At 44.9% G+C, this 45,434-nt stretch carries 45 protein-coding genes and 1 pseudogene; 23 read left to right on the top strand and 23 right to left on the bottom strand.

Annotated elements, in window-relative coordinates:
- Nucleotides 1-602, bottom strand: a 602-nt coding sequence (locus K1X84_08800; GenBank protein MBX7151726.1) for a CoA-binding protein, incomplete at its 3' end; no start/stop codon positions are given.
- 117 nt (nt 603-719) lie between these two features.
- On the opposite strand from K1X84_08800, the gene K1X84_08795 reads away from it, so the two are divergent.
- A complete protein-coding gene (locus K1X84_08795; protein ID MBX7151725.1) occupies nt 720-1,610 on the top strand; it encodes an MBL fold metallo-hydrolase in 891 nt (296 codons plus the stop codon).
- Between the two features lie 2 nt (nt 1,611-1,612).
- Here K1X84_08795 and K1X84_08790 read toward each other — a convergent pair whose 3' ends face one another.
- The 13 genes and pseudogenes from K1X84_08790 to K1X84_08730 all read right to left on the bottom strand — a co-directional run bounded on the left by K1X84_08790 (nt 1,613) and on the right by K1X84_08730 (nt 13,685).
- Nucleotides 1,613-2,989: a tryptophanase gene (locus K1X84_08790; protein MBX7151724.1), complete on the bottom strand. Its 1,377-nt coding sequence runs from the start codon at nt 2,987-2,989 to the stop codon at nt 1,613-1,615.
- A 15-nt stretch (nt 2,990-3,004) separates the two neighbouring features.
- Complete coding sequence (thiH, locus tag K1X84_08785; GenBank protein MBX7151723.1) at nt 3,005-4,129, bottom strand: 2-iminoacetate synthase ThiH; 1,125 nt, start codon at nt 4,127-4,129, stop codon at nt 3,005-3,007.
- A gap of 12 nt (nt 4,130-4,141) precedes the next feature.
- Nucleotides 4,142-4,849, bottom strand: a complete 708-nt coding sequence (locus K1X84_08780) for a Crp/Fnr family transcriptional regulator (GenBank protein ID MBX7151722.1) — start codon at nt 4,847-4,849, stop codon at nt 4,142-4,144.
- Between the two features lie 15 nt (nt 4,850-4,864).
- Entirely contained in the window at nt 4,865-5,569 is a 705-nt protein-coding gene (locus tag K1X84_08775; GenBank protein ID MBX7151721.1) for a sulfite exporter TauE/SafE family protein, read from the bottom strand.
- 8 nt (nt 5,570-5,577) lie between these two features.
- Nucleotides 5,578-6,021, bottom strand: a complete 444-nt coding sequence (locus K1X84_08770) for a FixH family protein (protein MBX7151720.1) — start codon at nt 6,019-6,021, stop codon at nt 5,578-5,580.
- A 9-nt stretch (nt 6,022-6,030) separates the two neighbouring features.
- Entirely contained in the window at nt 6,031-7,467 is a 1,437-nt protein-coding gene (ccoG, locus tag K1X84_08765; protein ID MBX7151719.1) for a cytochrome c oxidase accessory protein CcoG, read from the bottom strand.
- On the bottom strand, nt 7,464-7,901 hold the full coding sequence (locus K1X84_08760) for a globin (GenBank protein ID MBX7151718.1): 438 nt from the start codon (nt 7,899-7,901) through the stop codon (nt 7,464-7,466). The genes ccoG and K1X84_08760 overlap by 4 nt, the downstream gene beginning before the upstream one ends.
- Nucleotides 7,902-7,960: 59 nt before the next feature.
- On the bottom strand, nt 7,961-8,329 hold the full coding sequence (locus K1X84_08755; protein ID MBX7151717.1) for a c-type cytochrome: 369 nt from the start codon (nt 8,327-8,329) through the stop codon (nt 7,961-7,963).
- Between the two features lie 150 nt (nt 8,330-8,479).
- Nucleotides 8,480-8,692: pseudogene (locus tag K1X84_08750) on the bottom strand (hypothetical protein).
- Complete coding sequence (locus K1X84_08745; GenBank protein MBX7151716.1) at nt 8,616-8,813, bottom strand: cytochrome C oxidase Cbb3; 198 nt, start codon at nt 8,811-8,813, stop codon at nt 8,616-8,618. Before K1X84_08745 ends, K1X84_08750 begins: the two are co-directional and overlap by 77 nt.
- A gap of 10 nt (nt 8,814-8,823) precedes the next feature.
- On the bottom strand, nt 8,824-10,992 hold the full coding sequence (gene ccoN, locus K1X84_08740; protein MBX7151715.1) for a cytochrome-c oxidase, cbb3-type subunit I: 2,169 nt from the start codon (nt 10,990-10,992) through the stop codon (nt 8,824-8,826).
- A 3-nt stretch (nt 10,993-10,995) separates the two neighbouring features.
- Complete coding sequence (gene ccoS / locus K1X84_08735) at nt 10,996-11,181, bottom strand: cbb3-type cytochrome oxidase assembly protein CcoS (GenBank protein ID MBX7151714.1); 186 nt, start codon at nt 11,179-11,181, stop codon at nt 10,996-10,998.
- A 5-nt stretch (nt 11,182-11,186) separates the two neighbouring features.
- Nucleotides 11,187-13,685, bottom strand: coding sequence for a heavy metal translocating P-type ATPase metal-binding domain-containing protein (locus K1X84_08730; protein ID MBX7151713.1), 2,499 nt, complete (start codon nt 13,683-13,685; stop codon nt 11,187-11,189).
- Between the two features lie 396 nt (nt 13,686-14,081).
- On the opposite strand from K1X84_08730, the gene K1X84_08725 reads away from it, so the two are divergent.
- Nucleotides 14,082-15,341 carry a DUF3421 domain-containing protein gene (locus K1X84_08725; protein ID MBX7151712.1) on the top strand — a complete coding sequence of 420 codons (1,260 nt, stop codon included), beginning with the start codon at nt 14,082-14,084 and terminating at the stop codon, nt 15,339-15,341.
- A 169-nt stretch (nt 15,342-15,510) separates the two neighbouring features.
- On the top strand, nt 15,511-15,948 hold the full coding sequence (locus K1X84_08720; protein MBX7151711.1) for an acyl-CoA thioesterase: 438 nt from the start codon (nt 15,511-15,513) through the stop codon (nt 15,946-15,948).
- Here K1X84_08720 and K1X84_08715 read toward each other — a convergent pair.
- The gene (locus K1X84_08715; protein MBX7151710.1) at nt 15,938-16,621 is read right to left on the bottom strand and encodes a response regulator transcription factor; all 684 of its coding nucleotides are present in this window, start codon (nt 16,619-16,621) and stop codon (nt 15,938-15,940) included. The genes K1X84_08720 and K1X84_08715 overlap by 11 nt on opposite strands.
- A complete protein-coding gene (locus K1X84_08710) occupies nt 16,618-18,408 on the bottom strand; it encodes a HAMP domain-containing histidine kinase (protein MBX7151709.1) in 1,791 nt (596 codons plus the stop codon). The genes K1X84_08715 and K1X84_08710 overlap by 4 nt, the downstream gene beginning before the upstream one ends.
- Before the next feature lie 173 nt (nt 18,409-18,581).
- Here K1X84_08710 and K1X84_08705 point away from each other — a divergent pair, with 173 nt between their 5' ends.
- From K1X84_08705 to K1X84_08685, 5 genes are read left to right on the top strand one after another with little or no spacing between them, the layout of a single operon-like run.
- Nucleotides 18,582-19,007 carry a PDZ domain-containing protein gene (locus tag K1X84_08705; protein MBX7151708.1) on the top strand — a complete coding sequence of 142 codons (426 nt, stop codon included), beginning with the start codon at nt 18,582-18,584 and terminating at the stop codon, nt 19,005-19,007.
- Nucleotides 19,008-19,009: 2 nt separating this feature from the next.
- The gene (locus K1X84_08700; protein MBX7151707.1) at nt 19,010-20,494 is read left to right on the top strand and encodes a hypothetical protein; all 1,485 of its coding nucleotides are present in this window, start codon (nt 19,010-19,012) and stop codon (nt 20,492-20,494) included.
- A 21-nt stretch (nt 20,495-20,515) separates the two neighbouring features.
- Nucleotides 20,516-21,241 (top strand): ABC transporter ATP-binding protein, encoded by a 726-nt coding sequence (locus tag K1X84_08695; GenBank protein MBX7151706.1) that lies wholly within the window; start codon nt 20,516-20,518, stop codon nt 21,239-21,241.
- 19 nt (nt 21,242-21,260) lie between these two features.
- On the top strand, nt 21,261-22,670 hold the full coding sequence (locus tag K1X84_08690) for an ABC transporter permease subunit (protein MBX7151705.1): 1,410 nt from the start codon (nt 21,261-21,263) through the stop codon (nt 22,668-22,670).
- A 38-nt stretch (nt 22,671-22,708) separates the two neighbouring features.
- Entirely contained in the window at nt 22,709-24,172 is a 1,464-nt protein-coding gene (locus K1X84_08685; GenBank protein MBX7151704.1) for an ABC transporter permease, read from the top strand.
- Here K1X84_08685 and moeB read toward each other — a convergent pair whose 3' ends face one another.
- From moeB to K1X84_08670, 3 genes are all read right to left on the bottom strand, one after another.
- On the bottom strand, nt 24,173-25,324 hold the full coding sequence (moeB, locus tag K1X84_08680; GenBank protein MBX7151703.1) for a molybdopterin-synthase adenylyltransferase MoeB: 1,152 nt from the start codon (nt 25,322-25,324) through the stop codon (nt 24,173-24,175).
- A gap of 81 nt (nt 25,325-25,405) precedes the next feature.
- Nucleotides 25,406-26,692, bottom strand: coding sequence for a thiolase family protein (locus K1X84_08675; GenBank protein ID MBX7151702.1), 1,287 nt, complete (start codon nt 26,690-26,692; stop codon nt 25,406-25,408).
- 27 nt (nt 26,693-26,719) lie between these two features.
- Entirely contained in the window at nt 26,720-28,225 is a 1,506-nt protein-coding gene (locus tag K1X84_08670) for an AAA family ATPase (protein ID MBX7151701.1), read from the bottom strand.
- Between the two features lie 203 nt (nt 28,226-28,428).
- Between K1X84_08670 and K1X84_08665 the strand changes: the two genes are divergently transcribed.
- A complete protein-coding gene (locus tag K1X84_08665) occupies nt 28,429-30,213 on the top strand; it encodes an ABC transporter ATP-binding protein/permease (GenBank protein ID MBX7151700.1) in 1,785 nt (594 codons plus the stop codon).
- Between the two features lie 3 nt (nt 30,214-30,216).
- On the opposite strand, the gene K1X84_08660 is transcribed toward K1X84_08665, so the two are convergent.
- Nucleotides 30,217-31,599, bottom strand: a complete 1,383-nt coding sequence (locus tag K1X84_08660) for a DNA photolyase family protein (GenBank protein MBX7151699.1) — start codon at nt 31,597-31,599, stop codon at nt 30,217-30,219.
- 187 nt (nt 31,600-31,786) lie between these two features.
- On the opposite strand from K1X84_08660, the gene K1X84_08655 reads away from it, so the two are divergent.
- The 9 genes from K1X84_08655 to K1X84_08615 all read left to right on the top strand — a co-directional run bounded on the left by K1X84_08655 (nt 31,787) and on the right by K1X84_08615 (nt 41,012).
- Entirely contained in the window at nt 31,787-32,428 is a 642-nt protein-coding gene (locus K1X84_08655) for a hypothetical protein (protein ID MBX7151698.1), read from the top strand.
- Nucleotides 32,429-32,603: 175 nt separating this feature from the next.
- Complete coding sequence (locus tag K1X84_08650) at nt 32,604-34,436, top strand: UbiD family decarboxylase (GenBank protein MBX7151697.1); 1,833 nt, start codon at nt 32,604-32,606, stop codon at nt 34,434-34,436.
- A 51-nt stretch (nt 34,437-34,487) separates the two neighbouring features.
- Entirely contained in the window at nt 34,488-35,282 is a 795-nt protein-coding gene (locus K1X84_08645) for a TIGR00282 family metallophosphoesterase (GenBank protein ID MBX7151696.1), read from the top strand.
- A gap of 79 nt (nt 35,283-35,361) precedes the next feature.
- Nucleotides 35,362-36,237 (top strand): bifunctional 5,10-methylene-tetrahydrofolate dehydrogenase/5,10-methylene-tetrahydrofolate cyclohydrolase, encoded by an 876-nt coding sequence (locus K1X84_08640; protein MBX7151695.1) that lies wholly within the window; start codon nt 35,362-35,364, stop codon nt 36,235-36,237.
- 46 nt (nt 36,238-36,283) lie between these two features.
- Complete coding sequence (locus K1X84_08635) at nt 36,284-37,990, top strand: short-chain dehydrogenase (GenBank protein ID MBX7151694.1); 1,707 nt, start codon at nt 36,284-36,286, stop codon at nt 37,988-37,990.
- A gap of 22 nt (nt 37,991-38,012) precedes the next feature.
- Complete coding sequence (gene mce / locus K1X84_08630) at nt 38,013-38,420, top strand: methylmalonyl-CoA epimerase (GenBank protein MBX7151693.1); 408 nt, start codon at nt 38,013-38,015, stop codon at nt 38,418-38,420.
- Between the two features lie 75 nt (nt 38,421-38,495).
- Nucleotides 38,496-39,332, top strand: coding sequence for a nucleoside phosphorylase (locus K1X84_08625; GenBank protein MBX7151692.1), 837 nt, complete (start codon nt 38,496-38,498; stop codon nt 39,330-39,332).
- Complete coding sequence (locus K1X84_08620) at nt 39,304-40,305, top strand: hypothetical protein (GenBank protein ID MBX7151691.1); 1,002 nt, start codon at nt 39,304-39,306, stop codon at nt 40,303-40,305. Before K1X84_08625 ends, K1X84_08620 begins: the two co-directional genes overlap by 29 nt.
- Entirely contained in the window at nt 40,302-41,012 is a 711-nt protein-coding gene (locus tag K1X84_08615; GenBank protein MBX7151690.1) for an SDR family oxidoreductase, read from the top strand. The genes K1X84_08620 and K1X84_08615 overlap by 4 nt, the downstream gene beginning before the upstream one ends.
- A 4-nt stretch (nt 41,013-41,016) precedes the next feature.
- Here the strand turns inward: K1X84_08615 and K1X84_08610 are convergent, their stop codons facing one another.
- From K1X84_08610 to K1X84_08600, 3 genes are all read right to left on the bottom strand, one after another.
- The gene (locus tag K1X84_08610; GenBank protein ID MBX7151689.1) at nt 41,017-41,595 is read right to left on the bottom strand and encodes a YdeI/OmpD-associated family protein; all 579 of its coding nucleotides are present in this window, start codon (nt 41,593-41,595) and stop codon (nt 41,017-41,019) included.
- Nucleotides 41,596-41,610: 15 nt separating this feature from the next.
- Nucleotides 41,611-42,036: an SRPBCC domain-containing protein gene (locus tag K1X84_08605; protein ID MBX7151688.1), complete on the bottom strand. Its 426-nt coding sequence runs from the start codon at nt 42,034-42,036 to the stop codon at nt 41,611-41,613.
- Between the two features lie 70 nt (nt 42,037-42,106).
- Nucleotides 42,107-42,562: a VOC family protein gene (locus K1X84_08600; protein ID MBX7151687.1), complete on the bottom strand. Its 456-nt coding sequence runs from the start codon at nt 42,560-42,562 to the stop codon at nt 42,107-42,109.
- 317 nt (nt 42,563-42,879) lie between these two features.
- On the opposite strand from K1X84_08600, the gene K1X84_08595 reads away from it, so the two are divergent.
- From K1X84_08595 to K1X84_08575, 5 genes are all read left to right on the top strand, one after another.
- A complete protein-coding gene (locus tag K1X84_08595; protein MBX7151686.1) occupies nt 42,880-43,335 on the top strand; it encodes a MarR family transcriptional regulator in 456 nt (151 codons plus the stop codon).
- Nucleotides 43,336-43,399: 64 nt separating this feature from the next.
- Entirely contained in the window at nt 43,400-43,843 is a 444-nt protein-coding gene (locus K1X84_08590; GenBank protein MBX7151685.1) for a DoxX family protein, read from the top strand.
- Nucleotides 43,844-43,871: 28 nt separating this feature from the next.
- A complete protein-coding gene (locus K1X84_08585) occupies nt 43,872-44,222 on the top strand; it encodes an ester cyclase (protein MBX7151684.1) in 351 nt (116 codons plus the stop codon).
- Nucleotides 44,223-44,370: 148 nt separating this feature from the next.
- Complete coding sequence (locus K1X84_08580; protein MBX7151683.1) at nt 44,371-44,820, top strand: DoxX family protein; 450 nt, start codon at nt 44,371-44,373, stop codon at nt 44,818-44,820.
- 75 nt (nt 44,821-44,895) lie between these two features.
- On the top strand, nt 44,896-45,434 hold a 539-nt coding region (locus K1X84_08575), incomplete at its 3' end, for a hypothetical protein (protein MBX7151682.1).

The raw sequence follows: 45,434 nt of genomic DNA, 5'->3' as shown, positions 1-45,434 counted from the left end.
TCTAAAAGATCATTGCCGGAAATGTCCGTTTTATTGCCCATACTGGCAAACATTGAAATGCCGAGATTGAGATCACGCGCAATTTCCAAAATGGCTACGCCTAAGGCGCCGCTCTGGGACATAAATCCGATGTTGCCGGGAATCGGCTGCGTCGGTGCGAATGTAGCATCCAGTTTAATGGCAGGGTTTGTATTGATCACGCCCATGCAATTGGGACCAATCATGCGCATCCCGTATTTTAGTAATACCGAAAACAATTGTTTTTCGCGCTCCAATCCTGTTTCTCCGATTTCTTTGAAACCGGCTGTTATGACCACGAGTCCTTTGATGCCTTTTTGGCCACATTCTTCAGCAACCTGCAAAACGAATTTGCTCGGCACAACGATAATGGCCAGATCGACCGGGTCGGGAATTTCCATTACCGATTTGTAGCATTTGATGCTGTGAACGACTTTGGCCTGCGGATTGACCGGAAAAATCGGACCTTGAAATTCGTACGCGATAAGATTACGAACAATTTCTTTTCCAATGGTACGATCTTTACTGGATGCGCCGATGACGGCGACCGATTGGGGACGAAAAATGGCGTCGAGTGCGTGCATAGTGAAACTCATTAAGGTTTAGGTAATTTATGGGTACGTGTTATTATAACGTTTATTTTGGTTCGTAGTAATAGTATTTTCATACGACTTTATTTCAAACATAAGCAGGATAATTTTATGAAGTTCCTCATCCTTAGCTTTTTACTTTTGCCATTTACGAATTTGTTTCTTACTGCGCAAACACAAATTGTTCTTCTCGGCACAGGCACGCCCAATGACGATCCGGAACGATTCGGTCCATCGATGGCTATTGTGGTCAATAACACGCCGTATGTAATCGATTGCGGACCCGGCGTGGTTCGCCGGGCAACGGCCGCTTATAAAAAAGGCATAACGGGTTTGGAAGTTTCCAAATTGAACCGCCTGTTTATCACACATCTTCATTCGGACCATACGTCAGGCTATCCTGATTTTATTTTTACGCCGGCTGTACTTGAGCGAAGCGAACCCTTGCAAGTCTTTGGTCCGGACGGGATCAAGGCCATGACGGGCCATATTATGAAAGCTTATGAACAAGACATCGATATACGGATTAACGGATTGGAACACGGTAAACAAGCGGCGTATGAAGTCAACGTTACTGAAGTTAAGCCGGGTGTGATTTACAAAGATTCTAATGTCACGGTCAAAGCGTTTTTGGTAAAACACGGTTCGTGGAAGGAAGCGTATGGTTACCGTTTTGAAACGCCGGATAAAGTGATTGTCATTTCCGGCGATTGTACGTTCAGTGAAAGTGTGATTGAAAACGCCAAAGGTTGCGATGTGTTGATTCATGAAGTTTATTCCGCAGATGGATTGACGCGGCGTCCGGCGAAATGGCAAAAATATCATTCGCAGTTTCATACGTCAACTACCGATGTAGCCAGGATTGCTTCCGTTGTGAAACCGAAACTGCTGATCCTCACGCATCAATTGATGTGGGACGTCCCTGAAGAATCACTGATCGACGAAGTCCGCAAGGGGTACGACGGAAAAATCATTTCCGGTCACGATCTGGATATCTATTGATTTCAAATCCTCTCAAATTTCGCCGTAAAGTGCCGCAAAAATTTCGGTTCATACGTAATCCGTAAACCGCGCGTGTGATCACGGTCTTTCAAGACGTTTTCAAATACTTCAATCGCATAGTCAATGTGGCTTTGGGTGTAGACTCGTCGCGGGATTGCGAGCCGGACAAGTTCCATCGCTGCCGGAATTAATTTCCCATTCGTATTATATTTTCCAAACATTACTGAACCGATTTCTACTGCTCGAACACCACCTTTAAGATAAAGCTCACACACCAACGCTTGACCCGGGTACTGTTCAACCGGAATGTTCGGATAAAATGCTTTGGCGTCGATGTATACGGCGTGGCCGCCTATAGGCCGTACAAGCGGTACGCCAAGTTGAGTCAGCTTGTCACCGAAATATTGTGTACTCCTGATTCTGTATTTCAAATAATGAGCGTCAAACACTTCTTCAAGCCCGACGGCAATGGCCTCCATGTCGCGGCCGGATAATCCTCCGTAAGTCGTATATCCTTCCGTAATGATCAATAAATTGGTACACGCATCCGCGAGTTCTTTATTTTTCAACGCAAGAAAACCTCCCATATTGACTAAACCGTCTTTTTTTGCGCTCATGATACAACCGTCGGCCAAGGCGAACATTTCCTGGGCGATCGTTCTGAATTTTTTGTGCGAATAGCCTTCTTCGCGATGATGAATGAAGTACGCATTTTCTGCAATACGGCAAGCGTCGATAATAAAAAGAATATGATGTTTTTTACAAATCCGGCTGACGGTCTGAGCATTTTCCATACTGACCGGCTGACCGCCACCGCTGTTATTCGTCACAGTGAGAATAACTGCAGCAATATTGGATGCGCCGTGCTTGGCGATCAAGGCTTCGAGAATCTGTGTGTCAATATTACCTTTGAAAGGATGTTCCAGCGCAGGATGTTTAGATTCTTCAACAGGACAATCGATGGCTGTTGCGCCGGAGAACTCAATATTGGCGCGTGTAGTATCAAAGTGCGTATTGCTGATAAAATATTTTCCTTTGCCACCGAGATAGCCGTACAAAATCCGCTCGGCGGCGCGGCCCTGGTGGGTCGGTAAAATATACGGATAACCAGTAAGGTCATGAATTGTGCGCTCCATCAATTCCCAGCTTTTGGCGCCAGCATAGGATTCATCGCCCTTCATCATGGCGCTCCATTGCCGTGCGCTCATGGCCGAAGTACCGCTGTCGGTCAGAAGATCGATCAAAACATGTTCTGATTTGAGTAAAAAAGGATTGTAATGTGCGGCTTCCAGATATTCGTGGCGTTCTTTTTCATTGGTCATGTAAACCGGTTCGACCATTTTTATCCGAAACGGTTCGATAATCGTCTTATATCGCATAAAGCCTCGATTCGATTAAGTGGAGTGATGAATATCGTATTCAAATTCCGGTGTATCCCAAATCGCCTCGTAACCTCGATTCTTGAGCATGGTGGCAATTTGTTTGGGAGATCGGTTGTCAGAAATTTCAAATTGTTCTAGCGATGACGAAAATAATGCATACCCGCCCGGATTGGTTTTCGAACCGGCGCTGAGCGATGTGACACCGAATGCAAAAGCTTCATCACGGAAATGCGCCTGTTCCCGCGTAGACAGCGACATTTCCAGGTTCGGATGGCACAAACGGTAGGCACACATCAATTGCAGTAACTGCTGATCGGTGATCGTCACATTCGGTATTATACTGCTTTCGGCCGGGCGCAAACGCGGAAATGAAATTGAACGGCGCGTGTGAGGGTATGTCTCTTCGATATAATGGAGATGCAATGCTGTAAAATATGCGTCGGTACGCCAATCCTCCAATCCTATCAACGTTCCAAGCCCGATTTTTTCAATACCGGCCAAAGCAATCCGGTCAGGCGTTTCCAGGCGATAATAAAAATGCGATTTCATCCCTTTAGGATGATAGAAGCGGTAATTCTCACGCCGATAGGTTTCCTGGTAAATATAGACGCCGTTAACGCCCTCGCCTTTGAGCGCCGCGTATTCGTCAAGAGTCAAAGGCTGCACTTCAATGGAAATTTTATTGAAATACAGACGTACGAGCTTAACGGCCTCGGCTAGATAGTTTGAGTCCGCATGACGCTTGGATTCGCCGGTCAGTAAAAGGATGTTGCGAATTCCGTGGTCGATCAGCACTCGAAGTTCACGAACGATCTGGTCAGCATTCAAAGTAATTCTTTGAATACGGTTATCAATTCGATATCCGCAGTACACGCAGCCGTTGTCGCAGAAATTTGATAAATAAAGAGGGGCATACAATTGAATCCGTTTTCCAAAATGTTGTTGAGTCATCGATCGGCTTTGCTCGAGCATGACAGGAAGGTAGGGCGCAGCTGCCGGTGAAACGAGGGCCATAAAATCCAGCAGGTCCCGTTCCGTATGTTGCAATGCACGTTCGACGTCGTCAGAACTTTGGGAATAGATCCGGTTATGGATATCATTCCAATCGTGCCAGTCGAATGTTTGCCGAAAACTCATGGTTGCAATTTTTTAAGGCCGGATCAGTTCTTCCATTTTTTCAACGGATAAAAATTGAATACGGTTATTCCGAATAGCGAGAATTTTGTCGTCAGACATTTTCTTTAATTGAACGATCAGAGCGCCCGGATCGGCGTTGACAAAATTTGCGAGATCATCCGTAGCAATCGAGACATTTAATTCATCCTGATCATTAAGCCCGTATGCCTGCTTCAGCATTAATAACATATCGGCCAAGCGGCCCGGGAGCGATGTTTCAGCGGCAAATTTGATTTTCTTTTCCATAAAGTCGATTCGGTCGGAAAGAAATTTCATTACACGCAACGAAAACTCCGGATTGCTTTTCATGAAATTGATGAAATCTTCTTTGGCAATGTAACAAACGGAAGATGCTTCGAGAACGTGCGCTGAATTGTGATAGGGTTGCCGCGTAACGGTAGCCGGTATTCCCAAGAGATCGCCCGGTTTAGCAAACTGTAAAATTCTCTCGACTCCTTTTACGTCTTTACGTGTAATTTTTATCACACCTGAGTAAACGCAAAATACACCCCGGGGTTCATCGCCTTCATGAAACATCACGGCGTTTTTTTCAAATTTTTCTACGGTTTTATTTTTTAAACCGGAATCCAACGCCTTCAGATCACAAACAGTGAACATCGTGTCCGGCATAACGGGACACGTCGAACAGATCAATTCACTTGGTTCTGATTTTGTTTTCATTGCACCCATCCTTTTTTATTCACAGCAACTTGAAACATGTGACGCTTTTTCAAGCGGCGTTTTCGGGCTTACGTAAGGAATACCCAGATTCAAACCTCGTAATATCAGCAAAATCGCGACGGTGGCCATGCCCACAGGGATCAGTCGCACCAACGTCCGTCTGAGCGTTAAACCAATAGACTGCCTGACCGCGTAAATGATTACCAACATCGGCATAGTGCCCAAACCAAAAAGGCCCATATATGCAAAACCATTCCATGCCCCGCTCGTAACGATGGCTCCGGCGAGAGCCATATACACCAGACCGCAAGGCAGGAAACCATTTAAAATGCCGATTGTAAAAAATGAACCGTACGAGCGGCTGCTCCATAATTTTTTAAAAATATTTCTAAATCTTTGGAAACGGCCGCCACTGGGCGAAAAAAGGAAGGGTTCGTAAAACTTTTTCGGAAGGAAAATAACGATCAGCAATAGGCTTCCAACGATAACGGATAAAATCTGTTGATACCCTGCCAGCCGGATGGTCGCACCCAATCCTCCGGCCACCAAACCCATCATAGCATACGTCAGCATTTTGCCGGCATTGTACGTCAGGCTTTCAGTCAGCATCGACCACCGGCTCGGCGATCCGTGCGGTAATGCTAAAACTAACGGGCCACACATACCTGCGCAATGAAAGCTGCCCAACACGCCTAATATAAAACCGGCTAAAATTTCCATGCACGTTCCTATTGTAGAGTTAAAATTTCTTCGTTGTAATAAGTGGCGGAATCCGCGGCCCAGCGAATTTGCATTTTCCAAAGTCCTTTAAAGAGGCGGTCAATCGATATGGATTGAGCCGCCGCTGCATCGACTTTGATCGGAACCACATAGTCGCCGTTGGAATTTGAAGGACGATAAAAAGTGACGCTTCCGCTGATAACCTGATGCTTCATCGATGAGGGAAATTGAAGCAGCACGCTTTTATTTTTTAATTCCCAGCGTAGCGGTTCCGATAAAGCTTGGGTACGTTTGACCATATCGATATGCTGCTGATAACGCACTTCATTGTCATAATAATTTGGCGCAACAAGTTCGACGGTTTGAAAACGCGAAAAAATCAGGAAGCCGATCATGCTTAGAGCGAATCCTGAATAAAGAATTGCAATACCGATACCCCAGTTTAATTTCATGGTTAATCCTTATTTCTTGATACCCGGCATCGGGCCAATAAAAGCTGTTTGGATTTCTTCTAATTTTATACTGCCACTGTATAAGCCTAACTTGATTGGTGTATTCGGTTTGGTTACTGAAGAAGCTTTCAATTCAATAATAAATGTAACTTCAATCAGAGCATCCGGAGGCAGTACAAGATCGTCGTAACCAATCAATTTGACGACACCCTCCGCATTCTCGAGTTTGATAGCCATCGGCAGACTGTTGAAAGTTTTGTTGACAATATTAGCCGTGTATAAATTCGAAATGTTGCCGTTTTCCGAAACTTGATAAAGCGAACCTTTTGCACGCAGTACGGTTGCTTCGATATCGTTACGCGTTAGCAATAACACAGTGACGATCGAAAGTAATACCGTTAAGATCGCCGAATATAAAATAATTCGAGGCGTGATGCCGAATTTTTGTCCTTGAGCAATTAAATTGATCGATGCATAACGGATCAGTTTTTTTGGACGTTTAATTTTTTCCATGACGGCGTCGCAGGCATCGATGCAGGCGGTACAATTCACGCATTCAAGTTGGGTACCGTTGCGAATATCAATGCCGGTTGGGCAAACTTGCACACACAGTTTACAATCGATGCAATCTCCCAAGTGCTCGGAACTATTTTTAGTGACGGCTCCTCGCGGCTCACCGCGTTTAAAATCGTAGGCTACGACAATAGAATTTTTGTCCAATAACACCGACTGCAACCGGCCATACGGACAAACATAAATACATGCTTGCTCGCGGAAACGGGCGAAGATACCGTAAAAAATCAAACTGAATGCCGTCATGAAAAACAATCCTACCCAATGTTCCTGCGGAGGATCGATAATGATTTTTCCAAGCGCATCGACGCCGATAATGTAAGCCAGAAGTATATTGCCGACGACGAACGACAATACGAAGAAAATGATATGCTTGATCGTTTTCTTCAGAATTTTTTCCGGTGTATTGGGAGATGCATCCAAAGTGCGTTGTTGAGCGGCGTCGCCTTCGATCAGGTATTCGATCTTACGAAACACCATTTCCATGAACACGGTTTGCGGACATGCCCAGCCGCACCACACACGCCCAAAAACCGCTGTAAACAGCACGATAAAAATAATAAGGCTGAGAAAAGCGAGCGCGAAAATGTGAAAATCCTGCGGCCAGAACGCCAGTCCAAACAAGATAAATTTGCGTTCGACAACATTCAGCAGCACGAACGGATGGCCATTGTATTGGATAAACGGTACACCGATCATAATAGCAATGAGCAATACCGAAAACCATGCGCGTAAACGATGAAACGTACCTTTAGGTTTCTTGGGATAGATCCAAATGCGATGGCCGCTTTTATCGATATTGGCGACACGATCACGGAATGCTTCCGGCGATTTGGCCTGTGTCGCATCCGCTTGTTGGTCTAATTCTGTCATGCGTTTCCTTTAATAGGCATAGGCGAGGGTGATTTCGAATTGTGCAGCAGATATTCGATTCCAGCGCCCATAACTTCTTTCCACGCTCTCTCAAGCTTAAAATTATACTGCGGATCATGTTTTTTTAGCGTTTGAAGCAGGCTATCGAGCCAGTAATCATAATATTCTTCCGTCACATTCAACTGCCGGTGAATTTTCGAAATATGATCCAACGCGATTTTGCCGATGGCATTACCGCCGGCAAACATGATCATCATCGTTACGCCTTTGTCCAAAAGTTTTTTTTGTTTTTCCATATCCGACTTACGAAACATATACGCGATTTGAGGAGAACGGCTCATAAATATATCGTAAAAATCGTCGAAAAATTTTTTCCTTATCGCGCATCGTGAGTAACTGTCGTGTACGATGTCATAATAATGAAGTGCTTCCATTTTAGTCGTCCTGTTCAATTTCTTAAGCCTCTGAAAGATTCAAAGGTTATTCTATCAGCTTATTTTGCCAATGTTCCTTGAGGTGCTTTGGCGTTAGGCGGATTTGTTCCGTGCAACGTCATTACATAACTTCCAACATGGAGCATTTCTTCTTGTTTCAGTATTTTGCCCCACGCCAGCATGCCTTTTTCGGGAACGCCTTTAATAATCGTTTTCATGATATTATTAATACCGTTGCCATGAATCCAATAGTCGTCGGTCAAATTGGGTCCAATTCCGCCTTCGCCTTTTTGCCCGTGGCACACGACGCAATTTTTCACCCAGACTTCATGGCCTTTTTGCAACGCCGGTTGATCGGTCAGCGCCGTAAAATCGTAGACGATTTCTTTTTCTTCTTCTTTGGGTTTGAGAACAACGCCTGATAGCATCGACTTAGGCGTTATCTCCGGACGGTTGGAATAATAAGGATTCCGATAACCCGGTAGAATTTCGGCGTGAACGTAGCCGGGGTCTTTTTCTTTGATCCATGTTTGATCGTATTCTTTTTTGAACTCATCGAAGGAACGATCGCCGATTTCAAATACATGGTAATATAAAACGTATACCACGCTCCAGACGATCGTTATGAAAAACAAATTGACCCACCACGGCGGCAAAGGATTATCATATTCCCGGATGCCGTCGTAATCATGATCGAATAATTTATCTTCAACTTTAGCCATGGATTTTTCCTCCGTTGTTGGATGACATGATAGGATGATCGAGCGGCATTTCTTCCATATATCGCACATGCGTGCGATCCATACGTACCAACCACATAATAACCAGCATAAAAAACGTGAAAAAAATCAGTAATGCCAGTATCGGGAAGAATGCAACGCCATCGATCAGTTCAAAAACATGTTTATACATAAATTCCTCATTATTTCTGAGTTGCGCGAATATCGGTTCCCAAGCGTTGTAAATAGGCAATCAACGCAATAATTTCTTTATCGGACGTGATCGGAATACCGGCCTGCTGTAATTCAGTCGCAATTTGTTCCGCTTGCGTAGCCAGTTCTTGCTGTGCAATCTGATCGTACCCTTCTTCGTATGGTACACCGAGTTTTTGCATAGCGCGGATTTTGCCCGGCGTCAGCGAGACATCGAGCGTGTTGTCATTCAACCAAGGGTAAGGCGGCATGATCGATCCCGGCGACATGGTTCTTGGGTCCAACATATGATGGTAATGCCATGCATGCGGATATTTTCCGCCGATACGATGCAGATCGGGTCCGGTGCGTTTTGAACCCCATTGGAACGGATGGTCGTACACGAATTCGCCCGCTTTGGAATAAGCATCCGGATAACCTCCATAACGTTCAACTTCCGATCGGAAGGGGCGAACCATCTGTGAATGGCAGACATAACAGCCTTCGCGGATATAAATGTCACGGCCTTCGAGTTCGAGCGGCGTGTACGGTTTGACGCTGGCAATGGTTGGAATATTGGATTCTACGACGAATGTCGGTATCAATTCGAAAATTCCGCCGACTAAAATCACCACGAGCGAAGCCACGAGGAATGGAATGGGTTTTTTCTCGATCCAATGATGCCAGTGCCCATTGGACGAAGCGCCGTGTTCATTCGTTAATGCAGGAGCCTGTGCTTCTTCATTGGCAACGAATTTTCCTTGTTTAATGGTTTTGTAAACATTGTAGAATAATACGAAAATCCCTGCGAAATACAATGTTCCGCCAATAGAACGGATCACATACATCGGAATGATCTGGGTAACCGTTTCGAGGAAATTCGGATATTGCAGAAAACCTTCCGGTGTAAATTGTTTCCACATCAATCCCTGGGTAATGCCGGCCCAATACATCGGTACGGCGTAAAAAATAATTCCAAGGAAGCTGATCCAGAAATGAGCATTTGCCAGTTTATTGGAATAAAGATTTGTGTTATACAAACGCGGGATCAGCCAGTAAACGAGACCAAACGTCAGAAAACCGTTCCATCCCAATGCGCCGATATGTACGTGGGCAATGGTCCAGTCGGTGAAATGCGATAACGCATTGATACTCTTGACGGAAAGCATCGGGCCTTCAAACGTCGCCATGCCATACGCGGTTATGGCAACGACCATAAATTTGAGCACAGGTTCTTCGCGAACTTTATCCCATGCGCCGCGCAGTGTTAGTAACCCGTTTAACATGCCGCCCCACGAAGGAGCGATCAACATCACAGAAAAAACCGTACCGAGTGACTGAGCCCAGTCAGGTAATGAGGTGTAGAGCAAATGATGCGGTCCCGCCCAGATATATAAAAAGATCAATGCCCAGAAGTGAATGATTGAAAGGCGGTACGAATAGACCGGTCGATTCGCAGCCTTGGGCATAAAGTAATACATCAGTCCGAGATAAGGCGTGGTTAAGAAAAAGGCCACGGCATTATGACCGTACCACCATTGTGTCAATGCGTCCTGTACGCCGGCAAATATGGAATAGCTTTTTGTCCAGCTTACAGGTAATTCAAGCGAATTGACAACATGCAGTACCGTCACCGTTACCCATGTCGCAATGTAAAACCAAATGGCGACATACATGTGCCGTTCGCGGCGTTTGATGATCGTGCCGAACATGTTAATGCCGAAAACGATCCAAACAAGCGCGATGGCAATATCAATTGGCCATTCGAGCTCTGCGTATTCCTTACTTGTCGTAATACCGAGCGGAAGCGTAACGGCTGCCGCAACAATAATGAGTTGCCATCCCCAGAAATGCAAATGGCTCAACGTATCGTTGAACATTCGCGCTTTGCACAGCCGCTGAAGGGAATAATACAATCCCATAAAAATACCGTTGCCGACGAATGCAAAAATGACGGCATTGGTGTGCAGCGGACGGAGGCGGCTGAACGTAATGTAAGGAATGCCGAAATTAAACTCCGGCAAATACAATTGAATTGCAATGATCAGTCCGACCAACATACCGACGGCGCCCCATACTATCGTGGCAATCGTGAAGAGGCGGACGATGTTATTGTCGTAACTGAACGTTTGCAAGTTACCCGCAACTTGGACGTTACGGGCGACGGATTCTTTCTCCATATGTTATTTCTCCTTCTCCGAATTGGAATTTAATGGGGAAGAGGGTTTATTTTTTTCATCCATAAGTATGCGTACCGAGGGAGCGTAAGTATCTTCAAATTGACCGTTTCTAACCGCCCACAAAAACGCAATGAGAAATCCTGTGGCAACGGTTAGGCTAACGGCAATGAGTACAATAATAACGCTCATAAATTTTAATTCGTATGATTGACAACTGATGACTCAACAGCGTCCATCGAATTGAGTTTATTTTTTTTCGCTGACCATGTTACAGCCAGTACGGTGAAACTGACTACAGAAATGGCGCTGATCGGCATAATGACCGCCGCGATGACCGGCGCGAGAAGACCTTGTACTGCAAAACTCAACGCTATAAAATTATAAGTCAATGTGAGTGCAAACGCGGCGTATACAATTTTCTTGCTGCGTTTGGCCAGTGTGATAAAACGAAGTAACGTTTTTAACTGGCTCGTTTCCATAATGGCATCGCTGCTCGGCGTAAATGAAGCCGTATTTTCCGTAATGGCGATACCGACGTCGCTTTGTTTTAACGCGCCTGCATCGTTAAGGCCGTCGCCGATCATCATCACGTGATGTCCTTCGGCTTGAAGCTGGCGCACGTAATTTAATTTGTCGATCGGCAGTTGATTAAATTTCATCTCGGCGCGATGACCAAAAAGTTCCTTCAGTGATTCGCTTTCACGATCATTGTCGCCCGAGAGTATAACAACCCGTATGGATGCCGGCAGCGACACGGCTAATTCTTTTGCTCCTTGCCGATATTCCGATCCGATCGAAAACCAACCTTTCACTATGTAGTTTATGGCAACAAATACGCGCGTACCGGCGTCGGTCGCATGGGACTTCATTTCATTACTACCGCTGATCCAACGGTAAGAACCGATTTGTATTAATTTGTTTTGAATTTTGGCCTGCACGCCGCAACCCTGGATTTCTTCAAAATTTTCAATAGGCTGTAGTTCCACTTCCGACAAGGATTCGAAGATCCGGCGGCTCATCGGATGCGTAGACTGGCGGGCAAGCGATTTGACCAGCGATTGTTCTTCGTGTGTCAATGCGACGCCTTCATATTTCAGTGTGCCGGTTTGCGTCAGCGTCAACGTCCCGGTTTTGTCGAACACCATTGTGTCGACGGTCGCCAAACGTTCAACGACTTTTTCATTTTTCAAAAATAATTTATTGGAGGCGAATACGCGTAAAGTTGTACCAAAAGTGAACGGTACGGATAACGGTAATCCGCAGCCACACGAGACGATGAGTACGGATGTAAAAACATTCGCCGCCAATGAGGGTTCGTAAATAATCCAAAAGATTGCCGTTAATAAAGCAATAGCCAGAATACTGAACGTGAAATAATGAGCAACTTTTTCGGAAATTGTTGTAATGCGGCTTGTGTGGCGGATGAATATGTCCTGATTCCATAGCTGTGTCAGATAACTTTGCGACACGTCTTTGATGACCTCAATCTCGATCAGGCCGCCGGTTTGTTTGCCGCCTGCAAACAATCGTTCGTTTTTTGTAACGCGTACCGGCGCCGATTCTCCAGTGACAAAACTATAATCGATCAACGCTTCGTCGCTCAGCAAAATGCTGTCGGCAGGGATCAGTTCGTGATGACGTATCAAAAGCTTGTCGCCAATACGGATATCGTCGATAGGAACGCTTTTTTCAGAGGAAGGTTCTTTTCGGATGACAGCGATAGGGAAGTATGAACGATAATTCCGCTCAAAAGATAATGAATGAAACGTTTTTTTCTGAAAAATTTTGCCAAGTAGTAAAAAAAATGCCAAGCCGGCGAGAGAATCGAGATAGCCCGAACCGGTTGCCGTGATAATTTCATAGATGCTGCGCAGAATTAACGTCGAAATACCGATGGCAATAGGAACATCCATGGTAATAACTTTTTGACGAATACTTGTTATAGCGGATTTGAAATAATCACTTATGCTGTAGAGCACCGGCACACTCAATGCGATACTGAGATATCCGAAAAATGCTCGGAAATCAGCATCCAACGTACCGCCAGATAAATATTCAGGCAAAGCAATCAGCATGATGTTGCCGAAACAAAAAGCGGCAATACCCAGCTTGATGTAGAGAGAACGTTCGACGACTGCACGATTGGGACGATCGTTTTCGGTTTGCGAAAAATCCGGTGTATATCCGATGGCCGCGAGTAATTCGGCTACGGCACGCAGCGACGTTTTGGTTTCGTCGAAAGTAAGGGATACTTCCTTGCGTAAGAAATTAACCTGAGAATTTAAAATACCAAGGTCGAGTTTAGTCAAATTTTCCAAAAGCCAGATACAGGCGCTGCAATGAATTTGCGGGAGAAAAAGCGTCACTCGGGCAAAGTTGTCTTGGCGGAATTGGATGATTTTTTCCAGGATAGTTGGATTGTCGAGATACTCGAATCGAACGTCTTTGGAAGCTATCGGCGTAATACGTCCTTCTTCGGTAAACGCATAATAGTCGGTCATGTCGTTGTCGGCGAGTAATTGATACACCCAGCGGCATCCATTGCAACAGAAAATTTTATCTGCAACGGCAATCGTCGAGTCTTCACAGCGTTCACCGCAATGAAAGCATGCGACGGTTGAATCTTTTACTCCGACCTCCGTCACATCGGTCTGGGTAATAGAAATCACTTCGCTTTGTTTTCTGTCACTCATAGCGTTTTAAATCGGACGTGTGGTTACGTCCTGAAAAATCCAATGCAAATTACATTAAGTTCTTAAAAAAATAAGAGGATGGCTATGCTTTTCCAATGACCAACTTCAGAGGAAAACATGATTTTTGTCATGTTTTCCGATGATGGCATATGACTAATCATAAATTTCGTATCTACATACACATATCGTACAAAAATAAACCCTTGCTTTTACCTCAAAGATTAGCGTTATTGCTTGCGACCTTGTTCTTACCTTTTTTCCATCCCTTGCTCATCAATGAGCCGAAAGATAAGCTTCTATAACCTGGAAGTTGAATTTCTGTTTTCTTAAAGAGCACAAATCAAAAAAAATTACTGGTAAAGCCACTTTCCATTTTTATAAAACAGGAGGATTCTTATGAATCTTATTCGGCTATCTTGCATTTTTTTATCGCTGACATGGGTTTTAAGTTTAAGTGCACAGCAATGGGTTCCTTATACCGGAACAATTCCGGCCGATGCCGTTGTTGGAGGAACTGAAAACGGAAAGCCGTTGTACGTCGGACGCGTCCCATTCAAAGGAGGAATTCATCCGGGCAAAATTCTTCCGGGCGGTATTTGCAATATCGGTTGGGGTGGAAAGGAATATTCTTTTAACCAAGGATTTGAGGTTCTGGTCGCTCCGCCGAATTCTACTGCCTGGGTAGAATATAAAGGCAAAGTGCCAACCGATGTCGTACTCGGTGGGTACAATGATGCCAGCAAAACCCCGCTATATGTGGCCAAACATGCTTACATGGGCGGAGAGCATCCCGGAAAACTTTGGGCAAACGCTTGCAATATTGGTTACGGCGGCGCAGAAATCGTTCTCAAGGACAAAATTTTTATTTTAGTTTCGGTTAAACCTTCCGTGTCGATGACCGAAGGTTTTTCGTCAAAAGGACAACAAGGTCAATACACTTCATGGAGTGAAAAATGGCAATTACCCGTTCCGGGAAAATCGGCCATTCTTTTCAAAGCAGCCGCTAAAAACGATATTCACATTGCGATTTCAGACGCGATGGCGACCATCGATCCGATGTATGAAATTGTTATCGGCGGTTGGGGCAATACCAAAAGTGTCATTCGCCGGAACGCGCAGGGGCAATCGATCCAGGAAGCCGCCGGAGCCGTGCGCAAGCCGAGCGTTGCGGACGATTATTGGGTGATGGTCGATAAAGATAAAGGAACTATTTCGGCCGGTTACGGTACTACGGCCGGACAAAATGTGATCATCGAAACAAAAGATTATTATTTCCTCAGCAGTGTGAAGTATTTTGCCGTATCGAGTTGGGACACACCGATCGAATATTCCAATGTTCGTTCGATGCCGCTGGCCGGCGAAAAGTCAGCCGGAGTATACGTACGTACGATAAGTGAAGAATATTTCCCGGGTCAAACCGTTGTCGTGGAATACAATGACTTTCCGGACAACGGGAGCGCATGGATCAACATCGTTCCAAAAAACACGCCGGATACCGAATGGGGCAATTATCAACATACGAATGGAAAATCCGGCAAACTCGAATTTGAATTTGTATTTAATCCTGGCGACTACGAAGTGCGCGGATATTTCAGCGGTACCGATTATACAGTGAAAGCACGGCATTCGTTCAGAGTGGTCAGCGGAGGACAATAGCTGTAATTCTGCAATTTTAAAAATTACGAATAGATTTCACTAGAGCGGAACAATGTTCCGCTTTTTTTTCGGTTTCATTGAAAAAGAAATTTCCAATTGCGAAATCAAAAAGCATTGTTTACAATAACAGATAACGGTTGCACTGAATCAGTATCGAGGAGAACACGCATTGAACGATGCCATGAAAAAATTTCCAATTATCTATGAGACGCCGGTTGCCTGGGGTGAGATGGATGCGCTGGGACACGTTAATAATATTATTTATTTTCGTTATTTTGAATGTGCACGTGCAAAATATTTTGATGCGATGGGAGTATGGGACTATATCAAATCGCACGGCATTGGCATGATCCTTCATTCAACGGCGTGTCGTTTCCGAAAGCCTATATCGTATCCGGACAAGGTTTCTGTCGGAACACGTACGACCGAGGTTGCCGAAGATCGTTTTGTGATGGAGTATGCCGTCTACAGTCATACGATGCAGGCGATTGCGGCCGAAGGCTCAGGCATTATTGTGGTCTACGACTACAATAAAAATCAAAAATGCCCGATGCCTAAGGAATTAAAGGAAGCCATTGAACGGATCGAAAATATAACTATCCCGTGAACTTATACCCAAGTCTATGGATGGTCACGAAATATTGAGGATGTTTTGAATTAGGTTCGAGTTTTTGACGCAGCCATGCTATATGAACATCCACGGTTCGCGTCGTAATATTTTCATCGTAGCTCCACACATGTTCAAGCAGTTCATTGCGAGTAAGAGTTGCGCCGCGGTTTTCAATCATATATTTTAACAAACGATATTCTTGCGCCGACAACTCGATCAATTGCCCGTCTTTTTTAATTTCGGCCTTTCTGAAATTTACTTCGACATTTCCGAAAGTAAATCCCTCACCGGATGGCGTTTTGCTGTTTGGTGCACGTCGCAGCAACGCTTCGACGCGTGCCAGTAATTCGCTCATGTCAAAAGGTTTGGTCAAATAATCATCGGCTCCGAGTTTAAGGCCGACCACTTTGTCGGTAATCTGTCCGCGAGCCGTAAGCATGAGAATGGGCGTCGTGTTACCGGCGGTGCGCAAGTCACGGCATACGTCGAAACCGTTTTTTTGAGGGAGCATGACGTCGAGGATAATGGCATCGTACGATGAAGCGGTAGCCTTGGTCAATCCGGCGACGCCATCCGAGGCCGTATCGGTTTCAAAGCCTTCGCTTTTGAGACGGTCGGATAAGGTGAGGACCAATCCCGGTTCGTCTTCGATGAGCAAGATTCGCTTCATTGTTCTTTGGGTAAATAAATCGTAACGGTTGTACCGTGATCAACCATGCTGGTAATGGAAACATGTCCGCCGTGTTGTTCAATAATTTTTTTGACAATACTCAAACCGAGCCCGTTGCCGTGAATTTGGGAATCACGGACATTTTGCGTACGATAAAACGGTTCGAACACCATGGACAATTCTTTCGGGTCGATTCCCATGCCATGATCTTTCACGAGAATTGAAAGACTTTGATCGTTTTCAATAACGTTGATGACAACGCTGCCATTTTCCAGGCTGTATTTGATGGCATTGTTGAGAACATTATGGAGCGCCGATTTCAGCGCGTAATAATCGCCAACGATCTGAACGCCATCGCAAGGCGGCGCTGTTACGCTAATATTTTTTTTAGAACTTTGTAGCTCGATATCGTTCAATAAGTCATCCAGTAATTCGTGCAGCGCAATTGTTTCTTTCTTTAAAAGCTTTTTACCGGATTCAATACCGGCATAGTCGAGTACTTGTTCGACCATTTCGGAAAGGAATGTTCCCTGATCGCGAACTAATTTTCCATATTGAGTAATCTGCTCTTCCGATTTAACGACGCCGTCAGCTAAATTTTCACCGGCCGATTTCAATACAGTCAACGGCGTACGTAGTTCGTGCGTTACTCCTGCAACAAATTCCATCCTGCGCCTGGCGAGAAATTGTTCGCGCCGTAAACTTATGACAAGTACCACTACGCTGGCTCCCAAAACCAGCAGAATGCCGGAACTAATCGCAAGGTTTTTAAATCGGATTTGTGCCACTGCCGCTTCGAGAGAACCCGATCGGTGTTTGATCCGTAGCTCCCAATATGACAACGAATCGGCTTCGGTATCCTGCCAATCATTGATTTCATGCCGGATTGCCGTTGATTTAGCATCGTTAATTTCAATGGAAGTGGCGACTTTGGTCACGCCTTTCAGCTTTATGCTGGGAGCTCGTTCGCTGACCGTAACCATAAAAAAATCTTGCATGCGAATACGGGCAATGGGATTGACAATATCGGATGATTCAGTTTGCTCGAAAACCGTTTCAGAATCGTTGGAATAAAAGATATTTTTGGTGGAAGGATTAACAATCGTCAGGTGGTACGTTTCATTGTCACCGGGCGGAAAATGCTGAGCAAGTAAACTGGGGATTAATTGCGTCCGAAGATAACTTTCGTCCAATTCCAGGATCACAAATTCACTGATCTGTGCACGAAGCGGCAATCGTACAAATTTAGTAACAGGGTTGAGCGTAAGAATGAGAAATGGAAAATCGTCCAGAACCGGCCCATGAAAAATAAAAATCCGATTGACCTTCGATGAATCTTTTTCTCGAATCTTCATCCTGCTGTCAAACCGTTTCTTGACCGACTGGAACTTCGTATCCCATGGAATGGCCTTCAATGAATCGGAGTCGGACATCCACTGCAATAACTCAAGAGATTGTCGATTCGAGTAGGTAGTGTAGTAAACGTTTTTCAGCAGTTGAGGGTTTTTAGAATTGGCGATCCATTGTTTATAGCATGACGATAAAAATATTTTTGGCGGTACTGTCTCGTCAGGATAACGCGATTGAAATGCCGAATACAACTGTGTAATGTCTTTGTCAAAATCGTCCGCAAAACGACCGGCGCCGATCTTAAGATTTGCACGCATCTGCGCCAACTCGCCTTCACTTAATTGCCCTAACCACCGGTATTGAATAATAGCCAGCAGGATCAGCAAAACACCTAACACGCTGAGCGTAGTAACGGTTATGGAAACATGTTTAGTCATCGTAACAGCAAAGTAGCAAATAAAGCGAATTACGGCAAATAAATTTCAGCTTTCGAAGCTTCATTCGCGAGATTTTACATTCTTTACAACTCTTTATCATCGTCTTAACAACTTCAATGGACGATTGTTGTATACTGATAGCGTTGACGAATTAAAAACTAAAAGGAGAATGTATGAAAACTTTATTGCTGTTGTTAACACTCTTTACTGCCGGAGCGTTTGCTCAGGAAAAGTACATCGTGACCAATGGAAAAGTCTGTCCGGTGTTTGAAATTGGAGCAATGATTCTCGACGACGGTGTTTCGGTTCGTGTCGATCGAGTATCGGATCATATGCTGGCGAAAGGTTACAAACCGGCTGATCTGAAAATCGGTGACGTTGTATTGATGATCAATGGCAAGTCGGTTAAAACGCTCGACGACATTGAAAACTTATATAAAACTTCAGAGATCGGCGCTACCATTAAGTTAGGATTAAAGCGAGGTGAGGAAATGTTGATGGTCAGTTTTGTCAAAGCCGATCCGGCTACATTGCCGAAGATGCAAAAGAAAATGGTTCGCAAAAATGCCGACGGAACTGAAACTGAAACGACTGAATAAGAATGAACAAATTTATTTGGATTATACTATTAGCCACTGCAGTAGGGCAAGTATTTGCTCAAATCGTTCCATTCAATGAACGGGATGATAAATACCGGTTGCTTGGGCTCAAGCGGGCGAAAGAAGCGTACGAAGCGGCGAAGGCCGATTACGACCGCCAAAAACAATTGTTTGATAAAGCGATGGTTTCGGCACAGGAACTTGAAAGCGCCCGCCGCAATTTTGCCGACGCGGAAGTCAATTATCAGCAATCTTTATTGGCTGTACTTTTCGAACAGCAATTTGTCTCTGTGACAAAAGCCGTAAAGTACCAAGGCAGCAACAGTCAAAAGCGTGTTCGTGTGGAATTAACCAATGCGTCTGGCGGCGGCGGCGAATTTATGAAACTGGTCAACTTGGATGATAAGTTGTTTCAATCGCTGCAGCCGGATTTCATTAATAATGTTTACGTCTCGCTGCTCAACTCTGAAGGCGCCATTGTCAGCCAGCCGTACGAAACAAAGATTGCCGAATTGCAATACGGCAAACCGGTATCAGTCGATTTTATTCTGCTTCAGGATCTTGATGCAGTGACAGTGAATATTATTTACGGTAACGGTTCGTCCCGCAGTATGAAAATTTATTTGCAAAAAGACGCGTCGGAAAACAAAGTGCTCGTACAGTCGGAACAGTTTTCTCAGGAAGCCGATCTGGGCGGAACGGCACAATTCGATTTTTCACTCGAGCTTTTCAGCGGCAAAGATAACACGTTCAAGCTCGAAGTCGTGAATCTGCCGCCGGAAATTACGCGTTATTTTACCGATCCTGCTTCCGAGGCGAAGCTGAGCCAATTTAAATTCACCGAATCAGCGAACACGCGCAAAGCTTCGCTTCGTATTTTTTTACCGGATCGGCCGACGGAAGCCGTCGGTATTGATCGTTCAATTCCATTTTATGTGCTGGTGATACCGCAGGAAAAACTTGCTTCAGTGAACGATTGGAAACAAAGAAACTGGACGCGTGAAGAAATTGAAAAACTCAACGTCGGTTTTGTGAAGCTGGAATTGATTCCTCGCGGCAATGCTAAGTTACTCGTGCGTGCGCCGAAATTGTATTATTCCGCTTTAACCGGAGAAACGGTCGAGGCAACGGTGGACGTAAAAAACGAAGGCTCGCGTCGATTGGATAATATCAAAGCCGAGCTTGACATGCCGCTTAATTGGAAAAAGGAAATCACTCCGTTGGTTATTCCGTCGTTGGATATCGGTGAGGAAAAGAGCTTTCATTTTCAATTTATTCCTCCGGCCGATGTTGCGGTGGGTAAATATGAAATCAGGGTACGTACATCATCGGTATCAGAAAATCAGCCGGTGAATGGCGAAGATAAAACCATCACGATTGAAATGTTACCGCAAGCCAATGTTTTAGGCACGCTGTTGATTGTAGCGCTTATTCTCGGCGTCGTTGGCGGAATTGTATGGTTTGGGATCAAGTTGACACGAAAATAAAAGGAGAAACGTATGAGTCCGATGCTGGAAGCAAGAAATTTAACCAAACGTTATGAAGATCAGACGCTGGCGCTGGATGGCGTATCGTTCAGAGTATTGCCCGGGCAGATATACGCGATGCTTGGCGGTAACGGGGCCGGCAAAACTACCACCATCAATATTTTTTTAAATTTCATTAATCCTACGGAAGGTGAAGCGCTCGTTGACGGTATTGTGACGCATCAACAACCGCTGGCCGCGAAAACGAAAATAGCGTTTGTTTCAGAGAACGTCATGCTGTATCCCAATTTCACTGCGATTGAAAATCTCGAATATTTTACCAAACTCGCCGGAAAACAGCATTCAAATAAAGAGCTGGAGTCTGTTTTAATGCGCGTCGGTTTGCAAAAAGAAGCGTTTGACAGAAAACTGAAAGGATTTTCGAAAGGCATGCGACAAAAATGCGGCATTGCGATTGCGATTTTGAAAGATGCACCCGCAATTATTTTAGACGAACCGACTTCCGGACTGGATCCTAAAGCCGGGTTTGAATTTATGAAACTGCTCATGGAGTTACGTGAAGAACAAAAAGCTATTCTGATGTCGACGCACGATATCTTCCGCGCTAAAGAAAGTTCGGACGTGGTAGGCATTATGAACCAAGGGCAACTCGTTATGCAGCGCGCGCAAAAGGAACTTGAAGGCGAAGATCTTGAAAAATTGTATGTGCAATTCATGGCCGGTTATATGGAACCGCTGTCTGCATAACCCATACTAAAGGTGCATTATGTTTAAAACTATAGTATTAAAAGAAATTCGCGAGATGATCGGCTCGGTAAAATTTGTTTTTTCGTTCAGTGTGTGCGCTATCCTGATCCTTTTGGCATTTTATGTCGGAGCGCGCAATTATCAGGTCAACCGCGCTCAATATGAAGCGTCGATGCGCGAAAACATCAGGCAAATGGAAGGCCTTACGGAATGGGGCCAGGTTGAGACTCAGGTTTTTCTGCCACCGTCGCCGCTCGCCGCTTTGATTTCAGGTTTATCCAATGACGTGGGACGATCCATTAAAGTTGAAACAGTGGGCGAATTGATTTCTGAAAACAGCCGGTACGGTGAAGACCCGGTTTATGCCGTATTCCGGTTTCTTGATTTGGAATTTGTCTTCCAGGTGATTTTATCGTTGTTCGCCATTTTGCTGGCGTATAACGCCGTCAATGGTGAGAAGGAACAAGGTACTTTGAAATTAACTTTTGCCAATGCCGTTCCAAAAGATCGTTACATTCTTGCCAAACTGTGCGGCGTATTTATTTCCATTATTGGTCCGATGTTAGTGCCGATTCTGATCGGATGTATTTTGTTGATCATTATGGGAATCCCGATGAACGGATCGGAATGGCTGCGTTTGAGCCTGATTGTTTTTGCGGGTCTTTTATTTTTTGCAGTTTTTCTGAATTTATCAATTTTTGTTTCGGCTAAAACCGAACGTTCATCGTATTCGTTCTTGATCCTTTTGATCGTTTGGATTTTTTTCGTTTTGATCATTCCGCGTACATCCATTTTGTTGGCCGGCCGGGCGATCGACGTTCCTTCGATTGATGAAATTCATGCGCAGAAATTCCGTAATCAATCGCAGCTATGGACGGAGGATATGCAGAAGATCAATGCCTTCGTAGCTCCTAGTAACGATCCTGAACAAGCCATTGCGTCTTTCAATACATTTATGAACAAAACGCGGGATGAGCGCGAAGCCAAAATCGCCGAGTTCAATCAGCGTTTGAATGAAGACCGGAATAATCGGCAAACGGTTCAGCGCGAATGGGCATTCCGGATTGCGCGTTTTTCTCCCACCGCATCGCTATCGCTCGCGGTGATGAACCTTGCGGGTACGTCACAGGGCATTGAACAGCAATTTCTCGATCAGGCGCGATCGTACCAACAGAGTTTCGCTCAATTCATCAAATCTAAAAATAACGGTGAAACCGGCGGACACATGGTTCGGATCCAGGTTGGCGGCGCGCCTCAGGAAAAACCGAAACCTATCAATCCTTATGAAATTCCTGCATTCCAATTTCAAACATTGAGTAACGGCGAATACATTACGCCTGCGTTAACCGATCTCGGATTATTGATTGGGTTCAATTTAATATTTTTCGCCGGAGCAATTTGGGCGTTTTTAAAATTTGACGTGCGTTGACAATTGCTTTGATTGATAAAAAAACTAAAGGTGTCGTTATGGTGTGGACGATCGTTGAAAAAGAGTTCAAATTTATTCTGACCAGCCCGAAATTTTTTGGCACTTTTCTGGTGTGTTCCATTTTGATCCTGCTGAGCTTTTTTGTGGGCATTCAGGAATATCGTGTGACGGTAGCTCAATTCGAAACCGGGCAGGCGATGAACCAACAAAGCCTGCGTGAACGGACAACCTGGTCGGGCGCGGTCAATCGGGTCTACCGCTATCCCGATCCGCTGCAAATTATTGTTTTGGGCGTTAATTATGACATCGGGCGGTTTGCGCCGATCAGCGTCTGGACGCCTGTAAAACTGATGGAAAGTGCGTACTCTCAGGAATTGATATATGCCGTTTTTCGTTTTCTTGATTTTAATTTCATTGTCGTCATTGTCCTGTCATTATTTGCAATTCTTTTTACCTACGATGCCGTTAACGGCGAACGCGAAAGCGGTACATTAAAATTAACACTCGCGAATGCTGTTCCGAAATCGACGCTGATCGTAGCCAAATTAATTGGTTCATGGATAGGGCTTGTTGTGCCGTTATTGATTCCATTATTGCTGGGGTTACTGCTGTTACTGGTTTATCAAATTCCACTTTCGGCGGATCACTGGCTCCGCCTATTAAGTTTGTTTGGTTTGGCTATTGTATATTTTACGTTTTTTATGATACTCGGCCTGCTGGTTTCATCATTGACTCAGCGCTCGGCAACATCGTTTATGATATTGTTGGTCAGTTGGATTGTTTTGACGCTGATCGTGCCGCGGGCTGCGATCATGATCGCAGGGCAAATTATTCAAGTGCCTTCCGCGGCGGAAATTGACAGCCAGATCGACGGCTATTCAAAATCGCAGTGGGAAAAATACCGTGAAGGCGTACAAAAAACATGGGAACGCCGTAATAATGAACTGGATAAAATCCCTGAAAAAGATCGGGAAGCTTACCGTGAGCAAAAATTGTGGAGTTGGTTGGAAGAAGATGATGTAGCGCGTAAAGCTATGCAGGAAGATGTAGCAAGATATTCAAAGCAAATTAATGAGGATATGGAGAATCGTAAATTGCAACAAGTCAAGACCGGTTTTGCTTTGTCTCGATTTTCTCCGGCATCATCGTTTCAACTTGCAGCTATGAATTTGGCTGAAACGGATATTTTTATCAAGAAACGCTATGAACAAACGTTGAACGATTACCATGTCGTTTTTTCTGATTTTATTCAGAAAAAAAGCAAAGAAAGTGGAGGCGAAGGTTTGAGGGTGACAGTTGACAGTAGAAAAGGATTCAACGTTCAGGTACCGGACATGAAAAAAACTATCAGTGCGGATGAAATTCCTCACTTTCAGCATCCGAAAAGAAATACGGGCGACATCCTCAGCGATCTTATGATGGATTTGTCCTTATTGGTTGTTTTTAGCGGGATTGCTTTAGTCAGCGTATTCGTGGCGTTCTTGCGGTACGATGTGCGGTGATTAGTATTTCGGCATTGACGGATCAATCCGGTTGATAAATTCTATGATGCCGCCTTTAAGATTGTAAAGATTAGTGAGGCCGAATGTTATTTGTAATTCCCGGATCGCTTTGGCGCTTCTCATTCCGGATTTACAGTAGACAACAACCGGTTTATTACGCACAATCTTATCGATCTTTTCTGCAATCGATTTTAACGGTATCAATTCCGCGTCGAGATGAACGAGATCATATTCAAACGGTTCCCGTACGTCGATCAATTGGAAATCGGCGCGTGCATCGATCATGCGTTTAAGTTCGTCGACGGAAACGTCACGTATGGTATCGTCAGGCTTGTGCGTAATACCGCAGAATTCATCATAGTCGATCAGGTGACGAATCGATGGATTTGTTCCGTTGATGGGATTGCTCTCGTCACGTGAAAATTTTAAAATGCGTGTTTCAAATTTTAATGCATCGAAAAGTAATAATCGTCCGGACAAAGGTTCGCCGATGCCGGTAATGATTTTGATCACTTCATTCGCCTGCATGCTCCCGATAATTCCTGGTAAAACGCCCAAAACGCCTCCTTCAGCGCAACTTGGAACCAGTCCCGGCGGCGGCGGTGTTGGAAAAAGATCGCGATAGTTAGGCCCGACAGCGCCGTTTGAATCTGTGAAATTGAACACGGACACCTGGCCGTCAAACTGGAAAATCGAACCGTAAACCAATGGCTTATTCAATAAGGCGCATGCATCGTTAACCAAGTAACGAGTGGGAAAATTGTCCGTGCCATCCGCAATGACATCGTAGTCACGAAGAATGTCCATTGCATTTTGCGAACTGAGCATGCAGTGATGCGTGATTATATGAATGTGCGGATTGAGTCCCTCAAGGCGCGCTTTTGCGGCTACAACTTTCGGCTGGCCGACGTCTTTGACCTGAAATAAAACCTGTCTTTGTAAATTACTTTCGTCGACGATATCGAAATCGACAATTCCAATCGTACCCACTCCTGCGGCAGCAAGATACAGCAGCATCGGGCTGCCAAGCCCTCCGGTTCCAATCACAAGGACTTTGGCGTCTTTAAGTTTTTTTTGTCCTTCAAGACCGAATTCAGGTAAGATAATATGCCGGCTGTAACGGGCGAGTTCTTCGGCAGAAAAAATGTTCATTATAAAATCAAGTTTTAAAAAAATGATAGCGTAACGAAATTTTCGCTACGCTATCTATTCAGAGTGATATTTTTCATTAGTCTATTTTCTTTCCAACACCATCGCGCCGCCTTGACCGCCGCCGATACACAACGTCGCGAGACCGAATTGCAATTGCCGGCGTTTCATTTCTTTCAACAACGTAACGATCAATCGAGTTGCAGATGAACCGACGGGGTGACCTAACGCAATCGCGCCGCCGTTAACGTTCAAGCGTTCACGGCCGATTTCTCCGAGCGGTTCAGACAGATCCAATTTTTCATTGGCAAATTTTTTCGATGCAAAACACCGTTCGTTGGCAATGACTTGCGCGGCAAAAGCTTCATTCATTTCGACCAATTGAATATCTTTCATGGCTAATCCGGCGCGTTTCAGTGCGATCGGCGTACTGAAAACGGGACCGAGACCCATGCGTTCAGGATCAAGTCCGGCGAAACCGAAACCGCGGATGTATCCGAGAATATCGTAGCCCAGCGCTTTGGCTTTTTCTTCCGACATTACGAGGACAAACGCCGCACCGTCCGTGATCTGGCTGGAATTGCCTGCTGTAACAGTGCCGAATCGTCGGTCAAAAACAGGGCGCAATTTAGCCAGCGCTTCCATGTTTTGATTTTTGCGGATGCCGTTATCTTCATCGACAACGTTTTTATAAGATGGCGGAAGATAAACCGGTGCGATCTCTTGTTTTAAAATTCCGTCGTCGGTTGCTTTGGTAGCGCGTTGATGACTCATGACGGCAAATTCGTCTTGTTCCTGCCGGCTGACGCCGTATTCTTTAGCCAGCACTTCGGCCGTTTCGCCCATATTAAGTCCACAATAACCATCGGTGAGGCCGAGTTGCAACCCGATCACCGGTTTCAAGTCGCGTAATTTTAATTTGCTCAACGCGCCGAGCTTTTGTCCGAACGAGCGTGCTTTATAAAATTCAGCAAATTTATCCGTGAACGTTTGCGCGAAAAGCAGGGGAATGTTGCTCATCGATTCCACTCCTCCCGCGATAATCACGTCGGCCATTCCTGAAGAAATACGTAAATACGCATCAGCAACGGCCTGCATGCCGCTGGCACAATTGCGTTGTACGGTGAATGCCGGGATATTCTTGGGAATACCTGATTCCAAAGCGATGATACGTGCCACATTTGTTGCTTCCGGCGGTTGGGCAATATTGCCGACGATCACTTCATCGATCTGATCTGCGGACATGTTCGTGCGGGCGAGCAATTCGTGTATGGTCAGTTTTCCAAGATCGACCGCCGTGAGTTTGTTGAAAAGCGTACCGGCTTTGATATAAGGAGTACGCACACCGTCGATTATGACAACGTTTTTCATAAACGTGCTTTCAGGAAATTGAATTTTTTATTTATTACCGTAGGATGACTTGATCAGTTCATCCAAATATTTTCTCGGATCGTCGATCACTTCTTCGCTGACGACGAAATTCGTTTTTCCGGCCAGCTTCAATCCGTATTCATAATCTTTGAACAAGTCACGAGCAATCAGATTGAAAGTGCTTTTGATTTCGCCGGCTCGTTTGGAAATACGATTAATCGCGGTATCAGAAAATTCAAATACGATTCCGTGATTGCGGAGGAAGGTTTCCTGAAATTCCTTCATCGAACTGTACGTAAGCAATTTATTCAGTTCCGTATCAGGATTTTCCACGACGTCTTTAGTAACGCGAAATTTGCGGATCTGCGTTGACGGAAGTTTTTTCTCGTATTTGATCAGTACGTTTTCGAGAATGTTGACCAAACCGCGGGCGCCTGTTTTTTGCCGGTGAGCGCGTTCGGCGAATATCCGTAGGGCATCATCGTCAAAATTTATGTCGATGCCGTAGGCCTGGAAGTCGCGTTTTTTGCTGAGCGTCACGCTGCTGTTTTCATTTTTCAGAATATTGAACAAGGCATCGACCGTCAACTCGTTGAGAACGGCCAGAACAGGCAATCGCCCGACAAATTCGGATTCAAACCCGTATTCAAGCAGGTCTTCGGTTTTGATGCGCCGGAATAAGTCGCTTTTGCTTACGTCGGCTGATCGCGTAGGATCGGAACCGAAACCCATACGCTTTTGTTGTACGCGTTTACGGATAATGTCGTCGAGTCCTGAGAACGCACCGCTCATCACGAACAAGATATTTTTGGTGTTTACTTTTTTGCGTACAACTTTCCCGGTGCGTTGAGCTTCCATAGCCGCTTCCATCTGCGAAGCCATATCGTGCGGGACGCGCAGATCGACTTCCGATTCTTCCATCAATTTGAGCAAGTTTCGCTGAACGCCGGTACGCGAAACATCGATGCCACGAAAATTTGTCGCCGATGCAATTTTGTCGATTTCATCGAGGTAGACGATGCCGTATTCCGCGCGTTTGATATCGCCGTCGGCTTCCCGCACGAGATCACGGATCAGGTCTTCCACGTCGCCGCCGACGTAACCGGTTTCGCTGAATTTCGTCGCATCGCCCTTGACAAACGGTACGCCGATTTTGTTGGCAATCAGTTTGACAATATACGTTTTGCCGACGCCGGTAGGGCCGATCATCAATACATTGCTTTTAATATTACCGACGAGCTTTTGCTCTTCCGTCAACGTATCTTCCAGTTTCATCCGGTTGTAATGCGTCGCAATTTTAGTGGCCATGATTTCAATGGCTTCATCCTGACACTCGACAAATTGTTTCAGGTATGCTTCAAGTTCTTCGGGTTTAAGGTCGAAATTGATTTCAGATTCAGAATCAGAGCTCTTGGTGCCGGCTTTAGCGCCCATTGAGTCCTGTTCAGGGTCACCGCTGCCGTATTTGCCTTTAAGAAACTCTTCGAATTCTTTTTTAAATTGCTCCGTATTCGTATGCGATGAGAGATTCATTCCTTATGACCTTTCTTATAGAGTCTTATCGTCTTATAAAACTATCAAATTATGAAATTATTTCAAACGTTCTGCGTTTAAACTTATTCAAACTTAGTCCTCATAGCCAATAAATGCAAGTGGATTCTCGGCTGTAAATGTGTATATTGGCGGGCTTATTAAATCCAAATAATACATTTTCCGACTTATTAAAGAAAGCGGTTATGCAACTGTTACTGAATTATCTTAAAGAATATTGGAAATTGGTGGTACTGGCTTTGGTTCTGGCGGCGATCAACCAGGTTTTTTCTCTGCTCGATCCGTGGATTTTGAAAAAGGTCATTGACGAATATGCGACGCGGTATAGCGAATATACTACCGAGCAGTTTTTTCGCGGAGTATTCATGTTGTTAGGCGCATCAGTCGGCGTCGCCATGGTTTCACGTATTGCCAAAAATTTTCAGGATTATTTTGTTAATGTCGTTACTCAACGGTTAGGCGCGCAAATATATTCGGACGGCATCCGTCATTCATTGGAATTACCGTATTCGGTATTCGAAGACCAACGCAGCGGCGAGACGCTGGGGAAATTGCAGAAAGTTCGAACCGACACGGAACGTTTGATTTCAGCCTTCATCAATATTTTGTTTACGTCCATCGTCGGCGTAATTTTTGTAACGATTTATGCCATCAGCGTTCATTGGCTGATTGCGCCTATTTATTTTTTGACCATTCCGTTGATCGGGTACCTGAGTTCCGTACTCAGTAAAAAAATTAAAAAAGTCCAGAAAGACATCGTGGCGGAAACGACGGCGCTGGCCGGCTCGACAACGGAATCGTTGCGTAATATCGAGTTAGTCAAAAGCCTCGGTCTTGCTCAACAGGAGATCGAACGTCTCAATGGCACCACCGGTAAAATTTTACAGCTCGAATTAAAAAAAGTCCGTTATCTGCGAAGCTTGAGTTTCATTCAAGGAACGGTTGTTAATTTCCTGCGTACAACAATTATGTTTGTGATGCTGTATCTTATTTTTGATCGTCAGATAACGGTGGGTGAATTTTTCTCACTGTTTATTTATTCGTTTTTTATTTTCGGTCCGTTGCAGGAACTGGGCAATGTGATCAATGTCTACCGGGAAGCGGAAGTTTCACTCAAAAACTTTCAGGATATTCTGCAAACGCCGAAGGACCCGAAACCCGAGCGTCCCGTGCATGTGCCGGAGATCTCCAGTCTATCCTTTGACAATGTGAGTTTTAAACATCTGACGTCGAATTTTCACGCATTGACGGATATTTCATTTGAAGCGCGGGTCGGAGAAACGTTGGCGTTTGTCGGACCGTCCGGCGCCGGCAAAACCACATTGGTCAAATTACTTGTCGGTCTCTATATTCCTCAAAGCGGGCAAATCTTATATAACGAACATCCGAGCGGAGCCGTCGATCTGGATTCGTTGCGCGGACAGATCGGTTTTGTCACACAAGACACGCAATTATTTTCAGGAACCATACGCGAAAATCTTTTATTCGTCAACCCTCAAGCGACGGACGAAGAATGTATGGATGTATTGCAGAAAGCCGCTTGCCAAAGCCTGTTGGCGCGGGCGGATAAGGGCCTGGACACCGTGATCGGCGAAGGCGGCGTCAAAGTTTCCGGCGGTGAAAAACAACGGTTGTCCATTGCACGGGCGCTTCTCAGAAAACCGACGATCCTGGTATTTGATGAAGCCACGTCGGCATTGGATTCGCTGACCGAAGAAGAGATTACGGAAACAATTCGTTCCATTTCCGCAAGGCAAAATCACCTGACGATCATAATTGCGCATCGCTTATCGACGATCATGCACGCGGACAAAATTTTTGTTTTGGAAAAAGGGAAAATTGCCGAAACGGGAAAACACGGAGAGTTGCTTGAAGCTAAAGGCTTGTATTACGCGATGTGGCGCCAGCAGATCGGCGAGCGTAATGGCCGGTTGATCGAAAACGCCGTGAAAACGATGACAATGAATTGAGTGCTAACTGCGAAGATTATAAAGATCCAAACACACTTTCCGTTCTTTGTCCAAATCAATGATCGGAGACGGGTACTGATTGATACCGGAAGGATTGTGAATTAATTTTGCCGATAATTCTCTTAATTCAGGAATCCATCGCCGGATGTAGACGCCTTCCGGGTCAAACTTTTTACTTTGTGTGATCGGATTAAAAATACGAAAATAAGGCGCCGCGTCAACACCGGTGCCTGCCGCCCATTGCCAGTTGCCGTTATTACTCGATAACTCGTAGTCCAATAATTTTTCTGCAAAATACTTTTCACCCCAGCGCCAGTCTATGTGCAGATGTTTGACAAGGAACGACGCCGTGATCATCCGTACGCGATTATGCATCCATCCGGTTTCGCTAAGCTGACGCATTCCGGCATCGACGATCGGGAATCCAGTCCGTCCTTTGCACCATGCTTCAAACCACTTTTCATTATTCAACCACCGGACTTTATCGAAGGGCTTATTGAACGATTGCTGTACAACGTGGGGAAAATGATATAAAATCATCATAAAAAATTCCCGCCAGATTAATTCGCTCATATAAATTTTTGAACCGCTCGAAGAATAATTTTTTATTTCCAGCAATAACTGTCTTACTGAAATATTTCCAAAACGTAAAAACGGTGAAAGACGCGACGTTTGATCTTCGCCCGGTAAATCGCGGAGACGATCATAATCATTTAAAAAACTTATTGAAAACTGCTTCCATGTTTTTTGGGCTTCCGATTCGCCGCCTTTGATAAAATTTTCTTGCCGGTGGAATTTAATATTTTCAAGTCCGTTTACTTTCGGAAAATTTGTATTCAGAGAAACGATTTTGGTGAGGTTATTAACCGCAGGTCGTACATTTTCGGGAAGAAGCGTTTCGTACTCCTTGAGCCATTTATTTTTGTAAGCGGTAAATACTTTGTAAGGTGTCCGATCGTCTTTGAGTATTTCGTTTTTTTCAAAAACAACCTGATCTTTAAACGATTGAACATGCACGCCGGCTTCTCGACCGAGTCGGTCGATCGCAGTGTCGCGTTGCATAGCCACAGGTTCGTAATCATGATTAAAAAAAAGTGCATCGATGGAGCAGGTTTGAAATAATTCAGGTAATACTTTTTCCGGCAAGGCGTGAAATTTATGGACTGCCGCACCTCCGGATAAGCGTAGCTGCTTGTCGATATCTACCAGCGATTCCCAAATAAACGTCAATCGGCGGTCAGTGGGAGGAAGGTTTTTAATGATTGAAGGATCAAAAATAAAAATCAGTGAAACCGTACGGCTGTTTTCGATCGCATGTGCTAATGCCGTATGATCGTGCAATCGCAGATCGCGGCGAAGCCAGACAATTGAATGATTAAACTTCATAGCCCAAAATAAAGCAGATTCGCAATATTCGCAACCTCGTACTTTCACGGTGTGAAAGTAATCCACATCTGCTGATTTTTTAAATAACGTAAAATCATACGTTTGAGGCCGGGCATTGTTCTTGCCAGTTCTTACTCGCGTGTCTCAAATACAGTGTTTAAACAAAATTAAAAATGGAGAGATCAAAATGAAATGGGTATTATGCTTAGTTGGAATGTTATTTTTGAATCCAACGGCATGGAGTCAGAGCGATTCAAAAATTGACACCGTGATTGCATTGCAAAAGCAAATGATGCAGAAGCAAACCGAATTATACAATGAGGTAGCGTTGGAGCCATTGACAGGAAAGAATTACGGAATAGAATTGAATCCGGCCCGATTACTAGTTGCAAGTGCGGATAAAACATTTTCACTGGCCGGCGGATTTTCGTTATTCAACGTAAGCCGAAAAGCTGAAATTGCATTTCCTGTTTTGATTCAGTCCGGGCATGGCGATCGTTATTATGAAGTCGAGGCGCATTACCGCCGTTTTTTAGGGGAACATCAAAAAGGATTTTATTTAAGCGGCGGCGCAACATTTGCGCATATTAGTTCAAAAGAAGATGAGTTTTTGTCCGATGTTTCGAAAAGCGTTACTCGAAATAAGCTTGGCGTTTTCTGTGGTATTGGTTATCGTTATTTTTCGAAAAGCGGTTTGTACTGGGGTACAGGCTTGAGCGTTGGACGGTATTTTACAGGCACGGATAAAAAAGTCGATACATTTTTCAGCAGCGACTTTGAAAAAATATATTTGGATTTTCAATTATTGAAATTTGGTATTGCCTTCTGATAGCATAGTCTCCTCCGTTAAGAAGCGCTCCTTGTTGGAGCGCTTTTTTTATTTGTTCCAATTGAAGTTATTGTAGACATATCTCCATGTCGTAGCGACACTATTAAAATGAATAATCTGGTTTTCTTTTAGTACAAATTTCCGTATTATGGCACGGTTTTTTTAAAGAGGTTGTATGAATCACCGTTCATTACGGCAATGTGTCGATGACTTGGAAAAAAACGGATTCCTTATTCGCGTAACCGACGAAGTTGATCCGTATCTGGAGATGGCTGAAATCCAGCGTCGCGTTTATCAAAACCAGGGGCCGGCCTTATTATTTACCAACGTCAAAGGTTGCCGCTTTCCATGTGTGTCGAATTTATTTGGTACGATGGAACGGACGCGATTTATTTTTCGCCACACACTGAAACGCGTGAAACAACTGGTTGATCTGAAAATCGATCCGGTTATTTTTTTAAAACATCCGTTGCGATATGCCGGCGCGCCGCTGGCGGCTTTGAGAACCATCCCAAAAAAAGTTGCGTCCGGTCCGGTTTTGGCGCATCAATGCCGAGTACAAGATCTACCGCAAATTCAAAGCTGGCCGAATGACGGCGGCGCATTTGTCACTCTCCCTCAGGTATATACCGAACATCCGGATTTTCCCGGCTGGCGAATGTCGAATCTCGGAATGTACAGGATTCAATTATCCGGCGGACAATATATCACGAACGAAGAAATAGGATTGCATTATCAAATACATCGTAGTATCGGTGTGCATCATTCAGCCGCGATCCGGCGCGGAGAAAAAATGCGTGTCAGTATTTTTGTGGGCGGCCATCCGGCGATGGCACTGGCCGCCGTAATGCCGCTACCCGAAGGATTGACCGAATTGATGTTCGGCGGAGTTTTATCGGGCAACCGCGTGCGTTATTCTCAACGCGATGGATTTACTATTGCCGCCGATGCCGATTTTTGTATTACAGGAACGGTCGATCCTAACCTGAAAAAACCGGAAGGGCCTTTTGGAGATCATCTGGGATATTATAGTCTTACTCACGATTTTCCTTTTATCAAAGTCGACAAAATTTATCATCGCGAAGATGCCATCTGGCCGTTTACTGTTGTCGGGAGACCGCCGCAGGAAGACACGTCGTTCGGAGAAATTATTCATGAAATCACCGGGCCGATTATTCCGACTGTCATTGCCGGGCTCCATGCCGTTAATGCCGTCGATGCGGCCGGCGTGCATCCGTTGTTATTAGCCATTGGCAGTGAACGGTATGTTCCGTTTGAAGAGCGAAAACCGCAAGAAATTCTGACGATCGCCAATGCAATACTCGGCCAGGGGCAATTGTCACTTGCCAAATACCTGATGATTGCGGCAAGGGAAGACAATCCTGATTTGGATATTCATAATATCGGAGACTTTTTTAAACATATTTTAGAACGCGTGAACTGGGAGACGGATCTGCATTTTCAAACGCGAACGACGATGGATACGCTGGATTATTCAGGCACGGCGATCAACGAAGGTTCTAAAGTTGTTGTAGCAGCCGCTGGGCGCATTCGTCGTAAATTGCCGTCGCAATTACCCGTGGATATTCATTTGCCGGCCGGATTCAATAATCCAAAAATCGTAATACCAGGCGTCGTTGCGATTCAGGCGCCGGCCTTCAGCGACCGAACAATCGGAAAGAAAACGCTCAAAGGTTTCTGCGATTTTTACGAATCGGTTCGGGTTTGGGACGATTTTCCTCTGATGGTATTGGTTGATGACAGTGAATTTGCCGGTCGCAATCTGAACAATTTTTTGTGGACAACGTTCACGCGTTCAAATCCTGCGACGGATATTGAAGGCGTGCGTACGTTCATCGACGATAAACATTGGGGTTGTCGGGGACCTCTGGTAATCGATGCCCGTATCAAACCGCATCATGCTCCGCCACTGGCAGAAGATCCTGAAGTATCACGGAAGGTTGATGCGCTGGGCGTGAAAGGACGCGTTTTACACGGTTGGGTGTAACTTGTAAGTTTTGACGATAATTTTTAGATTGATCCGAATTAAAGGAGATGTATGGAATTGAAGTGTTTGCACGTGGCCGATATCTTTGGAACGCCGGGAATGGATATGGTAAAAGATACATTGCCGCGATTGATCGAAGAACGGAAAATTGATTTTGTCGTTGCCAATGGCGAAAACGCCTGTGAAGGTAAAGGCATTACCGATGTAATGTGCCAAACGCTTTTTAACGTAGGTGTACATGTGATTACAAGCGGTAACCATATTTGGGATCGTAAGAAAACGTTTTATTCCGAAAATCCTTTGATACAGAAATTCCTTCTTCGTCCTCTCAATTATCCAACAGGCAATGAGGGCAAAGGCTCCGTTATCTATCAACTCAAGAACGGAATCAAAGTTGGAGTGATCAATCTGCAAGGCCGTACCTATCTTTATGATATTGAATGTCCATTTCGTACCGGAGAACGTGAAATTGAAAGGATCAAAAAAGAAACCGACGTCGTAATCGTTGATTTTCATGCTGAGGCGACGGCTGAAAAAATTGCTTTTGCTCATTATGTTGACGGAAAAGCCAGCGCAATTATCGGAACGCACACCCACGTGCAAACAGCGGATGAAAAAATTTCGCCGGCCGGAACCGCTTTCATTACGGACGTTGGCATGACCGGCCCGCACGACGGCGTTATCGGAATGCAAAAAGATGCCGCCATCAGGAAGTTCATCCTTCAAACGTATTTCAAATTCGAGCCTGCTCACGGCGACGTAAGGCTGCACGGCTTATTTTTTAAAATCGATACGCAAACCGGTAAGGCTACGCACGTCGAACGGATCCGAATCGATCAGAAATAGTTTAATATTTTAGAATTTTTTTGTAATAATCTAAAGTTGACAATCTTCAATCTGAAACCATAAATTTTCCGGAGTTATCATGACCGCTGCAATCATTGATGGGAAAAAAATCGCTGACGACATTAAACATGAAATCGCTTCAGAAGTTGCCAAGCTAAAACAAACCGGTATCGTACCGCATTTGTCGGTCGTATTAGTTGGCGATAATCCTGCCTCGGAAGTATACGTTCGCAATAAAGGAAAAATGTGCGAAGAAGTCGGTATGAGCCATGAAACGATTAAATTGTCGGCGTCAACGTCGCAGGAAGAGTTATTAAAGTTGATTAATGAACTCAATACGAATCCGAAAGTTTCGGGTATTCTGGTGCAGTTACCGTTGCCGAAGCAGATCAATGAAAGCGTTATCATTAATTCAATCGATCCTTTCAAAGACGTCGATTGCTTTCATCCGTTTAATGTCGGAAGATTATCGATCGGCGAACCGGTATTTTTACCATGTACTCCGGCCGGTGTGCAGGAATTACTGATGCGCAGCAATGCCGATCCATCGGGCAAACATACTGTGATCGTCGGGAGAAGCAATATCGTTGGTAAACCTTTGGCAAGTATGCTGATTCAAAAAGCCAAAGGCGCGAATTCGACGGTAACCGTTTGTCACACCGGAACGAAAGATTTGTCCTATCATACAAAACAAGCGGACATTCTGATCGCGGCGATGGGACAAGCTGAAGTTATTCGCGGTGACATGATCAAACCCGGAGCCGTTGTGATTGACGTTGGGATGAACCGTGTTGCCGATGCTTCAAAGAAATCCGGATTCAGATTAACGGGTGACGTTCATTTCGAATCGGCCAAGGCTGTTGCGTCGGCCATTACGCCCGTACCCGGCGGTGTCGGGCCGATGACCATTATTATGTTGATGAAAAATACATTGAAAGCAGTTTTGAAAAAATAAATATCGAACCGAATGATGGAATCTGAATAACACGCGAGGCTGATGTATGGATATTCAAAAAAAGACGGTACTGGTATTGGGAGGATGGGGGCTCGTCGGCTCGGCAATTTGCAGAAAATTGATGGAAGAAAAGCCCGGTCGCCTGATCGTGACGTCGCTTAATAAGAGCGAAGCGATAGAAGCGGTAAGTGATTTGAAAAAAGAATTCCCCAAAGCCGGAAAGAATTTTTTTATACCATGGTGGGGTAATGTATTTCTCCGGCATCAACTGAAAGATATGCCTCGTGAAAAATTAATGGCGGACGAGCGTTATCGTGGCATGTTGATGGACGACATGATCTCAGAGTTGAACGACGAAGTACTGAAACGCTCGAGCCTGTTTAAATTGTTGAGCCAATACCAGCCAGATATTATTGTCGATTGTATCAATTCCGCGACGGCAATTGCCTATCAGGATATTTTCCAAAGCACGCGCAATGTTATCCGGCAACTCAATGCAGCTAAGAAGAAAAAACAAAACGATCTGATCGAAACGACCGAAAAATTATTATGCACGCTGTACATGCCGCAATTAATTCGTCACGTGCAATTGTTGTATCAGTCGATGAAAATTCATCGAACGCAAATGTATGTCAAAATCGGCACTAGCGGCACGGGAGGAATGGGATTGAATATTCCTTACACGCACAGCGAGGAAAGGCCATCACGCGTATTGTTGTCCAAATCGTCGATTGCCGGCGCGCATACGTTGTTGCTTTTCCTGATGGGACGGACTCCCGATGGTCCGATCATTAAAGAAATCAAACCGACCGGGCTCATCGGTTGGAAGAAAATCGATTACGGTGAAATCCGTAAAAAAGGACAACCTGTACGTTTGGTTGATTGCCCTCCCGAAAAAGCGGTGAAGCTCAACACTAAACTCCAGTTAAAAATGCCGGGATTAGCCAAAACGACCGGGAAAAATCTTAAAGCCGTCTACATCGATACCGGTGAAAACGGTGTATTTTCACGCGGGGAATTTGAAACGATAACGACGCCCGGTCAAATGGAATACGTTACTCCTGAGGAAATTGCCGAGAGCGTTATTTTTGAGGTTCGTGGCGGCAACACCGGACACGATATTATTAATGCATTGGATAATGCTACGCTCGAGCCGACGTATCGTGCGGGGTATCTTTTCCACAGTGCCATTAAAAAATTAAAACAACTTGAGACGTTGCACGGCATCGAAGGGATTGCATTTGAAATGCTCGGTCCGCCGCGTGTATCGAAATTGCTCTACGAAGCGTTCCTGCTCAAAGCCGGCTTTACGGACATGGACGTCGTTGCGCGGACAAGCGCAAAAGAATTGTCGAAACGTCTCACCGATATAATTGTAAACGACGAACAGCTGCGTCAGGAAATTATTTCCATTGGCATTCCTATTCTCATGTCCGATGGAAAATCTATGGTTCGCGGCGATGAAATTAAAATTCCGCCGTTTCACGGTGAAAACGAACTTAAAATTGAGAAGCACTCAATAGATTCGTGGGCGCGCGACGGTTGGGTGGATTTGCGCGTTGCGAATATGGAGCAATGGCGTAAACGATGCGCGATTCTCGTCAAAGAAATCAAATCGGTTGCAGATGACGAAACAGGTTCGCGGTATTTGCGCAACCGTGAATATTGGGATAATTTTCCGGAAATCGATCCGGGCAAGATGGTCGGGTGGATTTTTACAGTGGAAGAAAAAGGTAAGCGCATGAAAGCGTGATGACAGAATCAAAGGAATTATCATGAAACTCAATAAAATCGATCATATTGGCATTGCTGTTACCGATCTGGAAGCGGCTAAAAAACTATACGAAGCGATGGGTTTTCACTATACCGGACATGAAACGGTGGACGATCAGAAAGTCGAAACGGCTTTTTTTGAAATCGGAGAATCGAAAATTGAATTGCTCGCGGCAACCGATCCGTCCAGCCCGATCGCCAAATTCATCGAGAAGAACGGTAACAAAGGCGGCATCGCTCACATTGCGATCAATGTTACCAATATCGAGGAAAAGTTGAAAGACCTGAAATCGAAAGGATTTCAACTGATTGACGAAACGCCTAAAACGGGAGCTCACGGCGCAAAGATTGCGTTTGTTCATCCGAAATCGACGTCCGGCGTATTGCTTGAATTGTGTGAAAAACCATAAATTATTCAATCATCGCGTCGAGATGAATTTCGATAGTCTCGCGCTCTATGACGTAAAAACCTTAGTGCTTTGGCGTTGAACAAAAAAACTATCGGGATTGTTACAGCTTTACATGCTGAAGCGCGCCCGCTGATCGATTATTTCAATCTAAAAAAAGACCTCGCTTCGGCCAAGTTCGAAATTTTTTCAAACGACGATATAGCTTTGATCGTCAGCGGCATTGGGAAAATCAAATCGGCTGTCGCAACGACTTATTTTTTCAGCCAGATTGATCCGGCTTGTGCCGTTAATTTTGGAATTTGCGGAACACCTAAGACGCACTATACAATCGGCGACCTGATTGTCATAAACAAAATAATCGATTTTGCGGGACGGCGTGAATTTTTTCCGGATATGATCGTCAAACACGGTTTGATCGAAGATCAGGTTACGACGTTTGACACGCCGGTGACGATGGATATGGCGGTCGAACTGAATTTAAATCTGGTCGACATGGAAGCGTCGGGGTTCTTTCAATCGGCTTCGGTTTTTTTAGCGCCGGATAAAATCGCAACCTTGAAAATCGTTTCCGATTATCTTGAATTGGATCACATTACGCGGGAATTTGTTGCTGAACTGGTGCAAAAGAAATTGCCGGAAATTGACGGTTTCATACAACGATTTTCAGCCGCCCAGTCCAAAAGTGATGGAGTTTTTACCGATGAAGAAAATATTCTTCTCGGCAAATTGATCAATCATTTACGGCTCACGACGACGCAGATCCATCAACTGCGCGATTGGGCTACAGCGTATAAAATTGCATCAAAAAAAGAAATAACTTTTCTAAGCGAATTTCTTCATGCCGGTATCCGAAATAAAAACGAACGTCAATCCGCATTTAAACGTGTCCGCACCAGACTCGGTGTTGCCTAATTTTTCGCATATTTATATTGAAGAAGGCGCCGAACGATATTCGCTTACGGAGTCAATCCTGTCTAAATTTCCCAACGCAATCCGTATTGCCGTACACCATTACAAAGACATTTTTAATAGGCCGCAGCAAAATTTTCAATCACAAAAACGAAGCATGAAATTGATTCTTGCCGTCAAAAAAGATCATCTATTGTACGACGGTTCGGAATTCAGCCAGAGTATGGGTCATGATAATTTTTATTACAATTCGATGATGTTGAATTGCGTCTATAACTGCGATTATTGTTATCTCCAAGGTATGTACGGTTCGGCCAATATGGTTATCTTTGTGAATAGTGACGACTTTTTTAGCGCGGTTGTGGAGAAGTTACAGAAACCAATGTGCCTTGCAATTTCGTACGACACCGACTTACTGGCATTTGAAAACGTGGTACCGCTGTGTTCGCAATGGATTGAGTTTGCACGTATTCAGCCGAATCTCATTATCGAAATTCGCACCAAAAGCGCTAATTTTAAATCGATTCGTTCGTTGGCTCCGTGCGACCGTGTGATCCTTGCATGGACGATGTCGCCGGATGAAGTTGTCGAGCGGTACGAAAAAGGTACGCCGCCGCTGAAACGCCGCATCGCCGCGGCTAAAGAAGCCGTCGATTGTGGCTGGAAAGTACGCGCGTGTTTCGATCCGGTGATTCGTATCGATCATTGGGAAAAACATTATACGCAATGTGTTCAAACAGTTTTTGAGAAGTTGGATGCAGAAAAACTGCACGACGTCAGCGCCGGCGTTTTCAGAATGAATGCGGACTATCTTCGTAAAATCCGTAAGCAGAGAAATGATTCCGATGTGCTGTACCATTCGTATGTTTTTGACGGCAATGCTGCGAGTTATCCGGATGTTATTCGAATGGAAATGCATGCATTTATGAAAAGTTTGTTGTTTCAATATTTGCCTTCAACCAAGGTGTTTATATGAAAATTGCAATGGTAACCGGCGCTTCGTCGGGGATCGGATTGGCGATCTGCAAAAAACTGATTGCGATGAATTACCGCGTATATGGTCTCGCGCGAGATTTTTCAAAAACTAAATTCAAACACGCCGAATTCAAAACTCTGACTTGCGATGTTACTCATTCAAAACAACTTGAACAATGCGTTGACGATGTTTTCGAAAACGAGAAACAATTGGACGTGCTGATCAATAACGCCGGCGTCGGTTTTTTTGCGCCGCATGAAGAAATTAAAGTCAAAGATATTGAACGTCTGGTGCAGACCAATCTCCAGGCGCCGTTGGTGCTGACCCGATTGGTTCTTCGAAAAATAAAACAGTCGGAAGGTTTTATTATCAACATTGCGTCAATTACAGCCGTGAAAAGCAGCCCGATCGGAAGTGCGTATGCCGCGACCAAAGCCGGGATTAAACATTTTTCCGACAGCTTATTCGACGAAGTCCGTAAATACGGAGTGAAAGTGACAACGATCTTGCCGGACATGACTAAAACTCCGTTTTACGATGGCCTTCATTTTAAAGAGCACGATGATGCCGACAGTCACGTCACGTCCGAATGCGTTGCTGACGCCGTTGAAACGATTTTATCTCAACGAAAAGGGACTGTCGTTACTGAAATGATTGTAAGACCTCAGAAACATCAGATAGAGAAAAAGAAAAAAAACGATAAATAGGGGATTACTTCTTTTTCCATTTCATCAATCCAATCCGCTGACCTCTTTCAGAATCGTTGATCAGCGTTTTTAAACGCTTGAGTTTTGTTTCCTCTTGTTTCGCGCTTACCACCCACCAAATACACGGCTTTTGATACGACGGAGGCTGAGACTGAAAAAAGGCCCAGGCTTTTTTATTTTTTTTGAAAAGCGTTTCCTGAGATGTATCGAGCTTGGCTGCCTGGCGTTCGTATGAATATTGCTGAATCTTCTTCGTATTTCGTGCTTCGTAGGCTTTGATACCTGTCGGGCGCATGAGCCCTAACTTCATCAGTTCGTCTACACGCTTGAGATTGACCGCGCTCCAGTTACTTCCGGGCCGGCGCGGCGTGAAGCGTATGGTATAACTTTCGTTGCCGAGTGACTTGCGAACGCCGTCGATCCATCCGTAACACAATGCCTGATCGACCGATTCAGGCCACGTAATACTGGGCTTGCCGCAATCCCGTTTGTAAAAACCGACTAATAATTCATCGGCTTTATCGTGGTTTTTTTCCAGCCAAACGCGGAAATCTGCCGGAGTCGGAAAAAATAATGGTTTCATAAAGCTGCCTTTTAATCAAACATCCACATAACCTTGGTCCCATGTGCGCTGCGGGTCGTGGTTGCGGAGATCCAGTCCGAGAACCGTTGCTTTGAGATTCAGCAAAACGCAAAGCCAGCCGGCGTAATTCTCATGCCATGTGGTTTCGGGAACGCCGGTTTCTTCCATCAGCAAGTCCGTTCCGCCGTGACCGTCGGAATTCAATTCGAATCGAACTGTCGACTGATCAAAATAGGTTAGGACGAACCGGGACGACGGTAAGCTTTCGATGATCCGCGAAGTAACCGACTGTCCGTTGATAAATTGAAAATGAATTGTTCCGTTTTCTTCATGGCTGTCTTTAGCCCAGAATTTTTTTCTACCCTTGTCGGTTGCCAGTAATTCGTACACATTTTCCGGCGCGGTGGGTAAGTGCAAACGCCAGCGTATCGGAGGCTTCATATCATTCTCTTTGATAAAAAAATAGGCTGCCGAAAGACAGCCTATTTCTATTTTTCAATTAAAAGTACTATTACTGTTTTTGCGAATACATCGCCGCCATGCGTTTATGCATTTCTTTCAGGGAGACATTTTCGAAATGCGTTGAGATAATCCAATTGTGTCCGAACGGATCTTCGATGCGGCCTGAGCGGTCGCCGTAAAACTGATCGGCCACCGGCATGAGCAGTTTCGCACCTAAGGATACCGCTTTTTCAACGACGGCATCGCAATTTTTAACGTAAACATTCATGCCCACCGGCGTTTTACCCAAGGTTTTGGCGCTGATATTACCCCATTCCGGAAATTCGTCGGCCAGCATGATCCGTGAATCGCCAATCTGTATTTCAGTATGCATGATCTTACCATTGGGATCGGACATACGGCCCGGGCGCTCCTTAGCGCCGAAAACTTGTTTATAAAATTCAACGGCGCCCGCTCCGTCGTGAACGGTTAGATACGTCGTAACATTATGGTATCCATTGCCCATGTATGAAATTTTGGCTTTCGCTTTGGGTTTCGCTTTACCTTTGGGCTTGGACTTGGCTTTGCTTTTGCCTTTCGCTTTAGCTTTGGATTTAACCTTGCGTGCCATAGGACTTGATTCCTTCATTTATGTGTTGAATGTGACGAGATTGATCGTGTATAAACTACGAAGCCAACCCCGCCTGCGTCAAGGGTAATTTTTGATTTTTTTGAAGTTAGTTGCCGGATAGCTTTGAAATTCAAAAATATATTAAAAAATGTGTTGCAACTCGGAATTAAATTAGTATATTTGTGTTGTAACACGTAATTGGAGATTTTAATATGAGCCTTGAAAATCGGATCAAACAAGCGCGATTCAGTAATTTAGGAGAAAAAGCTGCGATTAATTTGTTGGTCGCATCCGGGTTTATGACGCAAAAATTTGATGCCATATGCGCTGAGTTCGATATTACGCGCGGACAATACAACGTTCTTCGGATTTTGCGCGGCGTTTATCCCGAAGGCCATCCGAGGAGCGAAATCATCGATCGTATGATCGAACGCGCACCGGACGTGACGCGGCTGCTGGACAGGCTGGAGAAACAAGGATTGGCCGAGCGGACTTCTTCATCCGAAGACGCCCGCTTGTCCGTAGCCCGTATCACTAAAAAGGGTATGAAACTCCTTGATATGATGGCCGGATCGATTGCTGAACTGGACAATTATCTTATTCAAAGACTGAATGATGAAGAGTTAGTCCGGTTATCCGAAATTTGTGAAAAAATTTATAACGAATAAGTTGTAAAAAAATTTTAAACAGATATGTGTTATAACACATTTAACTTAATAATAAGGAGTTCACATGATTAAGTCACTGTTTCAAACCGATCGCGACTGGTCGTCGCTGTTAGTCCGGTTAATTTTAGGGATCGTTATGTTTCCGCACGGCGCGCAACACGCTTTGGGGTGGTTCGGAGGATATGGTTTTGCCGGAACCTATGGCTGGATGACCGGCACAGTAGGCATTCCGGGATTTTTCGCGGCTTTGGCCATTGTCACGGAGATCGTCGCACCCTTGGCGATGGCTGCCGGTGTACTGACGCGGGCAGCCGGCTTCGGAATTTTTATGTTGCTGTTAGTAGCCGCAAAAACACATTGGGAAAACGGATTTTTTATGAATTGGTTTGGCGGTATGTCCGCCGGCGTTGAAGGGTTTGAATATCATATTCTTGGAATGACGCTCGCATTGGTTTTAATCATCAAAGGAGCCGGACGTTATTCTGTCGACCGATTATTAGTTAAATAAATTCACAACAAAACAAAAAGGAGTAGTTATGAAAATCCAGGAATCTGTCCGCGATCTGTATTCCATGATCCAGAATGGAAATGCTTTGGAAGCTTTTGAAAAATATTACGCCGATGACGTTGTCATGCAGGAAAACGAAACATCGCCGACCGTCGGCAAAGAAGCGAATCGTAACCGCGAGAATGAATTTTTCTCAAAAGTTACTGAATTTCGCGGCATGGAGATTAAATCGATTGCCGTCGGCGATAACGTCGCGGCGATAGAATGTTTTCTCGATTATACACACGCCGATTGGGGCATCCGTAAATATACGCAAGTATCTGTTCAGCGCTGGAAAGACGGCAAGATCGTACACGAGCGCTTTTACTACGGCAACTAAAATCGGGCGATTTAATAAATTTGCAACGCATTTCACAAGTGCGTTGCAAATTGCGTTAAATACAATTTGGAAAAAGACGGTTCGTCGTTTACATTACCAATAACCGTTCTTTGAAAACTAATGATAACCCTTCACAAAGGAGGAGAACATGGAAAAGTGGTATGCGCTGTTCCAAAAAATGGAAGCCCATCGCGATCTGTGTTTCGAACTTCTGCGGATTTATCTGGGTTTGGGCCTGCTGGCCAAAGGTATTTTTTTCATTTCGCAAACGGAATATCTCGCGCGCCTGCTGATGGAGTCGGGAGAATTTCAGGCGATGACGACGATCGTCGTGCATTACGTTGCGCTCGCACACATTACGGGTGGACTGATGCTCGTGATCGGCATGGGCACACGGTTGGCAGCGGCCATTCAGATCCCGGTTTTATTCGGCGCGGTTTTTTTTATTCATTTCAAAGAAGGGGTTTTCACGACCGGTCAAAATTTAGAATTCTCCGCCCTCGTTTTATTTTTACTGATCCTCATTTTCGTCTACGGTTCCGGCCGCTGGTCGCTCGATTATAGTCTTGAACATCGAAAGGCCGAAGTCGAAGTGTAACCGGTTGGCTGGCGCTTATTAAACTCTCTCCGCTGCTTCACGTCTAACGTGCACAATCTACAGAAGGAGACGTGTATGCGGAATTTGGGATGGTTGATCGTACTGATATTGGCTGGTTGCGGTGGCAGTATCGAATTAGTCAGTACGCGCCCTACGTCGGAAATCACGATCGACGGCAGCGATGCCGACTGGCAAAACGACCGGATGATCGTCAAAGACAGCAAAGTAGCTCTGGGGTTCCACAACGACGATGAATTTCTCTACGTATCAATCACGCCGACGGACCGGCGGCAGGGAATGCACCTCATGATGATGGGAATGACCATCTGGTTCGATCCGACCGTGTCGAAGAAAAAATCTTTCGGAATCAAATTCCCGCTTGGCCTTGCCGCATACGGTCTGACGCCGATGATGATACCGATGGGCGAAGGCAAACGCCCGAAAGAAGATCCTTTCGAAAACATTTCAAAAGATTTTCTGAATGAACTCGAGATCATCGGACCCGGTCCGTATGATCGCGTGCGGCTCGAACTCAAAGACCTCAAAAACATCGCCGTGAAATTAAAAAACACTAAAGACGGCGTATTTTACGAACTCAAAATTCCTCTCAAACG

The sequence above is a fragment of the bacterium genome (genome assembly GCA_019695335.1).
GTDB lineage: Bacteria > CLD3 > CLD3 > SB21 > SB21 > JABWBZ01.
The sequence above is the reverse complement of the archived record's forward strand: the minus strand, read 5'-3'. Positions and strand labels throughout refer to the sequence as shown.

Excerpts from the sequence above, each read along its gene's own strand:
- K1X84_08665 (MBX7151700.1), top strand. The coding sequence starts at position 28,429 with ATGCAACTGTTACTGAATTATCTTAAAGAATATTGGAAATTGGTGGTA.
- K1X84_08790 (MBX7151724.1), bottom strand. The coding sequence starts at position 2,989 with ATGCGATATAAGACGATTATCGAACCGTTTCGGATAAAAATGGTCGAA.
- ccoS (MBX7151714.1), bottom strand. The coding sequence starts at position 11,181 with ATGAGCGTTATTATTGTACTCATTGCCGTTAGCCTAACCGTTGCCACA.
- K1X84_08600 (MBX7151687.1), bottom strand. The coding sequence starts at position 42,562 with ATGGGCAATGGATACCATAATGTTACGACGTATCTAACCGTTCACGAC.
- K1X84_08775 (MBX7151721.1), bottom strand. The coding sequence starts at position 5,569 with ATGGAAATTTTAGCCGGTTTTATATTAGGCGTGTTGGGCAGCTTTCAT.
- ccoG (MBX7151719.1), bottom strand. The coding sequence starts at position 7,467 with ATGACAGAATTAGACCAACAAGCGGATGCGACACAGGCCAAATCGCCG.
- K1X84_08745 (MBX7151716.1), bottom strand. The coding sequence starts at position 8,813 with ATGTATAAACATGTTTTTGAACTGATCGATGGCGTTGCATTCTTCCCG.
- K1X84_08780 (MBX7151722.1), bottom strand. The coding sequence starts at position 4,849 with ATGAAAACAAAATCAGAACCAAGTGAATTGATCTGTTCGACGTGTCCC.
- K1X84_08580 (MBX7151683.1), top strand. The coding sequence starts at position 44,371 with ATGGAAAAGTGGTATGCGCTGTTCCAAAAAATGGAAGCCCATCGCGAT.
- K1X84_08650 (MBX7151697.1), top strand. The coding sequence starts at position 32,604 with ATGAATCACCGTTCATTACGGCAATGTGTCGATGACTTGGAAAAAAAC.
- K1X84_08685 (MBX7151704.1), top strand. The coding sequence starts at position 22,709 with ATGGTGTGGACGATCGTTGAAAAAGAGTTCAAATTTATTCTGACCAGC.
- thiH (MBX7151723.1), bottom strand. The coding sequence starts at position 4,129 with ATGAGTTTTCGGCAAACATTCGACTGGCACGATTGGAATGATATCCAT.
- K1X84_08660 (MBX7151699.1), bottom strand. The coding sequence starts at position 31,599 with ATGAAGTTTAATCATTCAATTGTCTGGCTTCGCCGCGATCTGCGATTG.
- K1X84_08605 (MBX7151688.1), bottom strand. The coding sequence starts at position 42,036 with ATGAAGCCTCCGATACGCTGGCGTTTGCACTTACCCACCGCGCCGGAA.
- K1X84_08655 (MBX7151698.1), top strand. The coding sequence starts at position 31,787 with ATGAAATGGGTATTATGCTTAGTTGGAATGTTATTTTTGAATCCAACG.
- K1X84_08770 (MBX7151720.1), bottom strand. The coding sequence starts at position 6,021 with ATGAAATTAAACTGGGGTATCGGTATTGCAATTCTTTATTCAGGATTC.
- K1X84_08690 (MBX7151705.1), top strand. The coding sequence starts at position 21,261 with ATGTTTAAAACTATAGTATTAAAAGAAATTCGCGAGATGATCGGCTCG.
- K1X84_08760 (MBX7151718.1), bottom strand. The coding sequence starts at position 7,901 with ATGGAAGCACTTCATTATTATGACATCGTACACGACAGTTACTCACGA.
- K1X84_08640 (MBX7151695.1), top strand. The coding sequence starts at position 35,362 with ATGACCGCTGCAATCATTGATGGGAAAAAAATCGCTGACGACATTAAA.
- K1X84_08730 (MBX7151713.1), bottom strand. The coding sequence starts at position 13,685 with ATGAGTGACAGAAAACAAAGCGAAGTGATTTCTATTACCCAGACCGAT.
- mce (MBX7151693.1), top strand. The coding sequence starts at position 38,013 with ATGAAACTCAATAAAATCGATCATATTGGCATTGCTGTTACCGATCTG.
- moeB (MBX7151703.1), bottom strand. The coding sequence starts at position 25,324 with ATGAACATTTTTTCTGCCGAAGAACTCGCCCGTTACAGCCGGCATATT.
- K1X84_08755 (MBX7151717.1), bottom strand. The coding sequence starts at position 8,329 with ATGCTATCAGGCGTTGTTCTCAAACCCAAAGAAGAAGAAAAAGAAATC.
- K1X84_08710 (MBX7151709.1), bottom strand. The coding sequence starts at position 18,408 with ATGACTAAACATGTTTCCATAACCGTTACTACGCTCAGCGTGTTAGGT.
- K1X84_08725 (MBX7151712.1), top strand. The coding sequence starts at position 14,082 with ATGAATCTTATTCGGCTATCTTGCATTTTTTTATCGCTGACATGGGTT.
- K1X84_08610 (MBX7151689.1), bottom strand. The coding sequence starts at position 41,595 with ATGAAACCATTATTTTTTCCGACTCCGGCAGATTTCCGCGTTTGGCTG.
- K1X84_08595 (MBX7151686.1), top strand. The coding sequence starts at position 42,880 with ATGAGCCTTGAAAATCGGATCAAACAAGCGCGATTCAGTAATTTAGGA.
- K1X84_08635 (MBX7151694.1), top strand. The coding sequence starts at position 36,284 with ATGGATATTCAAAAAAAGACGGTACTGGTATTGGGAGGATGGGGGCTC.
- K1X84_08715 (MBX7151710.1), bottom strand. The coding sequence starts at position 16,621 with ATGAAGCGAATCTTGCTCATCGAAGACGAACCGGGATTGGTCCTCACC.
- K1X84_08670 (MBX7151701.1), bottom strand. The coding sequence starts at position 28,225 with ATGAATCTCTCATCGCATACGAATACGGAGCAATTTAAAAAAGAATTC.
- K1X84_08695 (MBX7151706.1), top strand. The coding sequence starts at position 20,516 with ATGCTGGAAGCAAGAAATTTAACCAAACGTTATGAAGATCAGACGCTG.
- K1X84_08795 (MBX7151725.1), top strand. The coding sequence starts at position 720 with ATGAAGTTCCTCATCCTTAGCTTTTTACTTTTGCCATTTACGAATTTG.
- K1X84_08585 (MBX7151684.1), top strand. The coding sequence starts at position 43,872 with ATGAAAATCCAGGAATCTGTCCGCGATCTGTATTCCATGATCCAGAAT.
- K1X84_08705 (MBX7151708.1), top strand. The coding sequence starts at position 18,582 with ATGAAAACTTTATTGCTGTTGTTAACACTCTTTACTGCCGGAGCGTTT.
- K1X84_08590 (MBX7151685.1), top strand. The coding sequence starts at position 43,400 with ATGATTAAGTCACTGTTTCAAACCGATCGCGACTGGTCGTCGCTGTTA.
- K1X84_08615 (MBX7151690.1), top strand. The coding sequence starts at position 40,302 with ATGAAAATTGCAATGGTAACCGGCGCTTCGTCGGGGATCGGATTGGCG.
- ccoN (MBX7151715.1), bottom strand. The coding sequence starts at position 10,992 with ATGGAGAAAGAATCCGTCGCCCGTAACGTCCAAGTTGCGGGTAACTTG.
- K1X84_08675 (MBX7151702.1), bottom strand. The coding sequence starts at position 26,692 with ATGAAAAACGTTGTCATAATCGACGGTGTGCGTACTCCTTATATCAAA.
- K1X84_08700 (MBX7151707.1), top strand. The coding sequence starts at position 19,010 with ATGAACAAATTTATTTGGATTATACTATTAGCCACTGCAGTAGGGCAA.
- K1X84_08645 (MBX7151696.1), top strand. The coding sequence starts at position 34,488 with ATGGAATTGAAGTGTTTGCACGTGGCCGATATCTTTGGAACGCCGGGA.